Below are 54,261 nucleotides of genomic sequence, written 5' to 3'. Positions count from 1 at the left end.
TCGTCAATCAGGTTCTGCCACTGCTTTGCCGAGCGGCGAATGCGATAGGTCGAAGACATGATCTGCTCCTTGAGTTGAGTTTGGGAGCAGATTACTGACTCAGCAACGCGCGGGGAAGAACGGTGCGGAATGGACGCTTACGGCGCAACCGCAACCATGCCCTGTTTGCGCAGCGCCTTGCGGCGTCGGTAAAACGACTTCGGTGTCAGGCCGTGACGCTGACAGAACTCAGCCACTGACTCCGTGCCAGCCGCCTGCTGCGCGATCAGCTCGCGCCACTCATCGGCCTTGAGGTAACGTCTGCTCACTTGCTTGCTCCATCGTGAATGTCGATGGAGTCAGCATAGTCATCTATGAGCCGTTGAGAAGGGTGTCGGTTCGTAGGCGCTTACGCTGGTACGCTCCGCCCAGGGCAGCGACAGCTGATGGAGCCCATGCTCCGGGGCTTTGCCCGCGGCACCTTGACGACCAGTCAGGTCTTGTAATAGGACGGGTCAAGATACTGCCACTGGGCTTGCGGCCATCGTAGGCCGAACAGCTCTCATCGCGCTGTGGGCAGGTCGACCTCTACTTCAGAGACCACGCAGGGTGCCTGGATGCCCAGAACTCGCCAATCAGGTCACTTATTGGCACCACTTGGATCACGTAGTATCGGGACGATGTTTTTGGTTTTTTTGACCAGTAAGTATTTAGCTATCGCGTTTCCAAGATAAGCAACTGAGGTGGCGATGGCTGCACCAATTATTCCAAGAGCCGGGATTAGGGTGATGTTGAGAGTTATGTTGGTGACGACCACCAATACCGAAACATACATATTCCACTCCGGCTTACCCGCTGCAGCAATGCAGTTGGCCTGAACCCGCGCACCTGCCCCGGCGACTATGCCAGGCAGCAACCACAGGAACGCCGCCATGGTGCCTCTGTATTCTGCGCCGAACACCGGCACGAGGAGCCAGTACAGGGCCAAAGCCGTGATTCCACCAAAGCCTACCGTGAGGAGCGCGACGATCCTGAACCCTCGGTTAGTCAGCTGAAGGCGCGCTTTCGGATCCCCATGCATATTCGATAGCCGGGGCAGCAGGACGGTACTCGCCGCCCTGGAGAGCATCCAAAGCTTTTCGGCGATCTGCACGGCAATCACATACACGCCGGTGGCGGCAGGGGTCAAGAAGAAGTTGACCAGGAAGATATCGGCCCTGTAGTTCACGAAGGCCATGATGTTTGAGAGATGCGCTTTCCAACCGTAACCCAGGATGCGACGCCGGTATTGCTCAATTGGCTGGGCGCCTTCCCCAGTCGGATGGCGCTGCTCCCGAGCGTGGACAAACAGGATGGCGCTGACTAGGCCTGCGGACTGGCCAACCAGGTAAGCACCTACGGCCGCTTCCGCTCCCATACCCAGAAAATATAGCGTAACAGCTGCCCCCGCAAGAGTTGCATAGGGTGGGATGAGCGTTGTCCAGTTAAAGGCACGAAAATCTTCCAGTCCCTGCAGCACGGTGTTCAGGTAGGCTAGCAAGAGACTCGGTGGGAACGCTGCCAACCCCAGGAGCAAAAGCCTTGAAGGCACACTCGGGAAGAGACTTGCTCGAAAGAAGTGCAGGACTGTCGCGCCCGCGGCCAAGCCAATAGCAATGATCCATAAGCCCAGTCGGCCGTTCTCCACGGCGGCCTGAGCGGCTCCCACTTCACCCCGGCCTACGAAGTAGACGGTCGCCGGGCCAACCCCCAGGTTCAGGAACTGGGCCAATAGCGTCGGCAGCAAGATGGCTATGGCGTAATGCCCGTTGCCCTCCGGACCCAGTGCACGAGCAATGAGGACAACCAACACGAACTGGGCCAGCGCCGCCAGCAACTGCCGCCCGAAGGTATAGACAATGTTTCGGCGCAAAGAAGAAGCACCCAATCTTTGCCAGAGCCGTGCTGGCAGCCCGTTAGCCACCACCATTTGGTGCACGCCTTCCGTCGCCCGGAACCTGCTGGTAAAGCTTGGTTAGTTGGCCGGCAACAGCCGCCCCTGAAAAGCGCGCGCGCGCTCGAGCAGCAATAGCCTCCCGGTCCCAATCGGGGAGCCGATCGACAACATTCCTCAAGCCCCAAGCCAGCTCTCGAGGCGAACGCGGCGCCACCAATACACCATCTTTTTCCTGGACGATGCATTCAGGCCCGCCGCTGCGTGTCGCCACTACAGGTATGCCGCTCATAAGTGCCTCAGCAGCGACGACCCCGAAGGTTTCGTAATGACTAGCAATAGCCATGACATCCACCCGGCTCAACAGCGCAGGCACCTCTTGCGGTGGCACCCGACCGAGGAATCGAATCCGATCGGCAACGCCTAGAGTCTCGGCCCTAGCCGCCAGTTGCGCTCGAATGGGACCATCACCGCCGAACCAGAGCTGCACCCTTGAAGGCGCCGGGAAGGCTTGAGCAAAGGCCTGAATCAACTCAGCTTGTCCCTTCTTTTCCGTCATCACAGCCAAGTTAAGAATACGGCGCCCACGCCCGCTGGCCTGGGAGCCTGGTGCTCCGAGGGCTGGCCCGCCGAAACGCGAGGCGACTACATTGGGAACCCAGTGCCACGGAGTTGTATCCGGCCCCAACTGCTCCTGCAGCACCTGGCCCAGCTCGGGACTCACTGCGACCCGCACATTGGCGCCTACGGCCGCCCGCCGCGCCAGGTGAAGCTGCCATGCTTTCAGGACCCTCCGCGCAAAGGCTGTGCTGTGTTCGGTAAGGATCAGGGGTACATTGAGACGGCTTGCCCATCCGACCGCTACGATGCCCGCGTAGATTGCAGAATGGGCATGAATCAGGTTCGGCACCCCCTGCTCTGCGATGTAACGCCTGATCAACCGATCGGCCGCGCGTTTCCAAAGCCAGTAATTACCATATGGGACGCGGGGCAAGGCAGCCCATGGCTGGGCACGGTAGGTCGGGAGGCCTTCATCCAGTTCGTATTCAGGCCGACGACTGCGCTGCCCTCGCCCGCTGAGCGTGCGAATCGAACGCAGATTAGGCGCAACAACACCCACTTTATGGCCGAATTCCGAAAGCGCCAAGGCCTGATCGCGGAAGAAGACGCCTTTGATGTCATCGGGGGAGTCGGGGTACCAGGAAGCGAGAACCAGGATATGTTGCATGCCGATTACAAGCCTGCATATCCGCAGCGCTCAAGCCAGCCCGACAAAATCGGCCGAAGTCGCAGCATGTCCGCCTCCGTCATTTCTAACCGACCTTTCCCTATCGACGCCGCGCTCGGTGCCCTAGTTGTGTTTTTGTGATGTTCACGCATCCCGACATCCCCCAGAATGCCGTCTATATTCATAATGGACGGTCTCTCGGGCACTTCAAACATTGCACCCACCTTACTAATGACTTCATCAGGGCAGGTGACCATATCCTCATAGCGAACCTCAATAAAGCGATTGCAAGTAAGCCGTCTGCGAAATGCCTTCCAATATTTCTGACTTTTTACCCAGCGATCTGCCGCATCCGCTAAATCATCGTATATACCTGCTTTCACATACGAAGACACAACATCGACCCCATCTCGGAGCAAGTAAACATAAACAGCGCCAGGAAACAGCTGATTAATCCGCCGTAAATGAAGAGTATTCAACGGCGTCTTATCACCCAACCACTCGAACTCGACGCCTGCTTGCTCGGCAAAATACCGATAAAGCCCGACAAGAAGGCAGTTCATATTTTGCATGCTACTAGGGTAGTTCTTTGCTCGCAAAGAGAAATCTCTTAACGAACTTATTTCGAACGTTATAAACTCAGGATAGTACTCAAAGCTAGCTACGACCAGGTCGACAACACTGGGCCACGAAAGTCCTCTGCCACGAATTCTATTGTTCGCAATGTTGGGGAGAACATAGGTCTCTGGCGGGATATAGATCTTGAACCTCTCCATCAGCAAGCGACGCAAGAGCGTGTTTCCAGATCGCCCGGCGCCTACAATAAATAGGAAAGGCAGCTCATTCGACGCGCCACGAGTGGTTGCTTTAACGGGAATACCCGAAATAGAAGCTATCCAATTGCGCGCTTCCTCAAGAGCCCATCGAACCCGAGGGCATCCAACTATTTTTTCACGAATCATTAAACCAAATCTATAATCGCTTGAGCAACCTGCTCCTGCTCATATGGCATCAAACTCGGGTGCATGGGCAGGCCCATAACGCGCTTGCTGACGATTTCACAGTTCGGGAAGGCGCTCGCGTCAATGGCAAGGCTGGAGAAGACGGGCTGGCGATAGAGTGGGACCGGATAGTGAACGGCTGTCGGGATGCCGGCCGCAGCGAGTTGGTCCCTCACTTTTTCTCGGCTTGTGACCTGGATAGTGTATTGGGCATAAACGCTTGTGCGATCTGACGCAAGTACCGGCACTTTGACCGTGGCCGTCAAGGCCTGGGTATAGCGCGCTGCCGCCTGTTGGCGCAACGTGACCTCCTTCGGGAAGATGTCCAATTTGCAAATCAGAATGGCAGCTTGGAGGCTATCCAAACGACTATTAATACCCACCCGGACATGCCGATAGCGCCGTTCCTGACCATGACGCGCGATTTGGCGCATCTTCTGGGCCAGACTTTTATCGCTCGTGAAAATAGCGCCACCATCACCATAACAGCCCAACGGCTTGGCAGGGAAAAAACTAGCCGTAGCGATGTCGCTCAAGTTACACGATTTCCTACCCTTATAGGTTGCACCAAAACTCTGCGCACCATCCTCGATGACCGGAATCCCATGGCGAGCGGCGATCTCATTAATTTCGTCCATGTCCGCTGGTTGGCCATAAAGAGAGACCGGAATGATGGCTTTAGTCGACTCAGTTATCGCCGCTTCCAGCAGATTGGGATCAAGATTGAAGGTATCCGGCTGAATATCAACAAAGACTGGCTTGGCACCCAGAATGGCAGCGGCTTCGGCAGTGGCAATGTAGGTAAAGCCGGGCGTAATGACTTCGTCACCCGGGCCGACACCTAACGCCATTAGCGCGATCTGTAACGCATCTGTGCCGTTGGCGCAGGTTATACAGTACTTTGCGCCAGTGTAGTCAACCAGACGCTCCTCCAGTTCCGTCACCTCAGGACCCAGAATGTATTGGCCGTGGTTCAAAACACGCTGGATGGCGGCTTCAATCTGGGGTTTTATCCGGGCTTGCTGGGCAGCAAGGTCAATGAACTTCATTAATTAGTACTCCGCTTCTTCTACGCTGCTAACTCTGCCATCTCTGAGGACGTAAGCCTGCCCCGTATCGAGACATGTCGCCTCGGCATTACCCTCCATCGGCAGGTCAAGCTGCTTGCCATATTGACTCATCCAACCGATTTGCCGAGCGGGAACGCCAACCATCAAGGCGTAGGGCTTCACATCCTTATTGACGAGTGCACCAGCGCCGATAAAGGCATACTCACCAATTGTAATGCCGCAGAGGATGGTGCAGTTTGCGCCTAGAGTAGCGCCTTTCTTTACCAAAGTATCCAAGTATTCATCCTTGCGCTCGATCAGTGAGCGAGGATTGTGAACGTTCGTGAACACCATGCTAGGCCCGCAGAAGACCCCTTCTTCAAGGTAGACATTGTCGTAGACCGAGACGTTGTTTTGAATCTTGCACTTGTCGCCGATGGTTACGCGATTACCGACAAAGACATTCTGTCCCAACGAGACCTCTTTGCCTATTTTAGCGCCGGAGCAGATGTGGACGAAGTGCCAAACGCGAGAACACGTGCCAATTTGAGCACCTTCATCGACGATGGCGCTTTCATGTTTATAGTAATCCATCTTAACTCTCGCTTCCTTTTATCGAAGATGAAATCTCGATTTACGCTATAAGGAAAGGATGGATCTCACCGCTCTCGCTTATGTTAGCAGTGCGGATATGCGCAACGGTTTCTATGGCGACCCGATTTTCTTCAAGACCAAACCCGTTGCCCCTGAGAACCTCTTCATAGCTTCGGGTATGGAGATCGGTGAAACCGCCGGAGAACTCGATCTCCTTCCCATTCACTGTGATTGAACGGTAGGTGCGCTGGTTAGCTTCTTTCTGAGCTTTCGGAACATCATTGTAGTCAACTGACAAAAACCAGCGCACACGAGCATTTTCATACTCCAGGTAACCAGCAGCCTTCGTAGGTGCGCTTAAATGAACATGATTCTCTTGCAAATCGCCAAAGATGAAGTGCAGCATGTCAAAAAAGTGAACACCGATATTGGTCGCAATACCACCAGACTTGTCTTGCACGCCCTTCCAGCTATGGAGATACCACTGCCCGCGCGAGGCAATGTAGGTCAAATCGACCTCATATTTCTCTTTTCCATGAGCACGCCGGACTTGTTCTCGTAAAGCGACGATAGCAGGATGTAGTCGAAGTTGCAGGATAGTGTGGATCCGCCGACCCGTGTCAGCTTCCATTTCAGCCAGGCCGTCGATATTCCATGGGTTGAGAACGAGCGGTTTCTCACAAATGGCGTCAGCGCCAGAGCGCAACGCAAAACGCATATGGGCATCATGCAGGTAATTGGGGGTGCAAATTGACACATAGTCAATGGCATGCCCTGAATTTCGTCGGCGAGTCTTGTCTATATGACGGTCGAAGCGTTCGAACTCGGTGAAAAATGCAGCCTCCGGAAAAAAGCTGTCGATGATACCCACCGAATCGTTTGGATCAACGGCTGCGACCAGCTCGTTTCCGGTTTCCTTGATAGCTTTCATGTGGCGTGGGGCAACGAAGCCCGCGGCGCCGATTATGGCGAATTTTTTCATGAATGAAGTTTCAGGGTTTAGGTAAGGCATTGTTTTCCACCGTAGCCCAGCCTCTTTGCCGATACATCCAGTAGCCGAGATATTCCTTGATGGCTCTGGTGCTGTCGTCCAGCGCCTCGGCATCCGGCAGCCAGCGCAGGACGTTAACTGGCTCGGGTATGACTTCGAAGTCAGTTGGCGCCGCGATGAAATCGAGGCCGGCGGCATTGAACGCCGCCTCGGCTCGGCGCATATGCAGGGCTGAGGTGACCAGCAGGAGGGTGTGGAAACCCTGGTCCCGGGCTATTTGGGCCGTTTCGGTGGCGTTCTGGTACGTGTTGAGACTTTTGTTTTCTTCGATGATGGCCTGTACCGGCACATCAAGCTGTTGCAGTAATTCGGCCGTTTCTGCCGCATTGGAGCGGCGCTGACTTTGCCAGCCGTAGTTTCCGCCGGAGACAATGATGATTGGTGCCTTGCCGGCATGGTACAGGCGCGCGGCGTGCCAGATGCGGTCAGCGCCTTGCTGCAGGTTGGGATAAGGCCAGCCAGGCGGCTGCGATTCCAGGCCGCCGCCGAGCAGCACGATGGCATCCGCTTCGGGCAGTGCTTCAGCCGGCATGGGCTTGTAACGGTTTTCGAGGCTGGCGCGGATGGCGTCGGAGACCACTGGAAGCGACCAGAGAGTCAGCCAGGCGGTAGCCGCCATGATCAGCCCGGCGGCGGTTCGGTTCTTGTTGAAGGCCCAGAACAACAGGCCCGCTGCAATCAGGCTGATACTCAGCGCCAGCGGATAAGCCAGCTGAGCGAGCAGCTTGTCCAGATAGAGGGGCAAGCGGGATCAGCGCTCGCTCTTGAGCTTTTCGCGTACCGAGCGGAAGAACATCGTGCCCAGCGCGGCGAACAGGCCGAGCATGCCGCCCAGGATGACCGACAGGGCCACGATGACCTTGCCGCTGGTGCTCACGGGCTTGAGAGAGCGCTGTGGCGGCAGAACTGCCTGGGTGTTGCGCAGGTTCTCGAGCTGAGTTTCCAGCTCGGCTATGCGGGCTTCGGCCGGCGGAATGCGGCGCTCCTGCTCCAGAAGCAGTTTTTCGTAGCGGGCCTCGAGGGCGGCGATCTTTTCCTGCTGCAGGGTCTGTTGGCGCTGGTTGTCTTCCAGCTCGCTGCGCAAGGAAGCGCGGTTTTCCGGCAGCTTGACCAGCAGGCGTTCTTCCAGCTCGGTCTGACGGTCTATGTCGCGCTGAAGCTCGTTGTCGATCAGCATCAGCGCCATGCTGTCGGTGCCGCTTTCGACCTGCTGGCGGGCCTCGCCACGGCGGCTGCGCGCCTGGTCGACAAAACCGGACAGCTCTTCCAGTCGTTTGCGGACGATTTCTTCCTGAACATCCAGGTTTTCTATTTCCGACTTGAGGAGTTCTTCCTGATCCTTGAGTTGCGCCAGCTTGTTCTTTGCCGTTGACAGTTCGGTTTCCAGCTCGCTCCGCTCGACCTTGAGAATGCGTTCGTCCTGCAGCTCTTCAAGACTCCTGCGGGCTTCTTCCAGCTGGTTTTCGAGCCGGACGCGTTCCATTTTCGCTTCGCGCTCGTGATCTCGCGCCAGCCGCTGCAGTACCCGGTTGTGCAGCGGAATGTAATACTTTCCAAACTCTTCGGAGCTTTCGCTGGTCAGAACCACCAGGTTGGTGTCGCTGGGTGAGTTGGTATTGACGCTCAGGCTGCGCTGTTCGCCGCCGTTGGTCTGCAGGTCGCTCTCGAAAGTACGAATTGCCTCGGGGATGTAGTTTTTCTCCAGCTTGGCGACCACGCTTTGCGGTGGCTCGATGGGTGCGGGCTCGCCGGCGACCAGGCGTGTGCCGATCTCGATGGTGGTGGCGTATTCGAAGACCGGCGTGCGCACCAGCGCGTAGACGACGCCGAGGGCAATGCACAGCGTCATGACGCCGAGAATGACCCATTTTTGCCCCCAGAGGGAGGCGGCCAGTTCAACCAGGTCGATTTCGTCGTCGTATGGGCGTTCGTGCGTTTCGGTCATATCGGTTTTGTTTTCTGGTGGCATGTTCAAGGTGGTTTCGCTGTGTGGAGAGCGTTTCTACAGCGGGTTCGGATGTAGGAGCGATCTCCAGATCGCGATGCGGGGCCCGATCGAAGGCCTTTCGCGGTCTGGAGACCGCTCCTACGAAGACATAGCGGCGCCGGAGCTGTAGGAGCGATCTCCAGATCGCGATGCAGGGCCTGATCAAAGGCTTTTCGCGGTCTGGAGACCGCTCCTACGGAAACATATCGGTGCCGGAACTGTAGGAGGCGATCTCCAGATCGCGATGCGGGGCCTGATCGAGGGCTTTTCGCGGTCTGGAGACCGCTCCTACGGAAACATTTCGGTGCCGGAACTGTAGGAGGCGATCTCCAGATCGCGATGCGGGGCCTGATCGAGGGCTGTTCGCGGTCTGGAGACCGCTCCTACGGACACATATCGGTGCCGGAACTGTAGGAGGCGATCTCCAGATCGCGATGCGGGGCCTGATCGAGGGCTTTTCGCGGTCTGGAGACCGCTCCTACAAAACATATCGGCGCCGGGGTGCTCCGCGATCACGGATAGCCGCTGCGCGGCTTCCGGGAATTCGGCTTGGGTTCGCAGGTCTGGAGGCTGTTTCTACAGCCCTCGGGATACGCTCCGGCCGCGTCCGATGCCGTAGTAGGCCAGGCCGGCCTGCTCCATTTCTTCGGGTTCGTAGAGGTTGCGGCCATCGAAGATGGTGCGGTCGGTCAGGCGCTGCTGCAGTTTTTTGAAATCCGGGCTGCGGAACTGTTTCCACTCGGTGATGATGATCAGCGCATCGGCGCCGGTCAGGGCAGCGTCGGCGCTTTCGCAGTATTCCAGGTCGTCGCGGTCGCCGAAGATGCGGTGTGTTTCGTCCATGGCCTCGGGGTCGAATGCGCGGACTCTGGCGCCGGCCTGCCACAGCAGCGGCAGCAGGATCTGGCTGGAGGCTTCGCGCATGTCGTCGGTGTCGGGCTTGAAGGCCAGGCCCCACAGGGCAAAGCATCTGCCCGACAGCTTGTCGGCGCCGCCGTAGTGCTGACAGATGAGCTCGAACAGGCGACGCTTCTGGCGGTCGTTGACCGCCTCGACGGCGTGAATCAGCTCGGGCTCGACGCCGCATTCGCTGGCGGTGCGGGCCAGCGCGCGTACGTCCTTGGGAAAGCATGAGCCGCCGAAGCCGGCGCCGGGGTAGATGAAGTGCCAGCCGATGCGCGGGTCCGAACCGATGCCGCGGCGGATCATTTCGACGTCGGCGCCGACGCGCTCGGCGATGTTGGCAATCTCGTTCATGAAGCTGATCTTGGTGGCCAGCATGGCGTTGGCGGCGTACTTGGTCAGCTCGGCCGAGCGCACGTCCATGACGATGAGGCGGTCGTGGTTGCGGTTGAACGGGGCGTACAGCTTGCGCAGCTGCTCGGCGGCGTGCGCCGAATCCGTACCGATGATGATGCGGTCGGGCCGCATGCAGTCGTCGATGGCGGCGCCTTCTTTCAGAAACTCCGGGTTGGAGACCACCTCGAAGTCCATTGTCTCGCCGCGGGCCTGCAGGCAGGACTGAATGGTTTTGCGCACCCGATCGGCAGTGCCCACCGGCACGGTGGACTTGTCGGCGATGATGGCGGGGCCATCGAGATGATCACCGATGGTCGCGGCCACCTCGAGCACGTGCTTCAAATCAGCGCTGCCGTCTTCGTCCGGCGGCGTGCCGACGGCAATGAAGATAACCTCGGCGCCGGCAACGGCCGCGCCCGCGTCGGTGGTGAAATGCAGACGGCCGGCCTCGTGGTTTTCCTGAACCATTTCCTCCAGGCCGGGTTCGTAGATCGGGATTTCTCCCTGATTGAGCCGGTCGATTTTTTCCTGATCGATATCGACGCAGGTGACGTGGTGGCCGACCTCCGCCAGGCAGGTGCCAGTAACAAGGCCGACGTAGCCGGTGCCGAAGATGGTGACGTTGAACATGGTTGGCAGTCAGTTTGTTGGTGGTGGGTTGTTTGACTTGTGGGAGCGACCTCCAGGTCGCGATGGTGTGCAGTCAAGCTCCGTAGTAGCTCTTGTACCAGCTGACGAAGTTCTTTACGCCCTCTTCCACGCTCACCTCGGGCCGGTGGCCGGTCGCCTGGCTCAGCTCGGCGACGTCGGCTTCGGTATCGGGCACGTCGCCCGGCTGCAGCGGCAGCATTTCCATCTCGGCCTTCTTGCCCAGTTCCTGTTCGAGCACCTTGATGTAGCGCAGCAGTTCGACGGTCTGCTCGTTGCCGATGTTGAAGATGCGATACGGGGCGACGCCGCTGGTGGCCGGATCGGGCCGGTCGCTTTGCCAGTCCGGATTGCTTTCGGGCGGCTTGTCGAGGATGCGGACAATGCCTTCGACAATGTCGTCAACGTAGGTAAAGCTGCGCTTGTGCTGGCCGTGGTTGAACACCTTGATCGGCTCACCGGCCAGAATGGCTTTGGTGAACAGAAACAGCGCCATGTCGGGCCGACCCCAGGGGCCGTACACGGTAAAGAACCGCAGCCCGGTGCTCGGAATGCCGTACAGATGCGCATACGAGTGGGCCATCATCTCGTTGGCCTTCTTGGTGGCGGCGTAGAGCGTTAGCGGATGCTCGGTGCCGGCATGCTCGGAAAACGGCATTTGCGTGTTCGCGCCGTAAACCGAGCTGGTGGAAGCGAACACCAGGTGCTTGCTGCCGTGCTGGCGGCAACCTTCCAGGATGTGCAGCGTGCCGGTCACGTTGGAACTGACGTAGACATGCGGATTCTCGGCCGCATAGCGCACGCCTGCCTGCGCAGCCAGATGGACCACGCGCTCGGGCCTGTGCTGATCGAAAACGGTTTCGATCAGATCCCGGTCGGCGAGATCACCGGTGATGTGCGTGTAGCCGGTATCGTTCCGGAACCGTTCCAGACGCGCGATCTTGAGCTTCGGGTCGTAGTAGTCATTGAGGTTGTCCAGACCGACGACCCGATGGCCGTCAGCGAGCAGCCTGCGGGTCACGTGGCTGCCGATGAAACCGGCGCTGCCAGTGACCAGAATTGGTTGTTTTGTGTTTTTGCTGGGCAATGTGGTCTGCCTTGATTGGAGAGTCGGATCAGAGCTTTTTCGCGGTCTGGAGACCGCTCCTACAAAAACATTTTGCCACCGGAGCCTTAGGAGCGATCTCCAGATCGCGATGCAGAACCCGATCAAAGCCCAATCGCGGTCTGGAGACCGCTCCTACAAAAACATATTGCCACCGGAGCCGTAGGAGCGATCTCCAGATCGCGATGCGGAGCCTGATCAAAGCCCAATCGCGGTCTGGAGACCGCTCCTACAAAAACATATTGCCACCGGAGCCGTAGGAGCGATCTCCAGATCGCGATGCAGAGCCCAATCAAAGCCCAATCGCGGTCTGGAGACCGCTCCTGCAGGGGGCGGGCTATCGACCAACTATTCTTTTACGGCACCAATCTCTGCGCGCAATGTTTCGATTTCATCGTGCAGCGCTTGGTGCTCGGCAATCTTGCGCTGCAGGAAGCGCTGGGCGACGCTGGCTTTTTCGGCCAGGCCACTGGGCGTCAGCTTGTACAGGTAGCGCTGCTTGTGTTTACTGCGGCGAAAATTGCCCGCCTTGACCCAGCCGCGATCGATGAGCGCGCGCAGGCAATAGTTGGTTTTTCCCAGGCTCAGGCCGAGCTGACGCGCCAGATCGCGCTGCGAAATTGCGGGATCGCGCTCCAGCGCCCGCAGCAGCCGGAAGCGGGTGTCGATATCAACGGGGGGTTCAGGCACGCTACCGCCCTTGGGGTACCCCAAAGGCCTCGTTTTTGCGTTGTCAAGAAGCGTTCAAGATTGAACGGCGACAGTTTAGCAGCAAGACCGGCGAGCTACAACGGGTAGCGCCCACACAGCCGACATGAAAACCGCTACGTCCCCACGCAACTTCTGTAATGGTACCGAGGAGAGGACTCGAACCTCCACGGGTTGCCCCACCTGGACCTAAACCAGGCGCGTCTACCAATTCCGCCACCTCGGCATGGGGGGAGCATTTTAACCGCTGTGGCAAATCGAGGGGTGGCGCCGGACGTGAGATGCATCACGGTTCAGGGATTTTACGATGGCGGGAAAGAACCTCGTAGGAGCGATCTCCAGATCGCGATGCAGACCCCGGATCGAAGCCCTTCGCGGTCTGGAGACCGCTCCCACAAGAACATTTCGCCACCGGAGCCGTAAGAGCGATCTCCAGATCGCGATGCGGAGCCTGATCAAAGCCCAATCGCGGCCTGGAGACCGCTCCCACAAGAACATTTCGCCACCGGAGCCGTAGGAGCGATCTCCAGATCGCGATGCAGACCCCGATCGAAGCCCAATCGCGGTCTGGAGACCGCTCCCACAAGAACATTTCGCCACCGGAGCCGTAGGAGCGATCTCCAGATCGCGATGCGGAGCCCGGATCGAAGCCCTTCGCGGTCTGGAGACCGCTCCCACGGTAACCCTTGGGTGTGGGAGCGACCTCCAGGTCGCGATGGCTACAGGCTTCAGTCCTGGCCGTCGATGACCAGCCCGCGGCGTTCGAGCAGGGGCTCGATCGACGGTTCGCGGCCGGCGAAGTCCAGGTAAAGATCCATGGCTTCCTTGCTGCCGCCCTTCGACAGAATGGTGTCGCGGTAGTGCTGGCCGGTTTCGCGGTCCAGGCCACCGTTTTCCTTGATCCACAGCACGCTGTCGGCGTCGAGCACTTCACTCCAGATATAGGAGTAGTAGCCGGCGTCATAGCCGCCCATGGAGTGCGAGAAGTACGGCGTGCGGTAGCGCGGCGGCACCGGCTCGTAGTCCAGGCCGTGGTCGGCCAGTACTTTGGCTTCGAAGTCCATGACTTCATCAGCCGCCGGGGTTTCATCGGGGGCGAGCTGATGCAGCGCCTGGTCGATGATGGCTGCGGCCAGGTACTCGGTGGTGGAGAAGCCTTCGTTGAACTTCTGCGCCTCGATCACCTTGTCGAGCAATTCCTGCGGGATCTGCTCGCCGGTTTCGTAATGCTGGGCATAGTTGGCCAGCACTTCCGGCCAGGAGGCCCACATTTCGTAAACCTGCGAGGGGTATTCAACAAAATCACGCGGCACGGCGGTGCCGGCAAAGCTGGGGTACTCCACGTCGGAGAACAGGCCGTGCACCACGTGCCCGAACTCGTGGAACATGGTGGTCGCCTCGTCCCAGGTCAGCAGCGTGGCCTCGCCTTCCGGCGGCTTGGGAACGTTCAGGTGCATGCCGATGACCGGGTGACCCCCCAGCAGCTCGGACTCGACCTGGTAGGCGTTCATCCAGGCGCCGCCGCGCTTGTTGCCGCGGGCGTAGAAGTCGGTAATGACGATGCCCAGCGCCGAGCCGTCCTGATCGGTCACTTCCCAGGCGGTGGCGTCTTCGTGCTGCGTCGGCAGGTCCGGTCGCTCTTCGAATTTGACGCCAAACAGCTTGTTGGCGGAGAAGAAGACGCCGTTTTTCAGGACGTTGTTCATCTCGAAGTACGGCTTGATCTGATCTTCGTCGAAGGCGTAGCGATCCTGACGGACCTTCTCCGCGTAATGCGACCAGTCCCAGGATCGCAGCTCGAACGGTTCTTCTTCGGTCTCGTTGATCAGCTCCTGGATGTCCTGGCCTTCCAGGCGGGCGTTGGCCACGGCAATCGGGGCCAGCTCGCCCAGCATGCCGTTGACCGCTTCGACGGTCTGGGCGGTGCGGTCTTCCAGCACGTAGTCGGCGTGGGTGTCGTAGCCCAGCAGCCGGGCGCGCTCGGCGCGCAGCTTGACGATGTCGGCAACCACGCCGGTGTTGTCGTACTCGTTGCCTCTGGAGCCGCGGGCCAGGGAAGCTTTCTTGACCTTTTCACGGGCTTCGCGGTTGGTCATGTTGGCGATCGGCGGCTGGATGGACGTGTTGACCAGCGCGATCACGTACTTGCCGTCTTCCAGGCCGCGATCGGCTGCCTCGTCGGCTGCGGCCTCGATACGCGCATCGCTGAGCCCTTCCAGCGCCTCGCGGCTGTCGAACACCACCGCCGAGTCATTGACCTCTTCCAGCACGTTCTGGCTGAATTGGGTGGTCAGCTCGGCCAGCCGGGAGTTCATCTGCTTGAGGGTTTCCTTGTCGGCGTCGTCAAGCATTGCGCCGGCACGAACAAAGTCCTTGTAGTAATCCTCGACCAGACGCACGCCCTCGGCGCTCAGATCGAGCTCATCGCGCTTGTCGTGAATTGCCTTGATGCGGGCGAACAGATCGGCATTGAGGTGGATACTGTCGCTGTGCGCCGAGAACTTGGGCGCCATCTTGCGCTGGGTGTCCTTGAGCGTGTCGTCGATGACCGTGCTCGTCAGGTTGGAAAACACGCGGGCAATGGAGCCCAGCTTCCGACCGGAGCGCTCCAGGGCCAGAATCGTGTTGTCGAAGGTCGGCTCTTCATCGCTGCCGGCAATGGCCTCGACCTCTTCCAGATGCTCCTTCATGGCGGCATCGAAGGCCGGCAGGAAGTGCTCGGATTCGATCTTGTCGAACGCCGGCATGCCGTAGGGCAGCTCGCTTTCAACCAGCAGCGGGTTATCGGCCATGGCCTCTTCGGATTCCGGGGCCGAAGGCGACTCGGCGGCTGCCGGGGCGGCGGCCTCGGCCGGGGCCTGAGGCGTGTCGGGCGCCTCCGGGGGCGGCGGTGCCTGCTCGGAGCAGGCCGCCAGCAGGCTGGCAGAAGCCGCCAGCGTGACAAGGTTCAGCGTCTTTCTCACCACTATCGTGATCCTTAGGCTTTGGACAAGATCCGAAATGGTAGCACTGAATGGCGGACGCGTTCTTTTCCCGGCGGCGCGCGGCCCAAAGGATGGGGGAGCGATCTCCAGGCCGCGATGCAGAGCCGGAGCGAAGCCCAATCGCGGTCTGGAGACCGCTCCCACAAAAACACTTCGCCACCGGAGTTGCAGGAGCGATCTCCAGATCGCGATGCGGAGCCGGAACGAAGCCCAATCGCGGTCTGGAGACCGCTCCCACAAAAACACTTCGCCACCGGAGTTGCAGGAGCGACCTCCAGATCGCGATGCGGGGCCGGATCGAAGGCCCAATCGCGGTCTGGAGACCGCTCCCACAAAAACACTTCGCCACCGGAGTTGCAGGAGCGATCTCCAGATCGCGATGCGGGGCCGGATCGAAGGCCCAATCGCGGTCTGGAGACCGCTCCCACAAAAATATCTCGCCACCGGAGTTGCAGGAGCGATCTCCAGATCGCGATGCGGGGCCGGATCGAAGGCCCAATCGCGGTCTGGAGACCGCTCCCACAAAAACACTTCGCCACCGGAACTGTAGGAGCGACCTCCAGGTCGCGATGCAGAGCCGGAGCGAAGCCCAATCGCGGTCTGGAGACCGCTCCCACAAAAACACTTCGCCACCGGAGCTGTAGGAGCGACCTCCAGGTCGCGAATCGGCTACCGCCGGCTGCGGAAGAACTGGCGCAGCATCTCGGCCGACTCCGCAGCCAGCACGCCGCCGGTGACTTCGCAGCGGTGGTTGAGAACCGGGCTGGTGAGGACTTCGAAAACGGAATGGTGCGCTCCGGCGCGCAGGTCGTCAGCGGCGTAGACCACGCGGCTGACGCGGGCGTTGATCAGCGCGCCGGCGCACATGCTGCACGGCTCGAGCGTGACATAGAGCGTGGTGCCGGGCAGGCGGTAATTGTCCACGCGCGCCGCGGCCTGCCTCAGGGCGACGATTTCAGCGTGTGCGGTCGGGTCGGCGTCGGCGATGACCCGGTTGAAGCCCTCGCCAAGAATCCGACCTTCGGCGTCGATCAGCACCGCGCCGACCGGCACCTCGCCCATGGTCTGGGCGCGCTCGGCCAGCATCAGCCCGTGGCGCATCCAGCGCTCGTCTTCCGGGCGTTGCGGCAAGGCGGTCACGCGGCCTCCTTTCCTGCTGGCGCCTTCACCAGCCGCGACTGCGCTACATGCAGCAGATTGGCAAGTGTCCAGTACAGCACCATGCCGCTGGGAAAGGGATAGAACAGCAGGAAGAACGCCACCGCCATCAGCCCCAGGAAGAGGTTCTGCCGCCGGCGCTCGGCCGCGCTGGCGGCCGGTGCCGGCGCGAGTTTGATGGTTACCAGGGTGGTCAGGGCCATCAGCACGGGCAAGAGGTTGAACCACGCGCCGAAGAACGGCAGGTCGAAGCCGAAGGCAAACAGGCGATCCGGCTCGGCCAGCGACTCGATCCACAGAAACGAGGCGTCGCGAAACTCGAACACCTGGCCGAGCACGTGAAACAGGGCCACAAAGACCGGTATCTGGATACCCACGATCAGCAGCGGCTTGAGGCCCGCCAGCGGGCTGACGCCGCGCGCTTCGTAGAGCTGGAGAATGCGCTCGCTCTGCTCGCCACCCCGATAGTTCTGCTTGATCTCGCGCACTTTCGGAGCGATTTCGGCCTGCACCTCGGCAAAGCGCTGCTGGCTGGACAAGGCCCAGCGACCCAGCGGATAGAGCAATACGCGCACCAGAACCGCCAGCAGGCAGATGGCCAGCCCCCAGCTTGGCACCAGCGCGTGAATCGAGGCCAGTACCCACAGCAGGCCAAGCGATAGCCCGCGCATCCAGCTCCACAGGCTGTTGAACAGCAGCGGCGAGTAGTCAACGGCATCGCCCTCACCGACCAGCGCGGCCCGCGTTTTCGGGCCGCTGAACAGCGCCAGGCGCCAGTGCTGCGATGCAGCAGATGATTGCTCATCAAACGCCAGCTGCAGACGAACCCACGGCAGATAATCGGGCCCGGGCGATTCGAATTCTCCGGAGCGGCCGGCGGCGACCCCGATCGGCCCCGAGCCCTGAATGGGCGCGGCCAGAAGGGCAAAATAGCGGCTGTGCAGGCCCAACCAGCCGCCCTGCCCCAACTCGGCGGGTTCGCTGTCGTCGTCGCCGGCCAGGCGCAAGAGGTCGCCGTCGCTGTAGGCCACTGCATCAGTGTAGGAATAGAGCGACCGGGCAATGCCCAGCCCGGCCATCGGTACCTCGCCGATGCCCGGCCCGAGCTGCAGCGCGAGCGCCCGAGCCGGTGCCGGTGCCGCTTTGACGGCCTCGAGGTGAATATCCAGCTGCTGCCGCCAGCGCTGCTCAGTGGGTGTCAGCGCAACCTTCAGACGCCAGTTGCCGTCGGCGCTGAGCCAGGTCGCGGTCAGCGCGTCATCATCGCCCGCGGTATCCGCCCGCTGCCAGTCGGAAACCCCGGGCAGTGAAATCGCCAGGTGGCGACTGATCCGCTCGCCGGTCGGGCCTGTGGAAACAAGCGAGCGCCACTGTTCCGGGCCATCGCTCGTTTCCGGCAGGGCGACCGACCAGGCAGCGGCGCCCTGATCTGGTTGCTCGGAGAGCTCTAGTGCCAGGCTTTCGCTTGTCTGCGCTGCCGCCGGGAGCGCTGCAAGCCAAAGAAAAGCGGCGCCCAGTAGCATGCCGGGCTTTCCCCATGCCCCGTCGTCCCGGACTTGATCCGGGATCTTCTCGGAGATGGCACCTGCAGGTGGAAGGCCACGGCTCGGGGGCCGGGGCGACGCATGCGGGGATTCAGTCACTACAATGCCGCCTCAATTGCGAGTTGAACGCCTCACCGGGCATTTACGGGTTCTGGCGGTCGGACTCGGCCCCGGATCGGCGTTCGGCGTCGGCGGACTGCTCGCTTTCAGTCGGCTTTCTCAGGCCGAAAAAGCGCAGCAGCCGGTGCCAGTAGAGCTTGAGCGTGAGCGCAATGGCCGCCAGAGCACCGAGAACGCCCTGCAGAATGGCGCTGCCGCTGCCCGGATCAAGGTAGGCCTGCGCATCGGGCGCGATGAGAACCATCGCAGTGAGCGCAACTGACGCAAAAAGGTATTTCATTGTCAAAAATTCCTGATGTGACGGTGCCGCAAGCAGCGCTTGAGCTTTGAAATTGTAACGGTTTTACGGCCACGTGCCGCCCCGATCATCACCCGGCCCGGCGACGCAGCCAGTAGAGGGTGCGCTCCGATCCCGCCACCCGCTCGCTGGCCGCGATCTCGAAGTGCTGCGAGAAGGCCGCTTCGAAACCTGCCTCATGATAATCGTCGAAAATATCGGTGCGCGAACTGAGCAGCCGCTTGACCTGACTGTCGCCCTTGGGCACGAACTCGATGATCAGGTTTTCACACAAGCGGGCGAAATACTCGGCAATGCGGCCCATGGGCACGTTGTTGGAGATGGCCAGATGGTGGATCAGCGCCAGGGCCATCGCACAATCGACCGGGCCGCGTTCGTGCATCGCATCGCGCTCGCGCCCGGCCCAGCCCAGCGCGGGGCTGGGGTTGGTCAGATCCATCACCAGCGGCAGCAGGTCTCTTTCACCCGACTGCCGCAGCTGGCGGTAGTTGCGCTCGACCGCTGCCGGGTCGATGTCGAAAGCCACCGTGTCGATACCCCGATCCGACGCGATGCGGCTGAACACGCCGGTGTTGGCGCCCAGGTCCCAGACGGCTCGTGGCTGAATATCGTCCAGAAAGGTCTCGATCTGACGGCGCTTGGCCGCAAAGGCGTCGTCGGAATAGTTGGTTGCCTGATAGTAGTCGGCCCACTCGGTGCCCGCCGGCGTCCAGTCGAGCTTTGCAATCAGGCTGCGCAGCCCGCTGACGATGCCCAGCAGCCCGGTCCGGCTGAGCTTGCGGGGCTTGCCCGATGACTTGCCCGATGACTCATCGGATGAGGCATAGCGCGCCTGAGCGCGGGCGTGCAGATGCAAGTGCATCAGAATGCCGGGCCGCAGCCAGCTGCGGCGGTTGAGCAGTTGACTGGCCAGATCCAGCGGCACGCCGTCGATATGCACCTTCATCAACTGGCTCAAGCGCACATCGATTCGGGCCATCAGCAGCAGCGGCGCCAGAAAATGCTGACAGAACTGCTGATAGCCTTCCCAGACCTGACCTTCCTGATAAGGCGCGAAGCTCAGGGTGTCGATCAGCAGCGGCCGGCCATGGTGAAACTGCACGTTATAGGCCGAGGCGTCCTTGAGAATCATGTCGTGCTCGAGCGCGGCGAGCTGGACATCAAGCGTCAGCAGCGCCGCGTCAAGGTACTGGCTGAAGCTCCACTCATAAGGATAGGAGACGAAAGCCACCCGTTCGGGCGCAATCACGCAAAACGCTTCGTCGGGTTCCGGCGGGGACAGATCCACCGTCTTGTGCGGCACCAGCCAGCCGCGCCCGACCAGATGCTCGTACAGCCCCGAGGCCATCAGCTGCTCATAGTCGGCCCTGCCGGCCTGGTTGATCTGTCGATAGAGCACGCCGTCGCGCTCGAACATGAACCCGGCCGGGTCGCGAAACGAACTATCCAGGGCTTGCACGCTGTTGGGCTCCATTAACTTGCGATTCAAGAAATTCTGTTGGAAACAACTAAGCTTAATTGGCGACCGCGTCAGCGCTTGCCTGCGCCGCCGGGACCAGAGAAAAGGACATCAGCGCCACAGCCAGCTTGCGCGTGTCACTGCCGGTTCCAAGCTCGACCGGACTGACGGCATCGGGTAGTATAAGGCGAATTTCCGTCTGGGGCCGGTCCAACCAGGCCTTGACTACGGGCACTTTGATCTTCGTACCCCCCTTGTGTTGGACAAGCCACTCTCCAGCTGATCGCCCATTTACCTCAACCCCGACTCGCTGGGTGAGTTGCTTATCCGGATCCACGTTGGGGATAAACCTCAGGTTCAGCACAAGATCATCTTCCACCGGCGGCAACTCCAGCAGCAACGAGGCCTCGTGACCATTATTCCAGACCACCTTGTCATGCTGGCTTGACCAGCCGCTAACCAGATAACGCCCGGCCTCGCCCGCCAGGCCGGCCAGTACCCGTGTACCCGGCTGATAGGCTCGCGAACGTTCAAGCGTTGCGATTTCTTCAACCGGACCGAAGGACGTCGGGTCGTTCACCGAACCAGTAACATTCAAGCCATGCAGCTTGCCATCCTTCAGGAAGACGAAGCGCCGTTGCCGATCACCGGACTCGAGCGATTTAATGGGCTGGCCGGAGCCATCGAGCTGTTCAAGACCGGCCTGCGCCAGCAGCGTTGGCGCTATGTCTGCCATGCTGGTCTGAAGCGACGATTGTCTCAGCGCCCCCCGGCTATCGGGCGGTTTAATTGCCAACAAGCCAAGTAGGCGCACGGGCATATAATCCGGCTCGAACCCGCCACCGTGATCGCTCTGGAAGATGACCAGGGCATCGTCATACACTCCCATGGACTTCATCCGCTCGATGAAACGAACCAGCAACCGGACCATTGGCCTGGCCTCGTTGAGATAATTCTGTCGAGTATTGGGCAGCACTCTGCCAGCCGGACGGCCTGATTGATTCGTTGTAAATGGCGGATGCGGCGGCCACAGATGCATGAAGTGGTATGTAGGCCCTTGATGACCTGTCTCCATGCGATCGATGTAGTCGGCCAGGAAACGGCGCTGCTCGAAGCTCTTGCTCCCGCCTGGGTAAGCGAGTTGACTCAGACGCCAGTTGTTATCGTTGTATACCCAGCGGCGGCAGCGATGGGGTAGCTGCCGGAACAGTGCCACATCCAGCAAGCGTGCGGTTTCTCGCCAGCGTTGTTGCTTCATGCTACCGGCATAGACATCAGGCACGGGATAGTAATTCGTGGCCGGAGCTCTACTCATGTCGAGTAGCGGCAAAAGGTTGACGATGTAACCGGCTTCCATCAAGTGAGCGTAAAGCCCTCGCTCCATGGCCGACTTGAAATACTCATCCGGCGACTGACTGCCACTGGGGACGCGACCGGAGACGATTGCCGGCACTGCCAAAGATGTGTGCGGCGCCACGGCTGTGTTCTCTGGATAGACGGTGAACCCGTCGAATTTCCTTTCAAGCTTCAGCTCTTCGACCAGCTCGAGAAAAATATCGCTCTCAAAATTGTCCAGCACGACATGCACGATATTGCGATCCGTTGAATACTCCAGGACCGCATCCGGAATTTCGTCAGGAGGCTCAAATTCATCAGATGAAGCGAGCATGCGATTGGCATCGATCAGCAGAGGCACGCACTGAATGCCAATGAAAACCGCGGCGCCAATGGCAGCAACACGAGACAGCCGTCGCGCCGCTAACAGCGCTCCGCACAACACGAGCAGCCAGAGCACAAGATCAGCCCCGATCAGCAGCCCCCCGAATTCCGACCAATCGATGCCCCGTCCATCGAGCGGCCCGTAATCATGCATCAGAAAAGCCCCCTGAAACCATGACAACAAACCCAGAGCGAAGAGCAGGCTGGCCGATACCTGGCGCACAACAACAGGCATGAGCCGCAGTAGCACTGCCAGCACCAGTGCAGCGAGGAGAGCCGCACCGACAAGCGGCAGCACCAACTTCGCCAGTCCATGCTCAAACTCTGCAGTATTGTCGAGATAGAGCGTCGCAGGCACGAACAGGCAAAGGTTCAGCAAGGGAAACAGGGCGATAAGCCATAGCGCCCTCAAGCCGAAGCTGCCTTTGCGATTCGGCTTCTTGCTCTTCAAACTCAGCGCTCCTCTACCGTGCAGGAGCGGGCTTCAAACTGGTAAAGCGCAATTCCGAGCTTTCGGCTATCTGGCCCTGTTCCCTGCTCCAGCGGCGAGGCAGCATCCGGAAACTCAAACTGGATATCGAGCATCTCGGCATCATTGATCACCGCCGCCGGCACGCAGAACTCACGCCAGCCTCGCCCGCTGTTGTGCCACTCCTGCGCTGCCCCATTCACGTTTACACGAACCCGAGGAGCGTTGATCGCACCATTGGCATCATAGGGAAGATAGTCCAGCCGAATGAGCAATTCCCCATCAACCGCCCTGGATAGCGGCAAATGAACACTCGCCTTATCGGCACGTGACCATACCAGGCCGTGGGAGCTTGGCCTGCTCCAGCCTTTGACCAGGAATTCTTCCGGGAAAGCGCCCGGGCGAAAGCGCAGCCGCCTGCCTGGGCGATACGCATTCGACTCGGATGCCACCGCTTCCGCAGGCGGAACAAGCTGACGTTCGCTCGGCTGCCAGCTTTGCGCCAGCCAGCTGTGCCCATCGACCAGATATTCGGTCATGTCAGGCAGGTACTCGCCGGTCCAGCCGTCGAAGGTATAGAAACGATAACGTCGCTGACGCTCGGCGCTGGCATCGACTGCAAACATGTCCTGCCCCGGAAAATCTTCGTCGAGCTTTAGCTGGGCCGCGATGGTGGCTGCCACATCCGCCAGTGAAACAGGCGCTTCTGAAACTGTTAACTCATCTTTTTCAGCAAAAGGCTTAACCAGAATCAGCGGCAGCCCCGAGGCTCGATGCATTCCGGGAATGGCGCTGTCCGCGTCGCCTGCCATGCCAGACGGCAGGGTCGACGTGTCCACCGCATCGACATATTCGCCGCCACCGTGATCGGATACGACAAGAATCAGGCTGTTATCGTAGAGATCACGCGCTTTGATGAAGTCCAGAAAGCGCTCCAGCACGACCAGCGCCGCGCGCGAATGGCGCTTGAAGCCATCGGCCCCTGCCGGCAGCCGCTTATGCGCAAGCGACTCGTCAAGCATGAAGGGCGCATGCGGCATCATCAGGTGATAGAGACGGAAAACGGGGCCGCTCTCCTGAGCCGCTGCCTCATGGTTGGCGCGACGAAGAAACTCAAGCGCATGATGCTCCGCTGCCGTGCTCTTTTCGACCGCCGGCGTGGTCGTCGCGCGCTCACACGAAATCGGAAGCCAACGCGCCAGTCGCCACCGGTAGTCGTTGATCCACCACGCTTTCCACCAACGGGGGCTGGCGCGGAAGAGCCCAAGGTCCATCATTCTGCCCACATCCGCCAGCCGTTTTGTACAAGGCGCGGCAGGACGAGCATTCGAGGCCACCTCAGAAGAGGGGTAAACCACCCGCTTGAGCCGCGGCAGCAGGTCCACCTGCCAACCGCGAGAAACCAGTTCTCGGGGAATCGACTGATCCAGGAAACTACGCTTGATGAAGGCCTGAATCGGAACGTCGTTGTCATACCAGCGTCCGGTGAGCATCAGCGCAAAACTGGGATAGGTTTTCGAGTAGCCTGCCAGCGCATTGCGAAACCAGGTAAATCCTGCCAGCTCCTGTCGCAACCCGGGCTCATCTTCCAGCAACTCGCCAAAAACATCTGCCTGAAAGGCATCGAGCACGATCATGATCACGTTTCGGTCTTCCGAAAACGAAAACGCCTGCGCATCGTCAAGGAACGAATGATGAAACTCCAGTACCGAAGGCATCTGCACTACAGCACGGGCCGCCGGCAGCACCTGGATCAACAACAGCATCGCGGCAATCGGCCCCGCCCAGCGCCACAGCTTCTGGCGAGCCAGAATGACGGCTAGCGGAAGCAGAACCCACAGGAAGGCATCGAACACAAGCCATCCAGGCTGCCCCCCCAAGGCGAGTTCGTCGCCATCGAGCACGCCGTAGTCGGGCACAATCAGCTGCCCCTGGGCCCACACCAGCAAAGCCAGGGCAAGCAATACTGCTGCCATCACCGGATCCCACTTGCGAGGGGCAATGACAGCGCAGCAGAAGATCAGCAGGAAAGGAATTGCCGCCGCGAGCAGCAGCGAAGGAAGTACGCCAACGGCCGAAACCGAAAACTCGTACGGGTTGCTGGCGTGAATTTCCACTGGGATCAGAACCAGCGGCGGCATCGTGATCGCCAGCCCGAGAAACAGGGCAGTAAGCAGCCGGCGTACAGCAGCAGGAAAGCGTTTTGCCGAGGCTCCCGCAGCGCCCGTGTCCGCTTCATCAGCCACGAAATCGCTCTCCCGTTTCGACCAGTCCCGCACAGCGGATTATCTGCTTGAGCATGTCGAGCATGACGTCATTATTTCCAGTTGTTGTTTTCGGGCTCCCCAAACCCGAAAGCATTGATGTGACGGCAGATTCAGCATTCTGGCATCAAACGACAAATTATATCGAGCCTGCGGCGCCGGCGATAGCCTGCGGCGCTGGGGATAGCCTGCGGTGCTGGCAAGGTATCATAGCGCCCGGTCTCGGCACGCATGTGCTGCAGCTGCGCCAAAAGAGTTTCAGGATTGATCCAGGGAGCACCGCAAAGAATGACGAATTCATCCACCAGACAAAGCGCGTTTTCAAGCTACCAGGAGCTACTCGAGCGCGCCGGCGCCTGGAAACAGCAGCTGGAGGCGGCCAAGACCGGCGCTCCTGCCCCTGATAAAACCTGGTATGCCTACGACATACTCTCCAACCTGTGGCATCTGGAAAACCTGATGGACCAGCTCCCTGAAAGCGCCATCGAGCTTTTCCAGTCCGGCCACATTGCAGATATCGGCGCGGCGGACGGGGATTTGTCCTATTTTCTAGAAAGCGAAGGCATGACGGTCGACCTGATTGACTGGCCGGCTACCAACTGGAACGGTCTCGACGGCGCGCGGGCGCTGGGGGAGCGGCTGAACTCCAGCAATGTCGCCGTTCACGAAGTCGATCTCGACACGCAGTTTCAGCTGCCGTCAGAGCGCTATGATCTGGTCTTGTTTCTCGGCATTCTCTATCACCTGAAGAATCCGTTCTACATTCTCGAAACGCTCGCCAGGCACTCGCGATTCTGCTTTTTGAGCACGCGCATTGCGCGCACAACGGCCGATCGCCGGCTGGAGCTGGAAGAGGCGCCCCTGGCCTATTTACTGCACCCGGAAGAGTGCAATAACGACCCCACCAACTACTGGATCTTCTCGGCTCCGGGCCTGATCAGGCTGGCGGAACGAAGCGGGTGGACCGTTCGCGCAACGTACCGGGTTGGTGATACCAAACAGTCCGACCCCAGCTCCGCCGAGCACGACGAACGCATGTTTCTCGCACTCGAAAGCCGCGTATTGACAACCCGCTGAGCGCACAAGGTGCCGAAGTGTCGATTTCAGTTTCCGCATTTGGCGACGAGAAAGGCATTAACATAAGCGGTATCGTAAGCGTGGAACCGGGCAGCTGATCTGCTCTTGATAGAAAAGGGCCACGCCCCACCACTTGACGGTCGACTGTTGCGACACTGACGCGACACGCGGCCTGCAGCAATCACGAAAATGATGGAATATCTCGCTCAAATCATCCTGCTGCTGGCTGTGGCAATCAGCGTCGTAGCGGTTTTTCAGCGTCTGCATATCCCGACCAGCCTGGGCTACCTGCTGGTTGGCATGATCGTTAGCCCGTTCACCATGGGGCCGGTGATTTCCATGCCGGAGCTGGAGGCGCTGGCCCAGTTCGGCGTCGTTTTTCTGCTGTTTACCATCGGCCTGGATTTTTCCCTGCCGCAGATGCGCGCGCTGCGCAAGCAGGTGCTCGGCCTGGGCACCGCGCAGGTTGCGTTGACCACGCTGCTGGTGGGCGTCATCACCTGGATCGCCGGGCTTCCGGCGGTTGCCGCCTTTGTCTTCGGCGCCGCCTTCGCCCAGTCTTCCACAACGGTGATCGCCAGCGTGCTTGCCGAACAGGGCGAGGACACCACCCGGCACGGTCGCATCGGGCTGGCCATGTCGGTTTTTCAGGACGTGACTGCCGTGCCGTTTCTGGTGGTCATTCCGGTGCTGGGTGCCTCGGTTGCCGCCGGCGCGCTGGCCGGCATGCTGGGCCTGGCGCTGGCCAAGGCCGCGCTTGCCTTCGCCCTGGTCATCTTTGTCGGGCGTTGGCTGCTGCGGCCGTTTTTCCACATGGTGTCCAGGCGCCGGTCAAACGAGCTGTTCACCCTGGCCGTGCTGCTGATCGCCCTGCTTTCTGCCTGGGTGACCAACAGCCTGGGCCTGTCGCTGCCTTTTGGCGGGTTCCTGGCCGGAATGATTCTGGGCCGGACCGAGTTTCGCCACCAGGTGGAATCCAGCGTCAGCCCGTTTCGCGACGTGCTGCTGGGGCTGTTTTTCATCGGCATCGGCATGCGCTTCGATCCGATGGCCATTCCGCCCATCTGGCACTGGTCGTTGCTGGGCGCGCTTTTGATCATCACCAGCAAGACGCTGCTTGTCGCTGCCATTGTCCGCCGGGTTGCGGTCAGCGCCCGAATGACTTGGCGCACCGGGCTGATGCTCAGCGTTGGCGGCGAGTTCGGGCTGGCGCTGATCGCGATTGCGCTTGATTCGCAGGTGCTCGATGCGCAGCTCGGCCAGATCGCGATCACCTCGGTGCTGCTGTCGATGGTGGGCGGTGCCGTGCTGATTCGCTTCAACGGCCCGATCGCGTCCCTGCTGGCCCGGGCACCGGCTGAAAAACCTGCACCGAACCACGACGAACTGCCGCGGACCCCGGAACATTCGGTAGTGATTGGCGGCTATGGCCGGGTGGGTCGCACCATCGCTGTTCTGTTGCATTCCTGCGGCATCCCCTTCATTGCCTTCGACCCTGACCCCAAACGGGTCGAGCTCGGGCGGGCCGAAGGCCACGAAGTCTGGTTGGGCAATATCGCCGACCCCGGGCTGCTGGCGGCGGCCCGGGTGGACAAAGCGTCGCTGGTCGTCCTGGCCGTCGATCTGAAAAACACCGCGCTGGCAACCGTGAAGTACATTCGCAGAAACTGCCCGCAGGTGCCAGTGATTGTGCGCGCGCCTGATCTCAGATCCCGCGCCCGCCTGCTGAGTGCCGGCGCCGCGCACGCACATCCGGAAACGCTGGAGTCCAGCCTGCAGCTCGGCGTGACGGCGCTGGAAATGCTCAATGTCGCGCCCGATGATATCGAGCAGATACTGCAGGCCGTTCGGGACCGAGGCTATCGAACGGCGGCGAGCGGACAGGCCGACACGCCCTGACAATCATTCAACTGAAGGCACTGAACATCGAGGTTATTTTGAAAGAACGTATTGCCCATCCGGATTTCAGCAAACGTCGCAAATCGGCCGCCGAGGCCGCCGCGCTGATCGCGCCGGGCATGACGGTTGCCATGAGCGGCTTTACCGGCGCCGGCTACCCCAAGGCCGTGCCCCAGGCGCTGGCGGCGCGTATGGAGCAGGCACACGCCGGCGGCGAAGACTTCCGCATTCGCGTTCTGACCGGCGCATCAACCGCGCCGGAGCTCGACGGCGCGCTGGCCAGAGTCGAGGGCATGGAGCTGCGCCTGCCTTATCAGTCCGATCCGGTGGTGCGCAAGCGCATCAACGACGGCCGGCTCAACTATCTCGACATCCATCTGAGTCACGTTGCCCAGCACACCTGGTTCGGATTTTTCGGCGACATCGACGTGGCCGTTCTCGAGGTGACCGGCATTCGCGAAGACGGCCGCCTGATCCCGTCCTCATCGGTGGGCAACAACAAGACCTGGCTCGACCAGGCCGACAAGGTGATTCTTGAGGTCAACCGCTGGCAACCGGCCGCGCTGGAGGGCATGCACGACATCTACTACGGCACCGCCAGGCCGCCGGATCGCAAACCCATTCCGCTGGTACGCGCCGACGATCGCATCGGCGAGCCTTACCTGCGCGTCGACCCCGACAAGGTCATTGCGGTGGTCGAAACCGACGCCCCCGACCGCAACACGCCGTTCAGCGCGCCGGATGAAACCTCCGAGCGCATTGCTGGGCACGTGCTGGAGTTTCTGGAGCACGAAATCCGGCGCGGCCGGCTGACCGAACAGCTCCTGCCGCTGCAGTCGGGCGTGGGCAATATCGCCAATGCCGTGTTCGCCGCGCTCGGCAAGGGCGGATATCAGGGGCTGCAGGCCTACACTGAAGTCATTCAGGACGGCATGCTCGAGCTGCTCGAGAACGGCGTGCTGTCGATGGCCTCGGCAACCTCTTTCTCGCTCAGCCCCGATGGCATCGAAAGCTTCAACCGCCAGGTTGACTTCTTTCGCGAGCGCATCATTCTGCGCCCGCAGGAAATATCCAATCATCCCGAGCTGATTCGCCGGCTGGGCTGTATCGCCATGAACGGCATGATCGAGGCCGACATCTACGGCAACGTCAACTCCACCCATATCGCCGGCAGCCGGATCATGAACGGCATCGGCGGCTCGGGCGACTTTGCGCGCAACGCCTATGTGTCAATCTTCATGGCCGGCAGCACCGCCAAGGGCGGCAATATTTCCGGCATCGTGCCGATGGTCAGCCATGTCGACCACACCGAGCACGACACCATGGTGCTGGTCACCGAGCAGGGCCTGGCCGACCTGCGCGGCCTGGCGCCCAAAGAGCGCGCCAGGCAGGTCATTGCCAACTGCGCACACCCCGATTATCGGCCCATGCTGGAAGACTACTTCGAGCGCGCCTGCCACAAGAGCTACGGCAAACACACCCCGCACCTGCTCAACGAGGCGCTGTCGTGGCATCAGCGCTTCATCGACAGCGGCAGCATGCGCTGAGGCCGGCAAGCGAGACGCCACCACCCAGAACTCCCGGCCAACCCCGCCACTCCCGAATTCCCGGCCAGCCTCGCCACTCCCGAATTCCCGGCCAAGCGAAGCGCAGAGCCGGGATCTGCTCGACGAAGGCGCCAATAGCAACAAGACGCCGGATCAGGTCCGGCGATACGGGAGCTGGGCCGCGGGCACTACCCCCGAATTCCCGGCCAGCCCCGTCACTCCCGAAATCCCGGCCAACCCCGTCACTCCCGAAATCCCGGCCAACCTCGCCACTCCCGAATTCCCGGCCAGCCTCGCCACTCCCGAATTCCCGGCCAAGCGAAGCGCAGAGCCGGGATCTGCTCGACGAAGGCGCCAGTAGCAACAAGACGCCGGATCAGGTCCGGCGATACGGGGGCTGGGCCGCGGGCACTACCCCCGAAGTCCCGGCCAACCCCGTCACTCCCGAAATCCCGGCCAGCCCTGCCACTCCCGAATTCCCGGCCAAGCGAAGCGCAGAGCCGGGATCTGCTCGGCGAAGGCGCCAGTAGCAACAAGACGCCGGATCAGGTCCGGCGATACGTAATAGCGCAAGCGCGCGCGGCGCAGGATCGGCGCTGTCGGCACGGCACCTCTCCGTCAGCGTTATAGTGATGGATCAGCTATCTATAAAAGGCATGCCCCATGACTCAGCCTTATCAGGACTTTCATCTGCAGCCCCTGGCAGGCCAGTGGCGCGAAGGCAGCGGCGAGGAATCCCGGCCGGTTACCGACCCTTATTCCGGCAAATCTCTTGCCTCGATTCGCCTCGCTACTTCGCACGACCTGGATGCCGCCTACCGGAAAGCGGCCGAAGTTGCGCCAGAGTGGGCGGCAAGCTCACCGGCAAAGCGCTCGGCGCTGCTGCAAAAAGTGGTGGCGCTGTTCGACCGGCGCAAAGACGAGATCATCGACTGGCTGATTCGCGAGTCCGGCAGTACCCGGCTGAAGGCCGGCATCGAGTGGGCCAGCGCGCGTGCCATTACCCGGGAAGCGGCCAGCATGCCCACGCGTGCTCAAGGTGCCACTTTCGACAGCGATATTCCGGGCAAGGAAAACCTGGTTTATCGACGGCCGCTGGGCGTGGTGGGCGTGATCAGCCCGTGGAATTTCCCCTTGCATCTGTCGCAGCGCTCGGTTGCACCCGCCCTTGCCCTGGGCAACGCGGTGGTGGTCAAGCCGGCCAGCGACACGCCAGTCACCGGGGGGCTGCTGATCGCGAAATTATTCGAAGAGGCTGGCCTGCCCGATGGTGTGCTCAGCGTCATCATTGGTTCTGGCGCCGAAATCGGCGACGACTTTGTCGCCCACCCCGTGCCGTCGATGATTTCGTTTACCGGCTCGACGCCCGTGGGCAAGAACATCGGCAAGATCGCCACCGGTGGACAGCACATCAAGAAGGTCGCTCTGGAGCTGGGCGGCAACGGCCCGTTCGTGGTGCTCGACGATGCCGATATCGATCAGGCGGTCAAGGCCGCAGTGTTCGGCAAATTCCTGCATCAGGGCCAGATCTGCATGGCAATCAACCGCATCATCGTCGATCAGGACCGCTATGACGAATTCGCAGAAAAATTCGTGGCTCGCGTCAAGGGCCTGAAGGTCGGCGACCCCGCAGCGATGGACACGGCCATCGGGCCGATCATCAATCAGAAACAGCTGGAAAGCCTGCAGGACATGATCAGCGGGGCCAGGGAGCAAGGCGCCACCGTGCTGCTGGACGGCAAGGTGGAAGGTCAGCTGCTGCCGCCGCATGTCTTTGGAGACGTCACGGCCGACATGAGCATCAGCAAGGATGAAATCTTCGGCCCGCTGGTCGGCATCCAGAAGGCACACGATGACGAGCATGCCCTGGCGCTGGCCAACGCCACCGAGTTCGGGCTCTCCAGCGCGGTTTTCAGCGGCGATCAGGCCCGCGGGCTGCGCTTTGCGCGCCAGCTGCAGACCGGCATGGCTCACGTCAACGACATGCCCGTCAACGACGAAGCCCACCTGCCTTTCGGCGGCGAAAAGAACTCCGGCCTGGGGCGTTTCAACGGCGACTGGGCCATCGAGGAATTCTCCACCGTGCAATGGGTCAGCGTGCAGCGCGAGCGCAGGGACTATCCTTTCTGAGCCGGCAGCCAGCCCTGCCCTACTCCCACTCGATGGTGGCCGGTGGCTTGCCGGAGATATCGTAGACCACGCGCGAGACGCCGTCGCATTCGTTGATGATGCGCCGCGAGACGTGGTCGAGGAAGTCGTGGTCGAGGTAGGCCCAGCGGGCGGTCATGAAGTCGACAGTCTCGACGGCGCGAAGCGCGATGACGTATTCATAACGGCGCGCATCGCCGACCACACCGACCGATTTGACCGGCAGGAACACGGCAAAAGCCTGGCTGACCTTGTCGTAAAGGCCCGCCTGTCGCAATTCGCTGATGAAGATATGGTCGGCCTTCTGCAGCGGCTCGACGTATTCGGGCCTGACCTCGCCGAGAATGCGCACGCCCAGCCCCGGCCCCGGAAACGGGTGGCGCATGACCAGTGACCTGGGCAGGCCGAGTTCGACGCCGATCCTGCGCACTTCGTCCTTGAACAGCTCGCGCAGCGGCTCGACGAGCTTGAGGTTCATGTCCTCGGGCAGACCGCCGACGTTGTGGTGCGACTTGATGACCTTGGCCTTGCCGGTCTTTGCACCCGCCGACTCGATCACATCGGGATAGATCGTGCCTTGCGCCAGCCAGCCGGCTTCCTGGTGGTCCCTGGCGGCGGCGTCGAAGACGTTGATGAACTCGCGGCCGATGATCTTGCGCTTTTCCTCCGGGTCGGACACGCCGGCGAGTGCCGCCATGAACTGCTCGCGGGCGTCAACGCGCTCGACGCGCACGCCCAGATGCTCGGCAAACACGGCCATGACCTCGTCGCCTTCCCGATAGCGCAAAAGCCCGGTATCGACGAAAATGCACAGCAGCCGATCGCCGATCGCCCGGTGCAGCAGCGCAGCCACCACGGAGGAATCCACGCCGCCCGACAGGCCCAGCAACACGGTGTCATTGCCCACCTGCTCGCGCACGCGCTCGATCTGATCGTCGATGATCGCGCCGGTGGTCCAGCTCGCCTCGCAGCCGCAGATATCGAGCAGAAAGCGCTCGAGAATGCGCCGGCCCTGGCTGGTGTGGGTCACCTCGGGATGGAACTGCAGACCGTAGAGTTGCCTGTCCTCATCGGCCATGCCCGCGATCGGTGCGGCGGGCGTGGTGCAGGTGGTCACGAAACCTTCGGGCAGGCCGGTGACCTTGTCGCCGTGGCTCATCCAGACCTCGAGCAGACCCTGGCCGTCGGCCACGCGGTCCTCGATGCCTTCGAACAATCGTCCGGGCTCGGCCAGCGCCACCTCGGCATAGCCGAACTCCTTTTCGTCAGACGGGCTGACCGCGCCACCAAAGTGGCTGGCCATCGCCTGCATGCCGTAGCAGATGCCGAGCACGGGTACGCCCAGCTCGAAGACCGGCGGCGGAATGCGCGGGCTGTCGTCGAAGCTGACCGACTCGGGCCCGCCGGAGAGAATCACGCCGCTCGCGCCAAAAGCCCGGATGACCTCGTCGCCGGCGTCATACGGCAGCACTTCGGAATACACCCCGATCTCGCGCACCCGGCGAGCGATCAGTTGAGTGTATTGCGATCCGAAATCGAGGATCAGAATGCGGTGGCTATGGATGTTCATTCAGTCGCTGTTGTCAAGTGTGAAGTGTGAAGTGTGAAGGCTTTTTAGTTTAGCGCTGGGCTTACTACGGTGACGTTGAACCAGCGGCAACAAATCAGAACATTACACGTACGCCTACCGCAGCCCTCCACTTCACACTTCACACTTCACACTTGACACTTATCCCAATTTGTAATTCGGCGCTTCCTTGGTGATTGCCACGTCGTGGGCGTGTGATTCGCGCACGCCGTTGGCCGAGATGCGCACGAAGCGCGGCTTGGTGCGCAGCGTCTCGATATCGGCGCAGCCCACGTAGCCCATGGCCGCGCGCAAACCGCCCATGAGCTGGTGCACCACGCCGCCGATCGGGCCCTTGTAGGGCACGCGACCCTCGATGCCTTCGGGCACCAGCTTGTCGACATCGGCTTCGGCCTGAAAGTAGCGATCCTTGGAGCCCATTTCCATTGCGCCCAGCGAGCCCATGCCGCGGTAGGTCTTGTAGGAGCGGCCCTGGTAGAGCTCGACATCGCCCGGCGACTCCTCGGTGCCGGCCAGCAGGCTGCCGATCATCACCGTCGAGGCGCCGGCGGCCAGAGCCTTGGCGACGTCGCCCGAGTAGCGCACGCCGCCGTCGGCAATGACCGGCACGCCGTGCTCGGCCAGCGCTTCGGCGGCCGCCGCCACGGCGCTGACCTGCGGTACGCCGATACCGGCAACCACGCGCGTGGTGCAGATCGAACCCGGACCCTGCCCGATCTTGACGCCGTCGGCGCCGGCTTCGGCCAGCGCGCGGGCGCCGTCGGAGGTGGAGACGTTGCCGCCGATGACCTGCACGTCGGGCCAGGTCTTCTTGACCCACTTGATGCGCTCGAGCACGCCCTTGGAATGACCGTGGGCGGTATCGACCACCACGATATCGACCCCGGCTTCGACCAGGGCCTCGATGCGCGCTTCGGTATCGCCGCCGGTGCCCACGGCGGCACCCACCAGCAATTGTTCGGAGCTGTCCTTGGCGGCATTGGGAAAGTCGCGCGACTTCTGGATGTCCTTGACGGTGATCAGGCCCTTGAGCTCGAAGTTGTCGTTGACTACCAGCACTTTCTCGATGCGGTGGCGGTGCAGCAGCTCGAGCACCTCGTCCTGACTGGCGCCTTCATGGACGGTCACCAGTTTGTCCTTGCGCGTCATGATGTTGCGCACCGGGTCATCCAGCTTCTTCTCGAAGCGCATGTCGCGGCTGGTGACGATGCCGACCAGCTCATTGCCGTCAACCACCGGCACGCCGGAGATATTGTGCTGGCGGGTCAGGTCGATCACTTCGCGGATGGTGGTGTAAGGCCCGACGGTGAACGGGTCCTTGATCACCCCGGCCTCGTACTTCTTGACCACGCGGACGTGTTCGGCCTGGTGCTCTGCGGGCATGTTCTTGTGAATGATGCCCAACCCGCCGGCCTGCGCCATGGCGATGGCCAGCCGCGCCTCGGTGACGGTATCCATCGCGGCCGACGCCAGCGGGATATTGAGCTTGAGATCGCGCGTGATGCGCGTGGAAAGATCGACGTCTCTCGGCAGGACTTCCGAATAATCCGGAACCAGTGAAACGTCGTCAAAAGTGAGGGCTTCTTCGATCAGACGCATATTGACAGGCTCCGGGCTAGTTAAGCCGGCCATTTTAACGCGGGAGGCTTGCGATAGGCAATTCGCGGATCATCCGCCGACGGTAAAACTCTCCCCGCAGCCGCATTCGCCGGTGACGTTGGGGTTGCGAAAGCGGAATTCACGCACCAGGCCCTCCTCGACGAAGTCGACCGTGGTTCCGGCGACCATGGCCAGGGCCTTGTCGGAGACGACAATCTTGAGCTCGTCCTGCTCGAAGACATGGTCGGAGTCGTCGATCTGCTGGGCCAGGCCCACATCGTAAGCGTAACCCGAGCAGCCGGTTCGCCGGATATCGATGCGCAGGCCTTCGCCGCCGTCACGCGCCAGAAATTCGCGAATGCGCGCCACGGCCGAATCAGTGAGGGAAATACCGGAGTTGCTGACGTTTTCTTGGGTTGCAGTAGCCATGTCGGATATTATTGCGTTTCACATCCTGTCTTTCAATCCATAGAGGGTTCTCAACGCCATGCAGACTGCCAGCATCCAACAGGTGCTCGCCGGCGACATTGACGTCGGCTCGGAAGTGACCGTTCAGGGGTGGGTACGCACCCGCCGCGACTCGAAAGCCGGTTTTTCCTTCATTCACCTCAATGACGGCTCGAGCCTGGGCAATCTGCAGCTGGTGGCCGACAAGGCCCTGCCCAACTACGACGACATTCGTCATCTGACCTCCGGCTGCGCCCTGCAGTGCCGCGGAAAGGTGGTCGAATCGCAGGGCCGCGGCCAGAACGTCGAGATTCAGGCCGAGCGGATCGACGTGCTCGGCTGGGTCGACGACCCCGACCACTATCCGGTGCAGCCGAAGAAGCACAGCTTCGAGTTTCTGCGCTCGGTTGCCCACCTGCGCCCGCGCACCAACACCTTTGGCGCCGTGACGCGCGTGCGCCACGCCGCCGCGCGCGCCATCCACGAATTCTTCGACGAGCAGGGTTATTACTGGATCAACACGCCGATCATCACCTCGTCGGATGCCGAAGGTGCCGGCGAGCTGTTTCGCATCTCGACGCTGGATCTGGCCAACCTGCCGCGCACCGACGAGGGCGCGGTGGACTTTGGCGAGGATTTTTTCGGCAAGGAGGCGTTTCTGACCGTTTCGGGCCAGCTCAACCTCGAAGCCTACTGCCTGGCCATGAGCAAGGTCTATACCTTCGGCCCGACATTCCGTGCGGAAAACTCCAACACCGCCCGCCACCTGGCTGAATTCTGGATGGTCGAGCCGGAAGTCGCCTTTGCCGACCTCGATGATCTCGCCGATCTGGCCGAGAGCTTCCTCAGATCCGTCATTGCCCGCGTACTCGAACGCTGCGGCGACGACATGGCCTTCTTTGCCGAGCGCATCGATGCCGACGCCGTCGAGCGGCTGGAAAAGCTGGTCGACAGCGACTTCGTGCGCATGGACTATGCCGAGGCCATCGACATTCTGGCCGCCAGCGGCAAGAAGTTCGAATACCCGGCCCGCTGGGGCCTGGACCTGCAGACCGAGCACGAGCGCTATCTGACCGAACAGCACTGCAAGGCGCCGGTGGTAGTGATGAACTACCCCGACGAGATCAAGGCGTTCTACATGCGCCTCAACGACGACGGCAAGACCGCCGCCGCCCTCGACGTGCTCGCTCCGGGCATCGGCGAGATCATCGGCGGCTCGCAGCGCGAGGAGCGCCTGGACCTGCTCAAGCAGCGCATGGCCAAGCAGGGCCTGGACGCCGAGACCTACCGCTGGTACATCGATCTGCGCCGCTACGGCACCGTGCCGCACTCGGGCTTCGGGCTGGGCTTCGAGCGCCTGCTCAACTACATTACCGGCCTGACCAACATCCGCGACGTGATTCCCTACCCGCGCACGCCGGGCCACGCGCCGTTCTGAAGCCTGCGGCAAGCCGCTGAAAAATCAACTGAAAACTCGCCCGACGGATATTTCTTGCCGTCGGGCGGTTGAAATTCGGCCCACGCAACATACATACATGTATGTATAATTCCGTCGGCCCACCGGCGCCTGTGCAATAAATCATTATTTTCAAGATTCTCCCGTCCGCAACGGAGTGACAAAAACATGTTCCTGTCCCATCCCACCTTCCGCAGCCTGGGTGCTGCGGTCACGCTGGGCGCGATTGCGCTCGTTCTGGCCGCATGCTCCGAACCGCAGCAGTCCCAACAGCCGCCGCCCCCGCCGGTGCGCTTTGTCACCGTCGCGCCGACGGATGTCGCCGTGGAACAGGAATACGCCGGGCGCATCCGCGGCTCGCGCGAGGTGGAAGTGCGCTCCCGCGTGGGCGGCATCCTGCTCGAGCGCCTGTACAACGAAGGCCAGCGAGTCGAAGCCGACGACGACCTGTTCCTGATCGACCCGGACACCTACCGGATCGCCGTCAGCCAGGCCGAGGCCGAGCTGGCCAACGCCCGCGCACGCTTTCAGCAGGCCGAGCGTGAATGGAAGCGCATCTCGGGGCTGTACGAGCGCAGCGCGGTCAGCGAGCGCGAACGCGACCGCGCACGCTCCGAGCTCGAGCTGGCCGAAGCCGGCATGGCGCTGGCGCGTGCCGGCCTGGCCTCGGCCGAGCTGAATCTCGACTGGACGCGGGTCAGCGCGCCGATCTCGGGCATGACCGGGCTCGAAACCCTCTCGGAGGGCAGCCTGATCGACACCGGCTCCCTGCTGACGACCATTACCCAGACCGATCCGGTGCACGTGCGCTTTGCCCTGCCCGAGCGTGATGCCACCATGCAGCGGCGCGCGCGCCGCGCCATGACCGGCGACGCCAACAGCGTCGAGCAGCAGGCACGGCTGGCGCTGCCCGACGGCAGCCACTACGACCTGGAAGGCAGCATCGACTTTACCGACGCCACCATCGACCCCCGCACCGGCAGCGTTTCGGCACGCGCCGTTTTCCCCAACCCCGACGGCGAACTCGTTCCGGGCCAGTTCGTGCGTATCCGCATGCTGACCCAGCAGCTCGACAACGTCTATCGCGTGCCGCGCGCGGCCGTTGTCCAGAGCAGTGAAGGCGCACGCGTTTTCGTGGTCGGCAGCGACAACCACGTCAGCAGCCGCGCCGTCAAGCTCGGCCCCACCGTGGGCCAGGATCGGGTCGTGCTGTCGGGGCTTGAGCCGGACGACCGCATCGTCGTCAGCGGGCTGGTCAACCTGCGCGACGGCATGCCCGTCAACCCCCAGGCCCACAAGGCCACTGATAGCGACAACCGCGACGGAGCCTGAAGATGCTCAGATTCTTCATTGATCGGCCGATCTTTGCCTCGGTCATCTCGATCATCATCGTGCTTGTGGGCGCGGCCGCGATGCGCGCCCTTCCCATCGAGCTCTATCCCGATGTCGTGCCGCCGCAGGTGGTGGTCCAGGCCGCCTACCCCGGCGCCAGTGCCGAGGTGCTGGCCAGCGCCGTGGCCGCGCCGCTGGAGCAGGAGATCAACGGCGTCGACAACATGATCTACATGGAGTCGACCACCACCGACTCCGGCAGCCTGATGATCAGCGTCTCCTTCGAGATCGGCACCAACCCCGACCAGGCGGCCATCAACGTCAACAACCGTGTCCAGGCGGCGCTGCCAAAGGTGCCGCAGACGGTGCGCGAGCTCGGCGTGCGCGTCGAGTCGCGCTCGACCAACATGCTGATGGTGCCCGTGCTGTACTCGCCCGAAGGCACGCACGACCCGTTGTTCATGTCCAACTACGCCCTGCTCAACCTGGTTGACGAACTGGTGCGCGTGCCCGGCGTCGGCGATGCCTCGCTGTTCGGGCAGCAGGACTATTCGATGCGCATCTGGCTCAAGCCGGACAAGCTGGCCCAGTTCAGCCTTACGCCGGCCGATGTGGCCGCCGCCGTGCGCGACCAGAACTCGCAGTATGCTGCCGGGCGCATCGGCGCCGAGCCCACACCCGATGACACCGCCTTCACCATGGCGGTGACCACGCACGGCCAGCTCGATGACGCCGAAGCCTTTGAAAACATCATCCTGCGCTCGCAAGCCGACGGCAGCGTGCTGCGCCTGGGCGATGTGGCCCGCGTCGAGCTCGGCGCCCAGGACTACAACTTCTCGGCCATTCTCAACGGCCAGTCCAACGTGCCGCTGGGGATCTATCTGCAGCCCGGCGCCAACGCCCTGGCCACGGCCGAGCGCGTGTACGAGGCCCTTGACGAGGCCAAGTCGCGCTTCCCCGAGGATCTCGATTACGCGGTGCCCTTCGACACCACCGAGTTCATCAACATCTCGATTCGGGAAGTCTTCATCACCCTGATCATCGCCACCGTGCTGGTGGTGCTGATCACCTTCATATTTCTGCAGCGTTTCCGCGCCACCCTGATTCCGGTGATGGCCATTCCGGTCTCGCTGGTGGGCACCTTTGCCGGCATGCTGGCGCTGGGCTTTTCGGTCAACCTGCTCACGCTCTTCGGGCTGGTGCTGTCAATCGGCATCGTCGTCGACAACGCCATCATCGTGATGGAAAACGTCGAACGCCTGATGAGCGAGAAGAACATGAAGGCACACGAGGCCTCGGTCGAGACCATGAAACAGGTCGCCGGCGCCGTCGTTTCCTCGACGCTGGTGCTGGTGGCCGTGTTCGCGCCCGTGGCCTTTCTGGGCGGGCTCAGCGGCGAGCTCTATCGCCAGTTTGCCGTCACCATTGCCGTGTCGGTGGTGGTCTCCGGCGTGGTTGCGCTGACCTTGACCCCGGCGATGTGCGCGCTGCTGCTCGACAGCACGCGCCAGCGCGTTGCCAAGCCCTTTCAGTGGTTCAACCAGGGCTTCAACAAGCTCACGCGCGGCTTCACCGCTTCGGTCGAGTGGCTGCTGGCCCATGCCGTCATCGGCGTCGGCCTGTTTGTGCTGGTGACGGTACTGGCGGTGCTGGGCATGCAGCGCCTGGCGCCCGGCCTGGTACCGGGCGAAGACCAGGGCGTGGCCATGATCTCCTATTCGCTGCCGCCGGCGTCCTCGCTCAATCGCACCGTCGAATTCCGCGATGAGCTCTCGGAAGCCATCATGGCAATGGACGAAGTCCAGGACTTCACCACTTTTGCCGGTTTCGACATCATCGCCATGGCCCAGCGCACCAACACCGGGGTGGGCTTTGCCAACTTTACCGACTGGAGCGAACGTACCGGCCCCGGGCAGGACGTGCAGTCGCTGACACATCGCATCATGGGCATGGGCGCGGGCATGCCCGAAGCCTTTGTCATCGCCTTTGCCCCGCCGCCGATCCAGGGGCTGTCGCTGACCGGTGGTGTCGAAGGCTATCTGGAAGTGCGCGGTGATGCCGACACGGAAGAAATTCACGCCATTGCCAGCCGGGTGATGAACGCCGCCAACCAGCGCCCGGAGCTGGTCAACGCCCGCACCACGCTGGATATATCCATTCCGCGCTATCACGCCGAGGTCGACCGCGACAAGGCGCTGGCTGCCGGCGTGCCTGTCGGCCAGGTGTTTCAGGCCATGCAGGCCACCTTTGGCTCGATGTACATCAACGACTTCACGCTGGCGGGCCGCAACTGGCAGGTCAACCTGCAGTCCGAAGGCGAGTTCCGCAACCGGCCCGAAGACCTGGACAAGGTCTTTGCCCGCTCCGACAGCGGCGAGCTGGTGCCGTTGAGTTCGCTGGTGACGCTCGAGCGCACGGTCGGCGCCGACGTGCTCAATCGCTTCAACGTCAACAGCGCCGCCAAGATCATGGCCGACGCCGCGCCCGGCTACACCTCCGGACAGGCCAAGGACGCCCTGGCCGAGGTGTTGGCCAAGGAAGTCAACGACAGCAACGTGCTGCCGGGCTGGACCGGCGAGGCCTACCAGCTCGAGGCCGCCGCCGGCGCGGGCACCCTGGCTTTTGCGCTGGGTCTGGTCATGGTCTTTCTGATTCTGGCCGCCCAGTACGAGCGCCTGACCCTGCCGCTGGCCGTGGCCACCGCGATTCCCTTCGGCGTGCTCGGTGCCGCACTGGCTTCCATGCTGCGCGGCTTCCCCAACGACATCTACTTCCAGGTCGGCCTGCTGGTGCTCATTGGCCTGGCGGCCAAGAACGCGATCCTGATCGTCGAGTTCGCCGCCCAGAACCGCGCTGCCGGCATGAGCGCCCTGGAGTCGGCGCTGACCGCCGCACGCCAGCGCTTCCGCGCCATCATCATGACCGCCCTGACCTTCATCGTTGGCACGCTGCCGCTGGTGGTCGCCACCGGTGCAGGCGCCAACAGCCGTCAGGAGATCGGCACGGTGGTGGTAGGCGGCATGGTGTTTGCCTCGACCCTGGCGCTGCTGTTCGTGCCGCTGTTCTACAAGCTGTTCGAAGACTTCTCCGACTGGCACCGGCGCCGCCGGCAACCGGCTGAAACCGAAGGCTGAGCCGCCGTGACCCGACTGAAAGGCACCGCGGCAGAAGCCACTCGGGAGGCCCTGCTGGATGCCGCCGAGGAGATGTTTCATGAAAAAGGGGTCGCCCGCGCGTCACTCCAGAGCATTGCCCGCCATGCCGGAGTGACGCGCGGCGCGCTGTACTGGCACTTCGAGGGCAAGGCCGACCTGCTGCGCCAGCTCATCGAGCGCATTCGCATGCCCTATGAAGAGCTGGTCGACGACATCCCCGACGAACTGGCGGCGGAAAACGGCCTGGATGAAATCCGCCTGGCCTGCCTGCAGGGTCTGCGCCGGCTCGAACGGCCCCGTTACCGGCGCATTCACGCCATCCTGCTGCACCGCTGTGAGGTCTTTGACGATGTTGATCCGGTGGCGCTACTTGCCGACATGTCGCGCGAGGCCCAGGCCGCCACCCTGGCGCGTTTTCGCGCCGCCGAGGCCGCCGGCGAACTGCGCACCGGCCTGGGCGCGGAGACCGCCAACCTGATGATGCACAACCTGCTGGCCGGGCTGTTCCACGGCTGGCATCTGGACCACAAGGCCTTTTCTCTGGTCAATACCGGCAGCGAGCTGATCAACGAATGGTTCCGGCTGATCTCGACTACGGACTGAGGACCACAAACCGCTTACAACAATGCCTGCCCGACATAGAACCACATCGGCACGGTCACGGCCGACAACAGCACGCTCCAGGCGAGCATGGCCGAGGCCAGCGGCGGCGCCAGGCGGGCCGAGCTCAACAGCGCCGCGGCGGTGACCATCGACGGCAGCGAGGCCTCCAGCAGCGTGGCGCGGGCGACGTCCGGCCGCGCATCGAGCAGCACAATCAGGCCAAGGGCAACGGCCGGCAGCACCAGCAACTTGCACACCAGCCCGATATACAGCGGCCTTCTGTAGTCCTGAATCAAACGCAGGTGCAGGCTCATGCCGATTGCCAGGGTAACCAGCGGCAGCAGCATATCGGCAAAGCTGTGGGCCAGCTCCATCAGCCAGGCCGGCAGCCAGGCGTTGCCGAAAAGGAGCGCAACGATCAGCGCCACAAAGGGCGGAAAACCGATCATGCGCCGCGCGATCTCACCCAGCCGCGGTCGCCGGCCGCTGCCGAACCAGGCCAGCACGAACAGCGCGTGAGTGCACAGGATCAGAAACGAGCCGAGCTGGTCGTAGACCACGGCATAGCGCACGCTGTCGGCGCCCAGAAGCGCCTCCGTCAGCGGAAACCCCAGAAACGAAGTATTGCCGAGGGGCACCAGCAAAAGCAGCACGGCAACCGCCTCGCGGCGCAGCTCAAGCCAGCGCGCCAGCGGCAGCACAATGGCAATGCTGGCACCCAGCAAGAGCCAGGGCACGACCACCAGCGGCAGCAGCGCAACGCTGGCCTCCAGCGTGGGCACGTGGATCAGGATCAGCGCCGGCAGGCACAGCATGATCACCACGCGGTTGAGCACCTCGGGCGCGCTGGGCGGAAAGAAACGCGCCAGCGCGCGGCCGGCGGCGACCAGCGAAAGAATGACCAGATAGGCCGACATGGCCGTCGATCATACTGTAATTTGCCTCAGGCAATCGCATCGCAACAGCGCAGGACAAAGCCATGCAGGAAACAGAGCTGACCACCGGCCAGGAACTCAAGGCCATGATCGAATTGACGCTGCTGGGCGCCATCTGGGGCGGCTCGTTTCTGCTCATGCGCGTGGCCGCACCGGAAATCGGCCCCTTTGCCCTGGTCGAGATCCGGCTTTTCTTCGGCGCGCTGGTGCTGCTGCCCTTCGTCTACCGCGCGCGCAAACAGCTGGCCGGGCGCTGGCACGTGCTGCTTGTGATCGGCATTCTGAACTCGGCGGTACCGTTTACCCTGTTCGCCTGGGCCACCTCCATCGCGCCGGCCGGCATCAGCGCCATCGCCAACAGCATGACGGCCCTGTTTGCCGTCGTCTTCGCCGGGCTGTTCTTCGGCGAGAAGATGGGCATCCGCCGCGGCATCGGCCTGGCCTCGGGCATCGTCGGCGTTGGCGTCATGGTCGGCATGCCAATGGCCGGCGTACCGGTCGGCTGGGCCGCGCTGGCAGCAACAATGGCCGCCGCCTGCTACGGGCTGTGCAACAACCTGGTGCGTCGCTATCTTGGCGGGCTGCCGCCAATTGCGCTGGGCGGCGCCACGCTGTCGTGCGCCACCGTCGTAATGCTGCCCATCGCTATCTGGCAGTGGCCGGCGCAGTCCCCTTCAGCCACCGTCTGGGCCAGCGCGATCACGCTCGGCGTGCTATGCACCGGCATCGCCTACGCCTTCCTGTTCCGCCTGATCGAAACCATCGGCCCGGCCCGCACCGCCACCGTCACCTACCTGGTGCCCCTGTTCGGCGTGGCCTGGGCCCGCCTGGTGCTGGGCGAAGCCATCACCCCCGGAATGATGATCGCCGGCGTCCTGATTCTCGGCGGCGTGGCCCTGAGCCAGTCCCGCCGCCGGCGCCCGGTCGTTCCGCGCCAGGCTTGAGAAGGGGCACGGCTTCAGCCACCTGATCAACCCGATCGACGGCGCCGACCACCAAACCCATGAGGATGTTTGAACTACTTTTCAGTCGGCCCCAACCCCGTATACTATCTAGCCAGTCTAGCCAAGCAGGTGCTCCGATGAGCTGGAAACTCGCCGACGCCAAGAACAAGTTCAGTGAAGTCGTCAAACGCGCGCTTACCGAAGGTCCCCAGCGGGTGACGCGGCGTGATGACGCGGTGGTGATTGTCTCGGAGGCCGAGTATCAGCCCCTGACGGGGCAGCAGCCCGGCTTTCGTGATTACCTGCTCGGGGGCGGCCCGAGCCTGAAAGATGTCGACCTGACGCGGGATCGCTCACCCGACCGCGACGTTTCACTGTGAGAGTTCTGCTCGACACCTGCGTACTTTCCGAGATCCGTCACCGGCATTAGAATCATCAACCCCTGGGCACCACTGGGCGTGCACGATGCTTGAAGACTGCGACAATCCGCACAGACAACATGCGCACTTCATCACAAGCAGAGCCTGCCGTGATTCCTGAATCCACTATTACCTGCCTCTCGTGCGGCCACCGTGAAACTGAAACCATGCCCACCGACGCCTGCCAGCACCTCTACGACTGCAAGCGCTGCGGCGCCGTGCTGCGGCCGAAAAAGGGCGACTGCTGTGTCTTCTGCAGCTACGGAACCGTGCCCTGCCCGCCGATGCAAACAGCAGACCGAAGCATTTGACATGCTTTATACAGCGGTGTATTTTTAACATCATGGTTCGCACTCAGATCCAACTCCCCGACGAGCTCTACCGAGAGGCGAAGCGGATTGCCGCCGAACAGGAAATCAGCCTGGCTGAAGTTCTACGCCGCGGATTGGAGCACATGCAGCGCATCTACCCACCCGGACGCAGCGACCGCCCGTGGCAACCGCCCGCGGCTGACGCGCTCGGGGAATTCCAGGCGCCGGAAGAACGCTGGCGCGAGCTGGGCAATGCCTGACGTGTCGGGGTCAACGTGCTCTCCATAGATACCAACATCCTGCTGTACGCGCACAATCGTGACTGCCCCGAGCATCAGCCAGCGCGGGCGTTCATCGAGCAATGCGCCGAGCGCGACGACGTAGCGATCTGCGAACTTGTCCTGCTGGAGCTCTACCAGCTACTGCGCAATGCAGCCGTACTGGCCAGCCCGCTTGACGCGCCCGATGCCGCGGCCGTGTGCATGGCCTGGCGCAACAATCCTCGCTGGGCACTGATAGAAAATGCGCCGGTCATGGACAAGCTCTGGACCGTTGCGCAACGCCCCGGCATCGCCCGGCGAGCCGTATTCGACGCCCGCATCGCGCTGACCCTTCGTCATCACGGCGTCACCGACTTCGCCACCCGCAACACCGCCGACTTCGAAGCCTTCGGCTTCACCCGCCTGATCAACCCGATCGACGGCGCTGATCACCAGATCCATGAGGGTGCCTGAGCTACTTTTCAGTCGGCATCAGTCCCCGTTTCCCCTTCCAGCCCTGCCGCTGGACCGACCGCGACGGCATGGAGCGCGCCAACTACCAGCTCTTTCTCACCGAGCTGTGCCAGTTGCTGGATCTGCCCGGCCCCGAGCCGGCCGGGCCTGATCCGGAGAAAAACGCCTACGTTTTCGAACGCCGGGTCGGCATCGACCACCCCGACGGCTCCCCCACCCGCGGCTATATCGACCTCTACCGCCGGGGCCATTTCGTGCTCGAAGCCAAGCAGGTTGGCGAAAAGCACGAATCCAGCCGCTGGGACAAGGCCATGCTGCGCGCCGCCGCGCCGGCGACCCTATACAACTTCCGCCTCGTAGCCGCCGCGCAGGAAGAATATGCCCAGCGTCAGGAAAGCCACCGGATAGGTCACGAAACTCAGCGGGGAAAGAATGATCGACAGCGCCAACAGCGAGCTGATCAGCAGCATGACGGCGAACACTTTCAGCGTTGTCGCACTGCCGGCATCGGTGACCAGCAAGGCGATCGACAGGGCCAGGCCAGTCAGGCCGAGGATGAAACCCGTGATTATGAACCAGGCCGAGGCCGCGACCACAAGGCCATCGCGGATCGGGTTCGTGAACTCTCCGCTCGGGCTCAATCCCAGATCGAACAGCACGGTAGCGGTCAGCAGCCCGGCGGCAACGGCCATTATCAGCAGCAGGACGGCACAGACACCGCCTTGAAGCTGGTTCTTGATAATGCGACGAAGACTCAGGTAGAGATAGATTTCCATCCCTCCAATCAACACGAACAGTCCGTCCATCGGCCCCAGGCGAGTGATGTCGGCGCTGAAGCTTTCCGCTACCGACGCGGCAGCAAACCCTTGCCAGAGGGCGGTGAACCAGTAGACGGGAAACAGGACAGCGAGTGCGATGGCGACATAGCCAGGCAGGGTGTGTTCACGAGTCATGGGATTTCCTCCCTTGCGTTTGGTGGTCTTCGACGAACTCGAGCAGATCGCCCGGCTGACAAGCAAGTGCTTCGCAGATCGCCTCGAGAGTGCTGAAACGGATGGCTTTGACCCGCCCGTTCTTGAGCAGCGAAAGATTGGTCATCGACACGCCGACCCTTTGCGACAGCTCGGTCAGGGACATCTTGCTTTTCGCCAGCTCAATATCCAGGTTGATGCGAATGGCCATAGACCGGACCCTCAGTACGAATGTTATGCTATTCGTCTTATAATTTACGTTTATCGTAAACTAATTAACGAGCAAAGACAACCCCTCGGCCATACCTCGGAGTCTGATGGTCAGGATGGTGGTAATTCGCTGGGTGAGCTCAGCGGCGCCGCCAGGCGTGAAAGCGCTCCAGCCAGGCAAGCGCCCGTTCAGGTGCATGCGCTCGTTTCCATTGGCCGGCGACGAACTTGTTGGCCTCGATCAGGGTGGGATAGGCGTGGATGGTGCCCAGGATCTTGTTCAGGCCCAGCCCGTGGCGCATGGCGGTGACGAACTCACCGATCAGCTCGCCGGCGCTCTCGCCGACGATGGTTGCCCCCAGAATCCGGTCCTTGCCGGGTACGGTCAGCACCTTGACGAAGCCGTGCGCCCCGCCTTCGGTGATGGCACGGTCGAGTTCGCCCAGGTCGTAGCGGGTGACTTCGTATTCGATGCCGGCTTCGCGCGCCTGGGTTTCATTGTGGCCAACATGGGCGATTTCCGGGTCGGTGAAAGTAACCCAGGGGATGACCGAATAATCGGTCTTGAAACGGCGAATGCCCAGCAGCAGCGCGTTGACCGCGGCATACCAGGCCTGATGAGATGCGGTGTGCGTGAACTGGTAAGGACCGGCAACGTCACCGCAGGCGAATATATTCGGATAGCGCGTCTGCAGAAATTCGTTGAGCTCGAGCGTGCGCGTCGCCGAGATCTCGACGCCCAGCTCCTCGAGGCCGAATCCGGCGGTGTTGGGGGTACGGCCAACCGCCACCAGAATCTGGTCGAACTCGAATTCCACATCGCCGCCCTGATGTTCGCAGATCAGAACCTGCCCGCCGTTGCGCCGCCCAACGGCTTTGGCCTTGTGCTCGGTACGCACGTCGATTCCTTCGGCTGCGAATCGCCTGGCAAGATACGTCGAGACATCGGGGTCTTCGCGGGTCAGCAGCCGGGGCGCCATTTCGACCTGGGTCACCCGGCTGCCAAATCGCGCAAAGGCCTGGCTGAGCTCGCAGCCGATATTGCCGCCACCGAGCACGAGCAGGCGCTGCGGCAGCTCGCGCAGGTTCCACACCGTGTCGGAGGTCAGATAATCGACCTTGTCGAGGCCCGGAATTGGCGGCACCAATGGCCGCGCTCCGGTCGCCACCACGATGCTGCGGGTTGTCAGCTCGCGGCCGTTGACCTCGACCGTATACGGCGAGGTGATGCGGGCTTCGCCTTCGATTGCATCCACGCCCAGCGAGCGATAGCGCTCAACTGAGTCGTGCGGAGCAATTTCCGCGATGACTTTCTGAATGCGCTCCATGACCTGCGCGAAGTCGACGCGAATGTTGTCGGCGTGTACGCCAAACTCACCGCCGCGCCGCATCAGGGAGGCAACGCGCGCCGAGCGGATCATGGCCTTGGACGGCACGCAGCCGTAGTTCAGGCAGTCACCGCCCATCCGGTCTTTCTCTACCAGCGTGACTTTGGCGCGCACGGCCGCCGCTATGTAGGCGGTAACCAGCCCGGCCGAGCCGGCGCCGATGACGACGAGATTGCGATCGAAATGCCGCGGCCTGGGATAACCCTTCAACGCCCTGCGCGATTTTGCTCGCTCGATCAACTTGCGTGCAATCAACGGAAACAGGCCGAGCAGAACGAACGCAGCAATCAATCCGGGCGAGAGCACGTCGGAGGTACGCTCGATGGTCGCGATCTGAGTGCCGGCATAAACAAAGACCAGCGTGCCCGGCAGCATTCCGAGCTGGCTGATGACATAAAAGGTTGCGGTACGTATCGGCGTCAGGCCCATGACCAGGTTGACCACGAAAAACGGAAATGCCGGCACCAGCCGCAGCGTGAACAGGTAGAAAGCGCCGTCTTTTTCAATCCCCCGATTGATTGCCTTCAGGCGCCGCCCATACTTGTTCTGCACCCAGTCGCGCAGAAGATAGCGGGCCACGAGAAAAGCCAGCGTGGCGCCAATGGATGAAGCAAACGAGACCAGCAGCGTGCCCCGGAACAGCCCGAATACCGCGCCGGTGATCAGGGTCATCACGGCAGCACCCGGCAGCGACAGCGCCGTGACGGCCACATAGACCAGAAAGAATATCCCGGCCGATACCCACGGGCTGGCGTTTACCGCGGCCTGCAGACGACCCTGCTGTGCCTTGAGCCATGACAGCTCCAGGTACTGCCCGAGATCGAAAGCGAAGAACAGGATGATGGCCGCGATGATGCACGTCAGAAGCGCGATTCTTGTCTTGTTCATGACCGATGCCTGAAGGCTCGGGAATCGACTCGACGCTGCAGCGATCGCCGGCGCAGCGAGCGGGCCATGGCCTCATGCAGCATCGGTCAGGGCGCCCCCGCAGCTGCTGCCCTGCCCTGCGGTGCAGCCATAGCAATGGTCAGCCACGTGGATCGGCTTGCCTGTGAGCTCTGCGTCAACAAGGTCGCGCAGATGCACGTGGTGATCGGCTGTTGCGCCCAGCGGCATGTCGAGCATCTGATTGAAGTCGCAGTCGTAAACGTAGCCGCGCCAGTCCACGCTGATCAGATCGCGGCACATGACGCTGCCCAGATTATCGCGTCGATAGGCATTCTTGAGCAGGGCCATGTAGTCATCGAACTGGTTTTTCGATACCAGCATGCTGCCAAAGCGCTTGATCGGCATGTTGGTGATGGTATACAGATGATTGAACTCGATGCCGAACTCCGCGCGCAGATGCGCTCGGTAATCGGCCTCCAGCGGCGCCTGCGGCGGGGGCAGCTGCGGGCCATCGGGGTTGTAGACCAGGTTGAGGGTCAATCCGCTGCCGTGGCGGCCGTAGCCGAGCGCATTGAGCGCCTGCAAAGCGGTGATGCTGCTTTGAAACACCGTCTTGCCGCGCTGGCGGTCAACGGTTTGCTCGGTGTAACAGGGCAGTGACGCAATCACCTCGACCTGCTGCGATGCCAGAAACCCGGCAACCCATTCGTAGCCGGGCTCGTTGAGGATGGTTGGATTGCAGCGATCGATGACGTGGATGCCCATGTCCCGCGTTGCTTGCACCAGATCGCGAAAATGCGGGTTCATTTCCGGCGAGCCCCCGGTGACATCGAGCGTCTGGATGGCGTGGGCGCGCATGAACTCCAGCGCCGTATCGATGGTGTCGCGCGCCATCAGCTCGGTTCGCTTCGGGCCGGCGGCAACGTGGCAGTGAGTGCAGGCCAGGTTGCACAGATAGCCGAGATTCATCTGCAGCGTTTGCAGCGGCCGGCGGCGGATCGCGGGAAAGTCGGTATCGATCAGCCGTATTCTGGTGTCGTGCATGGGTGTTTCATCCTCCGGTTGCCTTGCGATGGCGGATTTCGAGCTCATCGAGTTGTTGCCGATCCGGCGTGCTCGAATATAGCCGATAGCGGTGCACGCAGGCGTCAAGACTGCAACCGGAAGCACGGATCATCCCTTCGGGCGCGCAGGCCCTCGGGTCGGGCCGAGCCGAGCCGGCCCAGCCCTTTGGGAATCGATCTGAAAAAGGCGGCTTGCCGGACGGCGCAGTCAGTCAGGCGCGATCGACCAGTCCGCTCTCGCCGGCCTTGTCGGCGCAGTGTGCGCAGCAGTAGACCGTCTGCTTTTTCTGTACGCCGTGCCCGATGACCCGACAACCACAATGGGCACACTCGGGTGCCAGCGTGTGAATGGCGCACTCGAAGGAATCGAATTCGAAGCGCTCGCCGTCTTTCTCGACGGTGAACGTGTCGTCGTACTCATTGCCGCAGCTTGCACAGATACCCATGCCACGCCTCCTTGAAGGATTGGTTTGAGTTCAATTCTCACCCTACCGCCGATCGAACTGCCCTTGCAGCGGTGACGGCATTATTTCTCGAATACCAGCCGATCGGGTTCGGCGCCGAGCTCGGCAAGCGCGTCCTTGACGGCCTGGTCGAATTTCGGCGGGCCGCAGGTGTAGAAGCGCTGATCGAAGTCGTCGATATGTTCGGCCAGAAAATCGCGATCGATCCGGCCTTCCGGATACGGCATGCCTTTGGCGTCATCGCAAAGAAAGATGCATCTGTCGCCGAGGTAGTGGCGGAATTCCTTCTCGTTGATGATGTCATCAGGGCTGCGGTTGGCAAAGATCAGGCCGTGGCCGTCGAGCTGATCGTCGGCAGCCAGCTGCCTGAGCATGGCCATCATCGGCGTGATGCCGGCGCCGCCGGCGATGAACCAGCCCGGGCCCTGATAGGTCAGCACGCCGAAGGAATCCGACATCATCAGCTTGTCGCCGGCCCCAAGCGAGTGCAGCTTCCGGGTAACGCCTTCATGCTCGGGATACCCCTTGATGGTGAACTCGAGCGCGCCGGCATCATGCAGATTGGTTGGCGTGAACGGTCGCCCCTTTTCGCGCCAGTCGTCTTCGTCGACGGCCAGTTCCACGCCCTGCCCGGGCTCGTAGTCGAGCCCGTCGGGCCGGGTAACGATAAAGCGCTTGACGTCGTGGGTGACGAACTCGGTCATCAGGATTTCGACGCGATGGTCCATGTTGGCTCTCCTCGGGTTTTACCTCCTACAGCAGCTCGCGCAGCATGTAGGGCAGGATGCCGCCGTGGCGGTAATAGGCGACTTCAGCTGGTGTATCGATGCGAATTTTCGCCTCGAAGTTCCGGGTATCGCCCTCGCCATTGCGAGCCTCTACCTTGACGCGCTCGGGCAGCTTGTCGCTGCCTTCGATGCCGGTGATGTCGAAAGTCTCCTCGCCACTCAGCCCCAGCGACTCGGCGCTGTCGCCGTCGACGAACTCGAGCGGCAGCACGCCCATGCCGATCAGGTTGGAGCGGTGGATGCGCTCGTAGGACTCGGCAATGACCGCGCGCACGCCCAGCAGCGCCGTGCCCTTGGCGGCCCAGTCGCGTGAGGAGCCCGAGCCGTATTCCTTGCCGGCCAGCAGTACCAGCGGGGTGTCGTTGGCGATGTAGTTGACGGCGGCATCGTAGATGGTCGTGACCGGTGCTCCGTCCTGGGTGAAGTCGCGGGTAAAGCCGCCTTCGGTCCCCGGCGCCAGGTGGTTTTTCAGGCGTACGTTGGCGAAGGTGCCGCGAATCATCACTTCGTGGTTGCCGCGGCGCGCGCCGTAGGAGTTGAAGTCCTTGGGCTCGATGCCCTCATCCATCAGATACTCGCCGGCCGGCGAGTCGGCCGCGATGGCGCCGGCCGGGCTGATGTGGTCGGTGGTCACCGAGTCACCCAGCAGGGCGAGCACGCGCGCACCGGTAATGTCGGTCAGCGGCTCGGGCTCGCGCGTCATGCCGTCGAAAAACGGCGGCTTGCGCACGTAGGTCGATTCGGGCTGCCACTCGAAGGTATCGCCCTCGGAAATGTCCATGCCCTGCCAGCGCTCGTCGCCGGCGTACAGGTCCGAGTAGCCCTCGGTGAACATGTCGGCGCGCAGGTTTTCGCTGATGGTGGCCTCGATCTCATTTGGCGAGGGCCAGATGTCTTTCAGGTAGACCGGATTGCCGTCGCCGTCGGTGCCCAGCGGGTCGCGGGTCAGATTGATGTGCATGCTGCCGGCCAGCGCGTAGGCCACGACCAGCGGCGGCGAGGCGAGGAAGTTCATCTTCGTTTCGGCATGAATGCGGCCTTCGAAGTTGCGGTTGCCCGAAAGCACCGAGCAGACCGTCAGATCCTTGTCCTTGATCGCCTGACTGATTTCCGGCGCCAGCGGCCCGGAGTTGCCGATGCAGGTAGTGCAGCCGTAGCCGACCAGATGGAAGCCGAGCTTTTCAAGATACGGCGTCAGGCCAGCGCGCTCGATGTAATCGGACACCACGCGCGAGCCGGGCGCCAGCGAAGTCTTGACCCAGGGCTTGCTTGCCAGACCCTTCTCGACGGCATTTCTTGCCAGCAGCGCTGCGCCGATCATCACCGCGGGGTTGGAGGTGTTGGTGCATGAGGTGATGGCGGCAATCACGACCGAGCCGTGATCGAGCTCGAAACTGCGGCCATCGTCGAGCGTGACTTCCACCGGCGTCGACTCCCAGTCGGCATTTTCATCCGGCGGCGTGTGCGGCGCGTCACCGGGATGGTTTTCGTGGGCGGTGAATGGGTCGCTGGCCGGAAAAGACGCCGCCGAAGAAGCATCCAGGCTGCCGCGCACCGCCTTTTCCTGTGGCTCGCCGGCCAGCAGGGCGGAGACCGCCTTGGGCGCGATGCGCAGCGGCACCCGGTCCTGCGGGCGCTTGGGCCCGGCCAGCGACGGCTCGACCGTGCTCAGATCGAGTTCGACGACTTGCGAGTAGTCGGGTTCGTGATCGGGGTCGTGCCACAGGCCCTGCTCCTTCGCATAGGCCTCGACGAGCTTGACCTTGTGCTCGTCCCGGCCGGTCAGGCGCAGGTAGGACAGGGTTTCATCGTCGATCGGGAAGATGGCGCAGGTCGAGCCGTATTCCGGGCTCATGTTGCCCAGGGTGGCGCGGTTGGCCAGCGGCACGTTGGCCACGCCGGGGCCGAAGAATTCGACGAATTTGCCGACCACGCCCGTTTTCCTGAGCAGCTCGGCGACGGTCAGCACCAGGTCGGTGGCGGTGGCGCCGGCGGGAAGCTCGCCGGTGAGCTTGAAGCCGACCACCTGCGGCGTCAGCATGCTGATGGGCTGGCCCAGAATGGCGGCCTCGGCCTCGATGCCGCCCACGCCCCAGCCCAGAACACCCAGGCCGTTGATCATCGGGGTATGCGAGTCCGTGCCCACAAGAGTGTCGGGATAGGCCAGCAGGCCGTCGTCGGTTTCACGCGTGAAAACGGTACGCGCGAGGTATTCCAGATTGACCTGATGGCAGATGCCGGTATCGGGCGGCACCACCTTGAAATCATTGAAGGCCTGCCCGGCCCAGCGCAGCAGCTGGTAGCGCTCGGCGTTGCGTTCGAACTCGAACTTGGCGTTGATGAAGAACGCGTCGGGCTGGCCGAAGGCATCGACGATAACCGAATGGTCGATGACCAGATCGGATGGAATCTGCGGGTTGATGCGCCGGGGGTCACCGCCCAGGTCGGCCATGGCGTTGCGCATGGCAACCAGATCGACGACCGAAGGCACGCCGGTGAAGTCCTGCATCAGCACCCGCGCCGGCGTGAACTGCACCTCCTGATCCGACTCGACTTCGGGCTGCCACTGGGCCAGCGCGTTGATCTGGTCGGCGGTAATTCCCTCTCCGTCTTCGTTGCGCAGCAGATTCTCGAGCAGAACCTTCAGGCTGAAAGGCAGGCGTGCGCTTCCCTCGACCGCATCGAGCCGGTAGATGGTGTAGGTGGTGTCGTCGACGACAAGCTGGTCGCGGGATTGGAAACTGTTCTTTGACATGCTGCGCTCCTTGAGAATGCACGGGTGGCTGACGGAGGCTTCTGAAACTCCTCTTTCACTTCAACACCTAGCATAGCAGACGCAGCCAACCTGCTGACTGTATTGGACAAATTCAGCCAGATAGCCAGCCATTCGTGGCTGCATCCGCAGTCTGCTTCATGTCCTCGGGTCAGCTCTTCTCGACCTTGAGCACGCCCTTCATGCCCGCAGCAAAGTGGCCGGGGAAGGTGCAGATATACTCATAATCACCCGGCTCCTCGGGGGCTGTGAAGGTCACCGTCTCGGACTCGCCGCCGGCCACCATGCCGGTGGCAGCGATCACCTGATCACCCATGTCGGCGGGCATGTAGTCATTGTCGGCGCCGGCCTGGGTGGCCGCCTGGTCATAGGCCTCGGCGTCGGCAGCGGCAACCAGCAACACCCAGTTGTGCGACATTGCGTTGGCCGGCAGCTCGGTATTGTTGACCAGCTTGATCGTCACCTCTTCGCCCGGCTTGACGGTGATCGTCTCGGTGTCGAACTTGAGCGAGTCGAGGCCCTCGATTTCAATGGTCTTGGCCTGCACCGCGACAGCGGCCAGAGCCATCGCCGTGAAAAGCATCAATCTCAATGACTTGCTTAACATGATTCATCTCCTTTGTCTCATCGTGAGACGGGTGAGCTCCCCTTCTACGGGCACGGAAGCGAATGCCTCTCACTTCAGTGCCCGATACTGATTCTGACAGGAGCGTCGGGCGACAGTTTCGTGGACTTGAACGCATACCGATCTCCAGAACTGCCGGCGGCACTTGACCCTTGTACGCGTTACGTACCACAATACGCAAATGATTCGCAGCTTTCAGTGCCCGGAAACGGAACGGCTGTTCGAGACGGGCAAGAGTCGCCGGTTCTCGGGCATCGCGAAGATTGCGTTGCGGAAGCTCGACCAGCTAGACAACGTCA

General features: G+C 61.9%; 45 protein-coding genes, 1 tRNA gene and 1 pseudogene (1 of these 47 cut by a window edge). 15 read left to right on the top strand and 32 right to left on the bottom strand.

Annotated elements, in window-relative coordinates:
- Nucleotides 1–137: 137 nt before the first annotated feature.
- From tnpA to ACEWQZ_RS04070, 20 genes are all read right to left on the bottom strand, one after another.
- Nucleotides 138–308, bottom strand: coding sequence for an IS66 family insertion sequence element accessory protein TnpA (gene tnpA, locus ACEWQZ_RS04165; protein ID WP_476481805.1), 171 nt, complete (start codon nt 306–308; stop codon nt 138–140).
- A gap of 311 nt (nt 309–619) precedes the next feature.
- The gene (locus ACEWQZ_RS04160) at nt 620–1,948 is read right to left on the bottom strand and encodes a flippase (protein ID WP_476481804.1); all 1,329 of its coding nucleotides are present in this window, start codon (nt 1,946–1,948) and stop codon (nt 620–622) included.
- Complete coding sequence (locus ACEWQZ_RS04155; RefSeq protein ID WP_476481803.1) at nt 1,935–3,140, bottom strand: glycosyltransferase; 1,206 nt, start codon at nt 3,138–3,140, stop codon at nt 1,935–1,937. The genes ACEWQZ_RS04160 and ACEWQZ_RS04155 overlap by 14 nt, the downstream gene beginning before the upstream one ends.
- Nucleotides 3,141–3,145: 5 nt before the next feature.
- Entirely contained in the window at nt 3,146–4,102 is a 957-nt protein-coding gene (locus ACEWQZ_RS04150) for a sulfotransferase family protein (RefSeq protein WP_476481802.1), read from the bottom strand.
- Nucleotides 4,102–5,190, bottom strand: coding sequence for a DegT/DnrJ/EryC1/StrS family aminotransferase (locus ACEWQZ_RS04145; RefSeq protein WP_476481801.1), 1,089 nt, complete (start codon nt 5,188–5,190; stop codon nt 4,102–4,104). Before ACEWQZ_RS04145 ends, ACEWQZ_RS04150 begins: the two co-directional genes overlap by 1 nt.
- 3 nt (nt 5,191–5,193) lie before the next feature.
- A complete protein-coding gene (locus ACEWQZ_RS04140; protein WP_476481800.1) occupies nt 5,194–5,784 on the bottom strand; it encodes an acyltransferase in 591 nt (196 codons plus the stop codon).
- Nucleotides 5,785–5,824: 40 nt separating this feature from the next.
- The gene (locus tag ACEWQZ_RS04135) at nt 5,825–6,766 is read right to left on the bottom strand and encodes a Gfo/Idh/MocA family oxidoreductase (protein WP_476481799.1); all 942 of its coding nucleotides are present in this window, start codon (nt 6,764–6,766) and stop codon (nt 5,825–5,827) included.
- Between the two features lie 10 nt (nt 6,767–6,776).
- Nucleotides 6,777–7,499, bottom strand: coding sequence for a YdcF family protein (locus tag ACEWQZ_RS04130; RefSeq protein WP_476481798.1), 723 nt, complete (start codon nt 7,497–7,499; stop codon nt 6,777–6,779).
- A gap of 87 nt (nt 7,500–7,586) precedes the next feature.
- Nucleotides 7,587–8,780, bottom strand: a complete 1,194-nt coding sequence (locus tag ACEWQZ_RS04125) for a Wzz/FepE/Etk N-terminal domain-containing protein (RefSeq protein ID WP_476481797.1) — start codon at nt 8,778–8,780, stop codon at nt 7,587–7,589.
- A 618-nt stretch (nt 8,781–9,398) separates the two neighbouring features.
- Nucleotides 9,399–10,751, bottom strand: coding sequence for a UDP-glucose dehydrogenase family protein (locus ACEWQZ_RS04120; protein WP_476481796.1), 1,353 nt, complete (start codon nt 10,749–10,751; stop codon nt 9,399–9,401).
- A 73-nt stretch (nt 10,752–10,824) separates the two neighbouring features.
- The gene (locus ACEWQZ_RS04115) at nt 10,825–11,856 is read right to left on the bottom strand and encodes an NAD-dependent epimerase (RefSeq protein ID WP_476481795.1); all 1,032 of its coding nucleotides are present in this window, start codon (nt 11,854–11,856) and stop codon (nt 10,825–10,827) included.
- Between the two features lie 366 nt (nt 11,857–12,222).
- Nucleotides 12,223–12,564 carry a MarR family EPS-associated transcriptional regulator gene (locus ACEWQZ_RS04110; RefSeq protein ID WP_476481794.1) on the bottom strand — a complete coding sequence of 114 codons (342 nt, stop codon included), beginning with the start codon at nt 12,562–12,564 and terminating at the stop codon, nt 12,223–12,225.
- Nucleotides 12,565–12,723: 159 nt separating this feature from the next.
- Nucleotides 12,724–12,808 (bottom strand) — tRNA-Leu (locus tag ACEWQZ_RS04105).
- A gap of 502 nt (nt 12,809–13,310) precedes the next feature.
- Complete coding sequence (locus tag ACEWQZ_RS04100) at nt 13,311–15,545, bottom strand: M3 family metallopeptidase (RefSeq protein WP_476481793.1); 2,235 nt, start codon at nt 15,543–15,545, stop codon at nt 13,311–13,313.
- Nucleotides 15,546–16,235: 690 nt separating this feature from the next.
- The gene (gene tadA / locus ACEWQZ_RS04095) at nt 16,236–16,706 is read right to left on the bottom strand and encodes a tRNA adenosine(34) deaminase TadA (protein ID WP_476481792.1); all 471 of its coding nucleotides are present in this window, start codon (nt 16,704–16,706) and stop codon (nt 16,236–16,238) included.
- Nucleotides 16,703–18,247 carry a membrane protein insertase YidC gene (gene yidC, locus ACEWQZ_RS04090; protein WP_476481791.1) on the bottom strand — a complete coding sequence of 515 codons (1,545 nt, stop codon included), beginning with the start codon at nt 18,245–18,247 and terminating at the stop codon, nt 16,703–16,705. The genes tadA and yidC overlap by 4 nt, the downstream gene beginning before the upstream one ends.
- Before the next feature lie 163 nt (nt 18,248–18,410).
- The gene (locus ACEWQZ_RS04085) at nt 18,411–18,668 is read right to left on the bottom strand and encodes a hypothetical protein (RefSeq protein ID WP_476481790.1); all 258 of its coding nucleotides are present in this window, start codon (nt 18,666–18,668) and stop codon (nt 18,411–18,413) included.
- Between the two features lie 88 nt (nt 18,669–18,756).
- Nucleotides 18,757–20,175: a class I SAM-dependent methyltransferase gene (locus ACEWQZ_RS04080; protein WP_476481789.1), complete on the bottom strand. Its 1,419-nt coding sequence runs from the start codon at nt 20,173–20,175 to the stop codon at nt 18,757–18,759.
- Nucleotides 20,176–20,200: 25 nt separating this feature from the next.
- Complete coding sequence (locus tag ACEWQZ_RS04075; RefSeq protein WP_476481788.1) at nt 20,201–22,315, bottom strand: sulfatase-like hydrolase/transferase; 2,115 nt, start codon at nt 22,313–22,315, stop codon at nt 20,201–20,203.
- 2 nt (nt 22,316–22,317) lie between these two features.
- Nucleotides 22,318–24,579 carry a sulfatase-like hydrolase/transferase gene (locus ACEWQZ_RS04070; protein WP_476481787.1) on the bottom strand — a complete coding sequence of 754 codons (2,262 nt, stop codon included), beginning with the start codon at nt 24,577–24,579 and terminating at the stop codon, nt 22,318–22,320.
- Nucleotides 24,580–24,885: 306 nt separating this feature from the next.
- Here ACEWQZ_RS04070 and ACEWQZ_RS04065 point away from each other — a divergent pair, with 306 nt between their 5' ends.
- From ACEWQZ_RS04065 to ACEWQZ_RS04050, 4 genes are all read left to right on the top strand, one after another.
- The gene (locus ACEWQZ_RS04065) at nt 24,886–25,674 is read left to right on the top strand and encodes a class I SAM-dependent methyltransferase (protein ID WP_476481786.1); all 789 of its coding nucleotides are present in this window, start codon (nt 24,886–24,888) and stop codon (nt 25,672–25,674) included.
- 189 nt (nt 25,675–25,863) lie between these two features.
- A complete protein-coding gene (locus ACEWQZ_RS04060; RefSeq protein ID WP_476481785.1) occupies nt 25,864–27,573 on the top strand; it encodes a cation:proton antiporter in 1,710 nt (569 codons plus the stop codon).
- Nucleotides 27,574–27,611: 38 nt separating this feature from the next.
- Nucleotides 27,612–29,120, top strand: a complete 1,509-nt coding sequence (locus tag ACEWQZ_RS04055; protein ID WP_476481784.1) for an acetyl-CoA hydrolase/transferase family protein — start codon at nt 27,612–27,614, stop codon at nt 29,118–29,120.
- A gap of 663 nt (nt 29,121–29,783) precedes the next feature.
- Nucleotides 29,784–31,250: an aldehyde dehydrogenase family protein gene (locus tag ACEWQZ_RS04050; RefSeq protein WP_476481783.1), complete on the top strand. Its 1,467-nt coding sequence runs from the start codon at nt 29,784–29,786 to the stop codon at nt 31,248–31,250.
- Between the two features lie 19 nt (nt 31,251–31,269).
- Here the strand turns inward: ACEWQZ_RS04050 and guaA are convergent, their stop codons facing one another.
- The 3 genes from guaA to ACEWQZ_RS04035 all read right to left on the bottom strand — a co-directional run bounded on the left by guaA (nt 31,270) and on the right by ACEWQZ_RS04035 (nt 34,884).
- A complete protein-coding gene (gene guaA / locus ACEWQZ_RS04045; protein WP_476481782.1) occupies nt 31,270–32,838 on the bottom strand; it encodes a glutamine-hydrolyzing GMP synthase in 1,569 nt (522 codons plus the stop codon).
- Nucleotides 32,839–32,997: 159 nt separating this feature from the next.
- Nucleotides 32,998–34,455, bottom strand: a complete 1,458-nt coding sequence (gene guaB / locus ACEWQZ_RS04040) for an IMP dehydrogenase (RefSeq protein WP_476481781.1) — start codon at nt 34,453–34,455, stop codon at nt 32,998–33,000.
- 69 nt (nt 34,456–34,524) lie between these two features.
- On the bottom strand, nt 34,525–34,884 hold the full coding sequence (locus ACEWQZ_RS04035) for a HesB/IscA family protein (protein WP_476481780.1): 360 nt from the start codon (nt 34,882–34,884) through the stop codon (nt 34,525–34,527).
- 58 nt (nt 34,885–34,942) lie between these two features.
- Between ACEWQZ_RS04035 and asnS the strand changes: the two genes are divergently transcribed.
- The 4 genes from asnS (at nt 34,943) to ACEWQZ_RS04015 (ending at nt 41,448) form a co-directional block, all read left to right on the top strand.
- Nucleotides 34,943–36,340, top strand: a complete 1,398-nt coding sequence (gene asnS, locus ACEWQZ_RS04030; RefSeq protein WP_476481779.1) for an asparagine--tRNA ligase — start codon at nt 34,943–34,945, stop codon at nt 36,338–36,340.
- A 186-nt stretch (nt 36,341–36,526) separates the two neighbouring features.
- Nucleotides 36,527–37,690, top strand: a complete 1,164-nt coding sequence (locus tag ACEWQZ_RS04025) for an efflux RND transporter periplasmic adaptor subunit (RefSeq protein WP_476481778.1) — start codon at nt 36,527–36,529, stop codon at nt 37,688–37,690.
- Between the two features lie 2 nt (nt 37,691–37,692).
- Complete coding sequence (locus ACEWQZ_RS04020; RefSeq protein WP_476481777.1) at nt 37,693–40,824, top strand: efflux RND transporter permease subunit; 3,132 nt, start codon at nt 37,693–37,695, stop codon at nt 40,822–40,824.
- A 6-nt stretch (nt 40,825–40,830) separates the two neighbouring features.
- Nucleotides 40,831–41,448 (top strand): TetR family transcriptional regulator, encoded by a 618-nt coding sequence (locus tag ACEWQZ_RS04015; RefSeq protein WP_476481776.1) that lies wholly within the window; start codon nt 40,831–40,833, stop codon nt 41,446–41,448.
- A 14-nt stretch (nt 41,449–41,462) separates the two neighbouring features.
- On the opposite strand, the gene ACEWQZ_RS04010 is transcribed toward ACEWQZ_RS04015, so the two are convergent.
- The gene (locus ACEWQZ_RS04010; protein WP_476481775.1) at nt 41,463–42,365 is read right to left on the bottom strand and encodes an AEC family transporter; all 903 of its coding nucleotides are present in this window, start codon (nt 42,363–42,365) and stop codon (nt 41,463–41,465) included.
- A 62-nt stretch (nt 42,366–42,427) separates the two neighbouring features.
- Here ACEWQZ_RS04010 and ACEWQZ_RS04005 point away from each other — a divergent pair, with 62 nt between their 5' ends.
- The 6 genes and pseudogenes from ACEWQZ_RS04005 to ACEWQZ_RS03980 all read left to right on the top strand — a co-directional run.
- Entirely contained in the window at nt 42,428–43,327 is a 900-nt protein-coding gene (locus ACEWQZ_RS04005) for a DMT family transporter (protein ID WP_476481774.1), read from the top strand.
- 137 nt (nt 43,328–43,464) lie between these two features.
- A complete protein-coding gene (locus ACEWQZ_RS04000; protein ID WP_476481773.1) occupies nt 43,465–43,707 on the top strand; it encodes a type II toxin-antitoxin system prevent-host-death family antitoxin in 243 nt (80 codons plus the stop codon).
- 119 nt (nt 43,708–43,826) lie between these two features.
- On the top strand, nt 43,827–44,057 hold the full coding sequence (locus tag ACEWQZ_RS03995) for a GDCCVxC domain-containing (seleno)protein (RefSeq protein WP_476481772.1): 231 nt from the start codon (nt 43,827–43,829) through the stop codon (nt 44,055–44,057).
- A gap of 32 nt (nt 44,058–44,089) precedes the next feature.
- Nucleotides 44,090–44,317, top strand: coding sequence for an antitoxin (locus tag ACEWQZ_RS03990; protein ID WP_476481771.1), 228 nt, complete (start codon nt 44,090–44,092; stop codon nt 44,315–44,317).
- A gap of 15 nt (nt 44,318–44,332) precedes the next feature.
- Nucleotides 44,333–44,791: a TA system VapC family ribonuclease toxin gene (locus ACEWQZ_RS03985; RefSeq protein ID WP_476481770.1), complete on the top strand. Its 459-nt coding sequence runs from the start codon at nt 44,333–44,335 to the stop codon at nt 44,789–44,791.
- A gap of 47 nt (nt 44,792–44,838) precedes the next feature.
- Nucleotides 44,839–45,135: pseudogene (locus ACEWQZ_RS03980) on the top strand (type IIL restriction-modification enzyme MmeI); the annotation flags it as partial.
- Here ACEWQZ_RS03980 and ACEWQZ_RS03975 read toward each other — a convergent pair.
- From ACEWQZ_RS03975 to ACEWQZ_RS03940, 8 genes are all read right to left on the bottom strand, one after another.
- Nucleotides 45,130–45,744, bottom strand: coding sequence for a hypothetical protein (locus ACEWQZ_RS03975; RefSeq protein ID WP_476481769.1), 615 nt, complete (start codon nt 45,742–45,744; stop codon nt 45,130–45,132). The pseudogene ACEWQZ_RS03980 and the gene ACEWQZ_RS03975 overlap by 6 nt on opposite strands.
- A complete protein-coding gene (locus ACEWQZ_RS03970; RefSeq protein ID WP_476481768.1) occupies nt 45,734–45,973 on the bottom strand; it encodes a helix-turn-helix domain-containing protein in 240 nt (79 codons plus the stop codon). The genes ACEWQZ_RS03975 and ACEWQZ_RS03970 overlap by 11 nt, the downstream gene beginning before the upstream one ends.
- A 139-nt stretch (nt 45,974–46,112) precedes the next feature.
- Nucleotides 46,113–48,248 (bottom strand): FAD-dependent oxidoreductase, encoded by a 2,136-nt coding sequence (locus tag ACEWQZ_RS03965; protein WP_476481767.1) that lies wholly within the window; start codon nt 48,246–48,248, stop codon nt 46,113–46,115.
- A 72-nt stretch (nt 48,249–48,320) separates the two neighbouring features.
- Nucleotides 48,321–49,292 (bottom strand): arsenosugar biosynthesis radical SAM (seleno)protein ArsS, encoded by a 972-nt coding sequence (arsS, locus tag ACEWQZ_RS03960; protein WP_476481766.1) that lies wholly within the window; start codon nt 49,290–49,292, stop codon nt 48,321–48,323.
- A 232-nt stretch (nt 49,293–49,524) separates the two neighbouring features.
- Complete coding sequence (locus ACEWQZ_RS03955) at nt 49,525–49,758, bottom strand: hypothetical protein (protein ID WP_476481765.1); 234 nt, start codon at nt 49,756–49,758, stop codon at nt 49,525–49,527.
- 80 nt (nt 49,759–49,838) lie between these two features.
- Nucleotides 49,839–50,504: a flavodoxin reductase gene (locus tag ACEWQZ_RS03950; protein WP_476481764.1), complete on the bottom strand. Its 666-nt coding sequence runs from the start codon at nt 50,502–50,504 to the stop codon at nt 49,839–49,841.
- A gap of 25 nt (nt 50,505–50,529) precedes the next feature.
- Nucleotides 50,530–53,319 carry an aconitate hydratase AcnA gene (gene acnA, locus ACEWQZ_RS03945; protein ID WP_476481763.1) on the bottom strand — a complete coding sequence of 930 codons (2,790 nt, stop codon included), beginning with the start codon at nt 53,317–53,319 and terminating at the stop codon, nt 50,530–50,532.
- 169 nt (nt 53,320–53,488) lie between these two features.
- A complete protein-coding gene (locus ACEWQZ_RS03940; protein ID WP_476481762.1) occupies nt 53,489–53,944 on the bottom strand; it encodes a plastocyanin/azurin family copper-binding protein in 456 nt (151 codons plus the stop codon).
- A 199-nt stretch (nt 53,945–54,143) separates the two neighbouring features.
- Here ACEWQZ_RS03940 and ACEWQZ_RS03935 point away from each other — a divergent pair, with 199 nt between their 5' ends.
- On the top strand, nt 54,144–54,261 hold the 5' portion of the coding sequence (locus ACEWQZ_RS03935; protein ID WP_476481761.1) for a type II toxin-antitoxin system RelE/ParE family toxin. Its footprint extends 161 nt past the window's final position; only the first 118 of its 279 coding nucleotides appear in the window; its start codon is at nt 54,144–54,146; its stop codon lies beyond the right edge, outside the window.

Source organism: Wenzhouxiangella sp. YN1 (genome assembly GCF_056324145.1).
This window is presented reverse-complemented; position numbering and strand designations above follow the sequence as displayed.

Bases quoted from the DNA above. Each gene is read 5' to 3' on its own strand.
- ACEWQZ_RS04160 (WP_476481804.1), bottom strand. From the start codon at position 1,948: ATGGTGGTGGCTAACGGGCTGCCAGCACGGCTCTGGCAAAGATTGGGT.
- ACEWQZ_RS04155 (WP_476481803.1), bottom strand. From the start codon at position 3,140: ATGCAACATATCCTGGTTCTCGCTTCCTGGTACCCCGACTCCCCCGAT.
- ACEWQZ_RS04150 (WP_476481802.1), bottom strand. From the start codon at position 4,102: ATGATTCGTGAAAAAATAGTTGGATGCCCTCGGGTTCGATGGGCTCTT.
- ACEWQZ_RS04145 (WP_476481801.1), bottom strand. From the start codon at position 5,190: ATGAAGTTCATTGACCTTGCTGCCCAGCAAGCCCGGATAAAACCCCAG.
- ACEWQZ_RS04140 (WP_476481800.1), bottom strand. From the start codon at position 5,784: ATGGATTACTATAAACATGAAAGCGCCATCGTCGATGAAGGTGCTCAA.
- ACEWQZ_RS04135 (WP_476481799.1), bottom strand. From the start codon at position 6,766: ATGAAAAAATTCGCCATAATCGGCGCCGCGGGCTTCGTTGCCCCACGC.
- ACEWQZ_RS04125 (WP_476481797.1), bottom strand. From the start codon at position 8,780: ATGACCGAAACGCACGAACGCCCATACGACGACGAAATCGACCTGGTT.
- ACEWQZ_RS04120 (WP_476481796.1), bottom strand. From the start codon at position 10,751: ATGTTCAACGTCACCATCTTCGGCACCGGCTACGTCGGCCTTGTTACT.
- yidC (WP_476481791.1), bottom strand. From the start codon at position 18,247: ATGCTACTGGGCGCCGCTTTTCTTTGGCTTGCAGCGCTCCCGGCGGCA.
- ACEWQZ_RS04085 (WP_476481790.1), bottom strand. From the start codon at position 18,668: ATGAAATACCTTTTTGCGTCAGTTGCGCTCACTGCGATGGTTCTCATC.
- ACEWQZ_RS04065 (WP_476481786.1), top strand. From the start codon at position 24,886: ATGACGAATTCATCCACCAGACAAAGCGCGTTTTCAAGCTACCAGGAG.
- ACEWQZ_RS04060 (WP_476481785.1), top strand. From the start codon at position 25,864: ATGATGGAATATCTCGCTCAAATCATCCTGCTGCTGGCTGTGGCAATC.
- ACEWQZ_RS04050 (WP_476481783.1), top strand. From the start codon at position 29,784: ATGACTCAGCCTTATCAGGACTTTCATCTGCAGCCCCTGGCAGGCCAG.
- guaA (WP_476481782.1), bottom strand. From the start codon at position 32,838: ATGAACATCCATAGCCACCGCATTCTGATCCTCGATTTCGGATCGCAA.
- guaB (WP_476481781.1), bottom strand. From the start codon at position 34,455: ATGCGTCTGATCGAAGAAGCCCTCACTTTTGACGACGTTTCACTGGTT.
- ACEWQZ_RS04035 (WP_476481780.1), bottom strand. From the start codon at position 34,884: ATGGCTACTGCAACCCAAGAAAACGTCAGCAACTCCGGTATTTCCCTC.
- asnS (WP_476481779.1), top strand. From the start codon at position 34,943: ATGCAGACTGCCAGCATCCAACAGGTGCTCGCCGGCGACATTGACGTC.
- ACEWQZ_RS04025 (WP_476481778.1), top strand. From the start codon at position 36,527: ATGTTCCTGTCCCATCCCACCTTCCGCAGCCTGGGTGCTGCGGTCACG.
- ACEWQZ_RS04020 (WP_476481777.1), top strand. From the start codon at position 37,693: ATGCTCAGATTCTTCATTGATCGGCCGATCTTTGCCTCGGTCATCTCG.
- ACEWQZ_RS04010 (WP_476481775.1), bottom strand. From the start codon at position 42,365: ATGTCGGCCTATCTGGTCATTCTTTCGCTGGTCGCCGCCGGCCGCGCG.
- ACEWQZ_RS04005 (WP_476481774.1), top strand. From the start codon at position 42,428: ATGCAGGAAACAGAGCTGACCACCGGCCAGGAACTCAAGGCCATGATC.
- ACEWQZ_RS04000 (WP_476481773.1), top strand. From the start codon at position 43,465: ATGAGCTGGAAACTCGCCGACGCCAAGAACAAGTTCAGTGAAGTCGTC.
- ACEWQZ_RS03995 (WP_476481772.1), top strand. From the start codon at position 43,827: ATGCGCACTTCATCACAAGCAGAGCCTGCCGTGATTCCTGAATCCACT.
- ACEWQZ_RS03990 (WP_476481771.1), top strand. From the start codon at position 44,090: ATGGTTCGCACTCAGATCCAACTCCCCGACGAGCTCTACCGAGAGGCG.
- ACEWQZ_RS03975 (WP_476481769.1), bottom strand. From the start codon at position 45,744: ATGACTCGTGAACACACCCTGCCTGGCTATGTCGCCATCGCACTCGCT.
- ACEWQZ_RS03970 (WP_476481768.1), bottom strand. From the start codon at position 45,973: ATGGCCATTCGCATCAACCTGGATATTGAGCTGGCGAAAAGCAAGATG.
- ACEWQZ_RS03965 (WP_476481767.1), bottom strand. From the start codon at position 48,248: ATGAACAAGACAAGAATCGCGCTTCTGACGTGCATCATCGCGGCCATC.
- arsS (WP_476481766.1), bottom strand. From the start codon at position 49,292: ATGCACGACACCAGAATACGGCTGATCGATACCGACTTTCCCGCGATC.
- ACEWQZ_RS03955 (WP_476481765.1), bottom strand. From the start codon at position 49,758: ATGGGTATCTGTGCAAGCTGCGGCAATGAGTACGACGACACGTTCACC.
- ACEWQZ_RS03950 (WP_476481764.1), bottom strand. From the start codon at position 50,504: ATGGACCATCGCGTCGAAATCCTGATGACCGAGTTCGTCACCCACGAC.
- acnA (WP_476481763.1), bottom strand. From the start codon at position 53,319: ATGTCAAAGAACAGTTTCCAATCCCGCGACCAGCTTGTCGTCGACGAC.
- ACEWQZ_RS03940 (WP_476481762.1), bottom strand. From the start codon at position 53,944: ATGTTAAGCAAGTCATTGAGATTGATGCTTTTCACGGCGATGGCTCTG.